The organism is Algoriella sp. (assembly GCF_036647415.1).
Taxonomy (GTDB): domain Bacteria; phylum Bacteroidota; class Bacteroidia; order Flavobacteriales; family Weeksellaceae; genus Empedobacter.
Genome location: NZ_JAVXKG010000005.1, coordinates 1 through 57671, shown reverse-complemented (window position 1 = coordinate 57671; position 57671 = coordinate 1). Strand labels below are relative to the sequence as shown.

49 protein-coding genes (1 of these 49 running past the window's edge) are annotated in these 57671 nt (G+C 29.9%); 24 read left to right on the top strand and 25 right to left on the bottom strand.

Annotated features, from left to right (window positions below):
• The 7 genes from RSC72_RS03435 to RSC72_RS03405 form a co-directional block, all read right to left on the bottom strand.
• A protein-coding gene (locus RSC72_RS03435; protein ID WP_332566093.1) for a glycoside hydrolase family 3 N-terminal domain-containing protein crosses the window boundary here: on the bottom strand, positions 1-822 show its 5' end (the start). It extends 1425 nt beyond the left edge of the window; the window shows 822 of its 2247 coding nt (coding positions 1-822); the start codon lies at positions 820-822; its stop codon lies beyond the left edge, outside the window.
• Positions 823-834: 12 nt separating this feature from the next.
• Complete coding sequence (locus RSC72_RS03430; RefSeq protein WP_332546349.1) at positions 835-2178, bottom strand: glucoamylase family protein; 1344 nt, start codon at positions 2176-2178, stop codon at positions 835-837.
• Between the two features lies 1 nt (position 2179).
• On the bottom strand, positions 2180-3613 hold the full coding sequence (locus tag RSC72_RS03425) for a RagB/SusD family nutrient uptake outer membrane protein (protein ID WP_332546350.1): 1434 nt from the start codon (positions 3611-3613) through the stop codon (positions 2180-2182).
• Between the two features lie 19 nt (positions 3614-3632).
• On the bottom strand, positions 3633-6566 hold the full coding sequence (locus tag RSC72_RS03420) for a SusC/RagA family TonB-linked outer membrane protein (RefSeq protein WP_332578412.1): 2934 nt from the start codon (positions 6564-6566) through the stop codon (positions 3633-3635).
• Between the two features lie 175 nt (positions 6567-6741).
• A complete protein-coding gene (locus tag RSC72_RS03415) occupies positions 6742-9456 on the bottom strand; it encodes a helix-turn-helix and ligand-binding sensor domain-containing protein (RefSeq protein WP_332546354.1) in 2715 nt (904 codons plus the stop codon).
• Between the two features lie 70 nt (positions 9457-9526).
• Positions 9527-10240, bottom strand: a complete 714-nt coding sequence (gene lipB / locus RSC72_RS03410) for a lipoyl(octanoyl) transferase LipB (RefSeq protein WP_332546356.1) — start codon at positions 10238-10240, stop codon at positions 9527-9529.
• A gap of 67 nt (positions 10241-10307) precedes the next feature.
• Positions 10308-11162, bottom strand: a complete 855-nt coding sequence (locus RSC72_RS03405) for a hypothetical protein (protein WP_332566095.1) — start codon at positions 11160-11162, stop codon at positions 10308-10310.
• 147 nt (positions 11163-11309) lie between these two features.
• Here RSC72_RS03405 and RSC72_RS03400 point away from each other — a divergent pair, with 147 nt between their 5' ends.
• The gene (locus tag RSC72_RS03400) at positions 11310-13463 is read left to right on the top strand and encodes a S46 family peptidase (protein WP_332566096.1); all 2154 of its coding nucleotides are present in this window, start codon (positions 11310-11312) and stop codon (positions 13461-13463) included.
• A 142-nt stretch (positions 13464-13605) separates the two neighbouring features.
• Positions 13606-14754, top strand: coding sequence for an AI-2E family transporter (locus RSC72_RS03395; protein WP_332546159.1), 1149 nt, complete (start codon positions 13606-13608; stop codon positions 14752-14754).
• A gap of 99 nt (positions 14755-14853) precedes the next feature.
• Here the strand turns inward: RSC72_RS03395 and RSC72_RS03390 are convergent, their stop codons facing one another.
• The 4 genes from RSC72_RS03390 to RSC72_RS03375 all read right to left on the bottom strand — a co-directional run bounded on the left by RSC72_RS03390 (position 14854) and on the right by RSC72_RS03375 (position 19966).
• Positions 14854-15423, bottom strand: coding sequence for a phosphatase PAP2 family protein (locus tag RSC72_RS03390; protein WP_332546161.1), 570 nt, complete (start codon positions 15421-15423; stop codon positions 14854-14856).
• Positions 15423-15944: a Sec-independent protein translocase subunit TatA/TatB gene (locus RSC72_RS03385; RefSeq protein WP_332546163.1), complete on the bottom strand. Its 522-nt coding sequence runs from the start codon at positions 15942-15944 to the stop codon at positions 15423-15425. The genes RSC72_RS03390 and RSC72_RS03385 overlap by 1 nt, the downstream gene beginning before the upstream one ends.
• A 92-nt stretch (positions 15945-16036) precedes the next feature.
• On the bottom strand, positions 16037-19009 hold the full coding sequence (gene secD, locus RSC72_RS03380; RefSeq protein ID WP_332546165.1) for a protein translocase subunit SecD: 2973 nt from the start codon (positions 19007-19009) through the stop codon (positions 16037-16039).
• A gap of 108 nt (positions 19010-19117) precedes the next feature.
• Positions 19118-19966, bottom strand: coding sequence for a DUF6929 family protein (locus RSC72_RS03375; RefSeq protein ID WP_332546166.1), 849 nt, complete (start codon positions 19964-19966; stop codon positions 19118-19120).
• Positions 19967-20099: 133 nt separating this feature from the next.
• Here RSC72_RS03375 and RSC72_RS03370 point away from each other — a divergent pair, with 133 nt between their 5' ends.
• From RSC72_RS03370 to RSC72_RS03355, 4 genes are all read left to right on the top strand, one after another.
• Positions 20100-21323 carry an MFS transporter gene (locus tag RSC72_RS03370; RefSeq protein ID WP_332566213.1) on the top strand — a complete coding sequence of 408 codons (1224 nt, stop codon included), beginning with the start codon at positions 20100-20102 and terminating at the stop codon, positions 21321-21323.
• A 39-nt stretch (positions 21324-21362) separates the two neighbouring features.
• Positions 21363-21929 (top strand): cob(I)yrinic acid a,c-diamide adenosyltransferase, encoded by a 567-nt coding sequence (locus tag RSC72_RS03365; RefSeq protein WP_332546171.1) that lies wholly within the window; start codon positions 21363-21365, stop codon positions 21927-21929.
• Positions 21922-22551 (top strand): thiamine diphosphokinase, encoded by a 630-nt coding sequence (locus RSC72_RS03360; protein WP_332566212.1) that lies wholly within the window; start codon positions 21922-21924, stop codon positions 22549-22551. The genes RSC72_RS03365 and RSC72_RS03360 overlap by 8 nt, the downstream gene beginning before the upstream one ends.
• Before the next feature lie 65 nt (positions 22552-22616).
• The gene (locus RSC72_RS03355) at positions 22617-23351 is read left to right on the top strand and encodes an SIMPL domain-containing protein (RefSeq protein WP_332546174.1); all 735 of its coding nucleotides are present in this window, start codon (positions 22617-22619) and stop codon (positions 23349-23351) included.
• Between the two features lie 126 nt (positions 23352-23477).
• On the opposite strand, the gene RSC72_RS03350 is transcribed toward RSC72_RS03355, so the two are convergent.
• From RSC72_RS03350 to RSC72_RS03330, 5 genes are all read right to left on the bottom strand, one after another.
• Positions 23478-23603 (bottom strand): hypothetical protein, encoded by a 126-nt coding sequence (locus tag RSC72_RS03350; RefSeq protein ID WP_332566211.1) that lies wholly within the window; start codon positions 23601-23603, stop codon positions 23478-23480.
• Positions 23604-23683: 80 nt separating this feature from the next.
• On the bottom strand, positions 23684-24532 hold the full coding sequence (locus RSC72_RS03345; RefSeq protein ID WP_332545982.1) for an alpha/beta hydrolase family protein: 849 nt from the start codon (positions 24530-24532) through the stop codon (positions 23684-23686).
• 62 nt (positions 24533-24594) lie between these two features.
• Positions 24595-25308, bottom strand: a complete 714-nt coding sequence (locus tag RSC72_RS03340; protein ID WP_332545984.1) for a hypothetical protein — start codon at positions 25306-25308, stop codon at positions 24595-24597.
• A gap of 1 nt (position 25309) precedes the next feature.
• Complete coding sequence (locus tag RSC72_RS03335; protein ID WP_332545986.1) at positions 25310-25975, bottom strand: hypothetical protein; 666 nt, start codon at positions 25973-25975, stop codon at positions 25310-25312.
• Between the two features lie 5 nt (positions 25976-25980).
• The gene (locus tag RSC72_RS03330; RefSeq protein ID WP_332545987.1) at positions 25981-26550 is read right to left on the bottom strand and encodes a hypothetical protein; all 570 of its coding nucleotides are present in this window, start codon (positions 26548-26550) and stop codon (positions 25981-25983) included.
• Between the two features lie 301 nt (positions 26551-26851).
• On the opposite strand from RSC72_RS03330, the gene mnmE reads away from it, so the two are divergent.
• The 4 genes from mnmE to RSC72_RS03310 all read left to right on the top strand — a co-directional run bounded on the left by mnmE (position 26852) and on the right by RSC72_RS03310 (position 30193).
• The gene (gene mnmE, locus RSC72_RS03325; RefSeq protein ID WP_332545988.1) at positions 26852-28249 is read left to right on the top strand and encodes a tRNA uridine-5-carboxymethylaminomethyl(34) synthesis GTPase MnmE; all 1398 of its coding nucleotides are present in this window, start codon (positions 26852-26854) and stop codon (positions 28247-28249) included.
• Between the two features lie 181 nt (positions 28250-28430).
• Positions 28431-28688, top strand: a complete 258-nt coding sequence (locus RSC72_RS03320) for a hypothetical protein (protein ID WP_332545990.1) — start codon at positions 28431-28433, stop codon at positions 28686-28688.
• An 83-nt stretch (positions 28689-28771) separates the two neighbouring features.
• Positions 28772-29632 carry a hypothetical protein gene (locus RSC72_RS03315; protein ID WP_332545991.1) on the top strand — a complete coding sequence of 287 codons (861 nt, stop codon included), beginning with the start codon at positions 28772-28774 and terminating at the stop codon, positions 29630-29632.
• 12 nt (positions 29633-29644) lie between these two features.
• Positions 29645-30193 carry a hypothetical protein gene (locus RSC72_RS03310; RefSeq protein ID WP_332545992.1) on the top strand — a complete coding sequence of 183 codons (549 nt, stop codon included), beginning with the start codon at positions 29645-29647 and terminating at the stop codon, positions 30191-30193.
• On the opposite strand, the gene RSC72_RS03305 is transcribed toward RSC72_RS03310, so the two are convergent.
• Entirely contained in the window at positions 30182-30976 is a 795-nt protein-coding gene (locus RSC72_RS03305) for a hypothetical protein (protein ID WP_332545994.1), read from the bottom strand. The genes RSC72_RS03310 and RSC72_RS03305 overlap by 12 nt on opposite strands.
• Before the next feature lie 8 nt (positions 30977-30984).
• Positions 30985-31383, bottom strand: a complete 399-nt coding sequence (locus RSC72_RS03300) for a hypothetical protein (RefSeq protein WP_332545996.1) — start codon at positions 31381-31383, stop codon at positions 30985-30987.
• A gap of 223 nt (positions 31384-31606) precedes the next feature.
• Here RSC72_RS03300 and RSC72_RS03295 point away from each other — a divergent pair, with 223 nt between their 5' ends.
• The 6 genes from RSC72_RS03295 to RSC72_RS03270 are packed head-to-tail and all read left to right on the top strand — an operon-like array spanning position 31607 to position 42909.
• Positions 31607-33166, top strand: coding sequence for a type I restriction-modification system subunit M (locus tag RSC72_RS03295; RefSeq protein WP_332545998.1), 1560 nt, complete (start codon positions 31607-31609; stop codon positions 33164-33166).
• Positions 33156-34349: a restriction endonuclease subunit S gene (locus RSC72_RS03290; RefSeq protein WP_332546000.1), complete on the top strand. Its 1194-nt coding sequence runs from the start codon at positions 33156-33158 to the stop codon at positions 34347-34349. Before RSC72_RS03295 ends, RSC72_RS03290 begins: the two co-directional genes overlap by 11 nt.
• A 48-nt stretch (positions 34350-34397) precedes the next feature.
• The gene (locus RSC72_RS03285) at positions 34398-36452 is read left to right on the top strand and encodes a hypothetical protein (protein ID WP_332546002.1); all 2055 of its coding nucleotides are present in this window, start codon (positions 34398-34400) and stop codon (positions 36450-36452) included.
• Between the two features lie 10 nt (positions 36453-36462).
• The gene (locus RSC72_RS03280) at positions 36463-39603 is read left to right on the top strand and encodes a type I restriction endonuclease subunit R (protein ID WP_332578411.1); all 3141 of its coding nucleotides are present in this window, start codon (positions 36463-36465) and stop codon (positions 39601-39603) included.
• A gap of 5 nt (positions 39604-39608) precedes the next feature.
• Positions 39609-41669, top strand: a complete 2061-nt coding sequence (locus RSC72_RS03275) for an McrB family protein (RefSeq protein ID WP_332544423.1) — start codon at positions 39609-39611, stop codon at positions 41667-41669.
• A 4-nt stretch (positions 41670-41673) separates the two neighbouring features.
• The gene (locus RSC72_RS03270) at positions 41674-42909 is read left to right on the top strand and encodes an McrC family protein (RefSeq protein ID WP_332544425.1); all 1236 of its coding nucleotides are present in this window, start codon (positions 41674-41676) and stop codon (positions 42907-42909) included.
• A 68-nt stretch (positions 42910-42977) separates the two neighbouring features.
• Here the strand turns inward: RSC72_RS03270 and RSC72_RS03265 are convergent, their stop codons facing one another.
• From RSC72_RS03265 to ytxJ, 4 genes are all read right to left on the bottom strand, one after another.
• Positions 42978-43967: a type II toxin-antitoxin system HipA family toxin gene (locus RSC72_RS03265; protein ID WP_332544427.1), complete on the bottom strand. Its 990-nt coding sequence runs from the start codon at positions 43965-43967 to the stop codon at positions 42978-42980.
• A 1-nt stretch (position 43968) separates the two neighbouring features.
• Positions 43969-44289, bottom strand: coding sequence for a HipA N-terminal domain-containing protein (locus RSC72_RS03260; protein ID WP_332544429.1), 321 nt, complete (start codon positions 44287-44289; stop codon positions 43969-43971).
• Entirely contained in the window at positions 44289-44495 is a 207-nt protein-coding gene (locus RSC72_RS03255) for a helix-turn-helix transcriptional regulator (RefSeq protein ID WP_332544430.1), read from the bottom strand. Before RSC72_RS03255 ends, RSC72_RS03260 begins: the two co-directional genes overlap by 1 nt.
• Before the next feature lie 158 nt (positions 44496-44653).
• Complete coding sequence (gene ytxJ, locus RSC72_RS03250) at positions 44654-44986, bottom strand: bacillithiol system redox-active protein YtxJ (protein ID WP_332544432.1); 333 nt, start codon at positions 44984-44986, stop codon at positions 44654-44656.
• Between the two features lie 581 nt (positions 44987-45567).
• Between ytxJ and RSC72_RS03245 the strand changes: the two genes are divergently transcribed.
• From RSC72_RS03245 to RSC72_RS03220, 6 genes are all read left to right on the top strand, one after another.
• Complete coding sequence (locus RSC72_RS03245; protein WP_332544434.1) at positions 45568-46650, top strand: PCMD domain-containing protein; 1083 nt, start codon at positions 45568-45570, stop codon at positions 46648-46650.
• Positions 46651-46655: 5 nt separating this feature from the next.
• A complete protein-coding gene (locus RSC72_RS03240; RefSeq protein WP_332544436.1) occupies positions 46656-47450 on the top strand; it encodes a porin family protein in 795 nt (264 codons plus the stop codon).
• Positions 47451-47695: 245 nt separating this feature from the next.
• Entirely contained in the window at positions 47696-49201 is a 1506-nt protein-coding gene (locus RSC72_RS03235; protein ID WP_332544438.1) for an FAD-dependent oxidoreductase, read from the top strand.
• Positions 49202-49421: 220 nt separating this feature from the next.
• Positions 49422-50228, top strand: a complete 807-nt coding sequence (locus RSC72_RS03230) for a TerC family protein (RefSeq protein ID WP_332578410.1) — start codon at positions 49422-49424, stop codon at positions 50226-50228.
• A gap of 48 nt (positions 50229-50276) precedes the next feature.
• A complete protein-coding gene (locus tag RSC72_RS03225; RefSeq protein WP_332544440.1) occupies positions 50277-51092 on the top strand; it encodes an HAD family hydrolase in 816 nt (271 codons plus the stop codon).
• A 78-nt stretch (positions 51093-51170) separates the two neighbouring features.
• On the top strand, positions 51171-52058 hold the full coding sequence (locus RSC72_RS03220) for a polysaccharide deacetylase family protein (RefSeq protein WP_332544442.1): 888 nt from the start codon (positions 51171-51173) through the stop codon (positions 52056-52058).
• 56 nt (positions 52059-52114) lie between these two features.
• Here the strand turns inward: RSC72_RS03220 and RSC72_RS03215 are convergent, their stop codons facing one another.
• A complete protein-coding gene (locus RSC72_RS03215; protein WP_332544444.1) occupies positions 52115-53605 on the bottom strand; it encodes a helix-turn-helix domain-containing protein in 1491 nt (496 codons plus the stop codon).
• Positions 53606-53720: 115 nt separating this feature from the next.
• Here RSC72_RS03215 and aceB point away from each other — a divergent pair, with 115 nt between their 5' ends.
• Positions 53721-55304 (top strand): malate synthase A, encoded by a 1584-nt coding sequence (aceB, locus tag RSC72_RS03210; RefSeq protein WP_332544445.1) that lies wholly within the window; start codon positions 53721-53723, stop codon positions 55302-55304.
• A 64-nt stretch (positions 55305-55368) separates the two neighbouring features.
• Positions 55369-56646, top strand: coding sequence for an isocitrate lyase (aceA, locus tag RSC72_RS03205; RefSeq protein ID WP_442878307.1), 1278 nt, complete (start codon positions 55369-55371; stop codon positions 56644-56646).
• A gap of 330 nt (positions 56647-56976) precedes the next feature.
• Here the strand turns inward: aceA and RSC72_RS03200 are convergent, their stop codons facing one another.
• Both RSC72_RS03200 and RSC72_RS03195 read right to left on the bottom strand, forming a co-directional pair.
• A complete protein-coding gene (locus RSC72_RS03200; protein ID WP_442878308.1) occupies positions 56977-57501 on the bottom strand; it encodes a class I SAM-dependent methyltransferase in 525 nt (174 codons plus the stop codon).
• Between the two features lie 18 nt (positions 57502-57519).
• Positions 57520-57671, bottom strand: a 152-nt coding sequence (locus tag RSC72_RS03195; RefSeq protein ID WP_332578420.1) for a DUF6428 family protein, incomplete at its 5' end; no start/stop codon positions are given.

Sequence of the window (57671 nt, the reverse complement as noted above, 5' to 3'; positions counted from 1 at the left end):
AATTTGATCGTACAAATATTTACTTGCCGTTGCAGGAACACCTCCAATTTCATTGAAAGATGTCATAAAAGATCCAGCTCCCGCATCTACAGTTGCTTTGAAAGGAGGTAAAATATAATCTCTCAAATAACGATCAGAAATTTCTACAGAGCCATAATCACGTCCAGCCTGCGCCAATGCGTAACCTGCAAAGTGTTTTGTACAAGCCAAAACGGTATTCAAGTCATATAAACTTTTCCCTTGAAATCCATTTACACGCGCTACAGCAATTTTACTTCCCAAAAAAGTATCCTCACCTGCACCTTCCGAAACGCGTCCCCAACGTGGATCATAACCGATATCAACCATCGGAGCAAACGTCCAATGAACTCCACCAGCAGCCGTTTCTGTAGCAGCAACACGAGCAGATTTTTCGATTGCTTTAAGATCCCAAGAAGCCGCTTCACCTAATGGAATTGGAAAAATAGTTTCGTAACCATGAACCACATCGTATCCAAAAATTAATGGAATTCCTAAGCGAGTTTCTTCTACAGCAATTTTTTGCAGTTTACGTGTAATATCCGTTGTCGTAGCGTTAAACACCGACCCCATCATACCTTGTTTTGTGTATTTGATATAATTTTTATCAATTGCAGAACCTGTTACATCTCCTCCGTCATAGGTGTATTGTACCATCTGTCCTACTTTGTCATCAAGCGTCATTTGGCTCATTACATAATCGATAAATTCTGTTTTAGATTTTGTTTTATCGAACTTTATCTTTTGCGCATACGCATTGAATGCTAATCCTAAGAAAGCAATTGAATAAATTAGTTTTTTCATTTTTGTTTGATTTTAATTCGAGCTTGTAGACTTGAATTTTAGTTTTTTCAATCCTCGTTGTACATCTTCATTTTGCATAAACAATTTCCACAATAATCCTGAGCGATAATTCTCTATCATTGGTGTAATTGTTCCTTGATCGATTGCTAAATACTTTGTAATTACTTTATCATTTTTGACATCAACTGCATCGTATGGACCAGCAATACCAATCAATTTTTTGTTTTGTTTTTGGTAAATGAATTCTAAAAAATCCATTGACTCTTTTGGTGTATATGGAAATGATGAAAGTGCCGCTGTTGGCGTTATAACTTCACGATCATTTATAGGTGCGTGCGCTGTATAACCTTCTGTTCCATCTGGATTGAAAGAATAACTTGCTGTTAATCCCCACATTTTATTTCCGTAATTATGATATGTTTCTGTTTTAGCTTGATTATATAAATAATGAATCTTTGCTTGATTTTTCACCACTTTACCATAATCAACACCAATATTATCAACCAAATTATTCGGATTAAGTCCTATAAAAGAATATTGGGCCCAAAATAATGGTCCAACATTATTTTCTACACCGTTATGTTTTACTATTATTGGAAGATTATATACTTTATCGTTCGATTTTATTGCGCCATTTCTCGTCCAACCTTTGTAATACGTATCTGCACTGATTGAATGATTTGGCGAAGCTGCTCCGATAACATACGTAATCATTGTTTCGTCAAAACCTTTCAGCGGAAAATTAATCTTCCATTCATAATTTGGCGACCAATGCCAATACAAAACATCTTCTCCACGTGTATAGAAATTGAAATCGATTCCTTTCCAAAGGCGATCAGCTAATTGTGAAATCTCAATTTCTTTCTCATTTTTAGAATCTTTGAAATACTCTTTCAAACAAATTAAACCTTGAGCAAGAAATGCAGTTTCTACCAAATCTCCTCCGTTATCGTATGTACTAAATGCTTTTACTTTTCCCGTTTCACCGTCTAACCAATGCGGCCAAGCGCCATGAAAACGATCTGCTTTTTCTAAGAATTGAAGGCCAATCAAAATTCGATTTACAGCTTCTTTTCTTGGAATAAATTTGCGATCAATCCCAACGATTAAACTCATTAATCCAAAACCTGTTCCTCCAGTTGTAATGATATTTGAATCATTTTCTTGATAAAAACCATCTGGATGAAAGCGTTCGCGAGCTAATTTAGAATGTGGTTCTGCATAATCCCAAAAATATTGTATGGATTGTTTCTGAACTTTATCTAAAAGCTTATTTTCTTGTTTTGTTTGTGCAAAAGCACTTGCACTACATAAAATAGTGCAAGCGACAACTGCTTTTTTATAATTTTTCAACATTTTACCAACCTGGGTTTTGTGTCATTGTCGGAGTTTGAATAATTTGTCCATTTGGAATTGGAAATAACTCGTGTTTACCAGTAACGAAAGTTTTACCATTTTTCGCCATCAGTTCTTTCGCTTGACCTGTACGAACTAAATCAAACCAACGATCATGCTCAAAAGCTAACTCTAAGCGTCTTTCATTCCAAATTTTTAATCGTAATTGATCTTTAATCATACTCGCTACTGGAGCTAACTTAACACGTGTTCTAACGCGATTAAGAGGTGTTAAAGCGTCCTGTCCAATTTCATTTGCTGCTTCTGCTTGAATTAATAAAACTTCTGAGAAACGAATGACACGAATATTTTTATCACCATCAGCTGCGTTTAAATTTGCACTTGAGTATGCTTTTTCATTGTACATCGGATTTTCTACAGAAGTTGGAACTAAACGACCATCATATAAAGTTTCTCCTCTAAAAATGATTGTTGCATCACGACGAATTACATCTCCTTCTGTATTAAAAGCATCTAACAAGTTTTGAGAAGGAACATTGAATCCCCATCCCCAACCTCCAGTACCACGGGCACCTTGAGTTTCTGAATATTGTTGAACACCATGCGCAACAACATCTCCACGAGCTTGGATTTCAAATAAAGACTCTTTACCGTTCTCAGTTTCTTTTCTCCAAGTTGTTGCGTAATCACTTTCTAAATCATAAATACCAGAATTAACAACAGCTGTAGCCATATCATACGCTTGTTGATTTTTTCCTTGGTATAAATATACTTTTGCTAATAAAGCTTGAGCCGCTCCTTTTGTTGCACGTCCTAAATCTTTTGCAGCATACTCATTTTTAGTTGGTAATTTTTGAATTGCATCTAATAAATCTGTTTCAATGTATGCATAAACTTCTGCTTTTGGTTTACGTAAAGAGTAACTTGCTGGAACATCTAGCTCCTGTATCACAGTATCTCCAAACATACGAACTAAATAGAAATAAGAAACAGCTCTTAAAAATTTTGCTTCTCCAATTAATCTATTTTTTTCTACATCTGTGATTGATGATTCTGTCGTATATTTTATAGAATATGACGCTCTACCAATTGTTTTGTAAAAACGTTTCCACATTGCTTCAATAGAACCTGTTGTAGAACTATGTAATAATTCATCCAAATCACGTTTATCTCCACCATTATCTGTAGAAGAACTTCCTTTATCTGCATTATCAGAAATCATTTCAGTAACTCCTAACCAAGAGAATGCATAATCCCAATCTGTAAACATACCATAGATACCATTCACATATTTTTCTGGAGATTGAGATGCTTGATCATCAATCGCTATATTTTCTTGAGAATCAACATTCAAAAAATCACTTGTACATGAACTTAAAGTTCCGATTGAAATAATAGAAGCTAATGTTACTATTTTAAATATATTTTTTTTCATTTTTTTAAAATTTTCTAGATTAGAATTCTACGTTTAATCCAACTAAAAATGTTCTAACATTTGGATATGCAGAGAAATCCATACCTGTTGTTCCATAAGGACTTCCATCATAACGTTTTCCTTTAACATTATCTAAAGTTAATTCCGGTGTAAATCCTGAATATTTCGTAATCATAAATACATTTTGTGCACTAACATATAATCTTAAGTTTCTGATAAAATCAATTTTATCTCTAAAATTATATCCGATTGTCATGTTACTTAATTTGAAGTAATTACCTTTTTCCAAATAGTAAGAAGAAGCAACTTGATCGCGCTCCGCTCCTGGATGAGAATTTGTACTACCAGCACCTGTCCAACGATCATTGAACATATCAACTGATATATTTTCTCCTCCTAAACGTGTGTTTTTTATACCATTGTAAATTTTATTACCTCCAGCTCCGTAACCGCTAATCGTTAAATCAATATTTTTGTATTCTAAACTAACATTAATTCCATAATTATATTTTGGAATATATGATCCCATGAATTTTTTATCACGATCATCAATCACACCATCTCCATTTTGGTCTTTGTAACGTAAATGTCCAGGACGCGCGCTTGATAAATGAGCACCGTTGTTAATCTCATCTTGCGTTTGCCATACCCCATCCGCTTCATATAACCAAAAAGAACCAAGAGGTTGGCCAGCTTCTAAACGTTTTGCAATTTGTCCATTTCCTAAAGAACCTCCAGTCATTCCAGAATATCCTTCTTTTACAGATTTCACTTCATTCTCATTGTAGTTGAAATTACCACCAATCGAATATCTAAAACCTCCTGCTGTTTCGTTTCGGTAATTCAAAGCAATTTCGAAACCTTGATTTACTACTTTTGCGGCATGATCATAAAAATCTTTTTCATAAGGAGAAGATCCTATTTGTTTGATATTTAAAATGGTATTTTTTGTTGTTTTGTTGTAGTAATCTAAACTTCCTGATAATTTTCCTTTCAACAACTCAAAATCTAAACCTGCACTCCATTCATCTACTATTTCCCATGAAATATCATAAGCAGGAGAACCGATGTAAGCTCCATAAATTAAATCCTGACCAGGTCCAAAAACGTAATTCGCATTATCACTAACTGTTGAAGTAGAAATTGTTGTATAATTATACGGAACATCTGCATTTCCTAAACGTCCCCAACCTCCACGAAGTTTTAAGAAAGAAATTACATTACTATCTTTTAAGAATTCTTCGTTAGAAATATTCCAAGCTGCGGAAACTGACGGGAAAGTTCCCCAATATTTTTCATTTTGCTTAAACTGACTTGAACCATCTCTACGAATAATTCCAGAAACATAGTATTTATTTGCGTAATTATATTGTAAACGTGCAAAATAAGAAGCATAAGCAATTGGAGTGTAATTATTTTGATCCATTGCAGCTTTGTATTGCCCAGAAGCATGATGAGCTGACCAATATTGTTCTTTATCAGGAACATCATATACTGTGATATCCGAATATTGACCAATACCCATTTTTTCAGCAGAAACTCCTGCTACAACATTGAATGAATGATCTCCAAATTTGCGATCAAATGTCACGAAATTTTCCCATGACCATCTAAACGTTTCTACATTATTTAGATTTAGAGAGTTGTTCATATAAGTAGAACTCGCTGGATTTTTCGCTTTTAAACCTTCAAACTCTGCAGCAGTTCTAATTGGATTACCTGCAATCCATCTTTCTTTAATAGGATTGAATTCTCTGTATTTATACCAATATTTTGTTCCTCCAGCGCGAGAAGTTACTGTTAACCCTTTTGTAAGTTTCAACTCTGCTTCTATATTTCCTTGAAGCGTAGTAGAATTAGCTTTTTGGTTGTCATAGAATAAAGTAGACATAGGGTTACCATGAGAGTTCAAATTACTTGTCACCTCTCCTGATTTTGCAACGTATGTTACTTCTCCTGTCGTTGTATTAAAAATAGGTAAACCCCATCTTCCATTATCATATTTGACAGGAACTAATGGCGACTGACGATAAGCTACATCAAATGCTCCATATGGTTTAGGAACTTCTCTAGAAAAAGTAGCACTAACATTTTGTTTAATCTTTAAAACTCCATCAAATAATTTGTAATCGTTATTACTACGAACAGTTGTTCTTTTGAAGTTATTTCCTTCTAAAATTCCTTTCTCTTCGAAATTATTAATACTAAACATGTAATTAATATTCTCACCAGCACCAGCTAATGAGACGTTATTACTAATTAGCTGTCCTGTTGTTAACATTTCATCAAACCAATCCGTATTATAACGTTGAGTAGTAGAAATTAAAGAACCTCCTGTAGCTTTTCTTTGTTCATTAAAGTAAGTTATGTATTGATTAGCATCAGCCATTTCAACCATATTCATGGTATTTCTTACTCCAATATACGAGTCATAATTAACTCTAATTTTTCCTGTTTTACCACGTTTTGTTGTTACAACAACAACACCGTTAGCACCACGAACTCCATAAATAGCTGAAGATGCAGCATCTTTTAAAACATCAATTTTTTCAATATCATTTGGGTTAATGTTATTGATATTTGGAACAATTAATCCATCCACAACATACAAAGGAGCTTTACCTCCCAAAGCTGTACCCATTCCACGAACCAAAACAGTTGGCGTACCTCCTGGAGTATCCGTGTTAATAATATTAACACCCGCTAATTTACCTTGCAAAGATTGCATGGCAGTTGTACTTGCTATTTGTGTAATATCTTTTGCATTTGCAGATGATACTGCAGATGTAAGATCTGATTTCTTTACAGATCCGTATCCTATTACAACAGCTTGATTTAATATAATCGAATCACTTGCAAAAGGATCTTCTTCTATCTGAATAGAATCGTTAGTAACTTGGGCATTCACACAGAAAGACCCAAGAATAAATAATGGAAAAAAATATTTTTTCATTTTATGTTAATAATGGTTATTTCAAAAATAGCATCATTTAACACTTGATTAACAAGTTAAAAATCTCTGAAAATACAGTTCCGAAATATTAAAACATAAAACACTGATATTAAAATAATTAAATTAAGTAATTAAATAACTTGATGTAGTTATGATGTAATTAATTTTCTGAATTTTAAAAATTAATCATATACTTATTTAAGTTAATTTCTGATGAAATTTGCATTTTTTTTCTTAATCTATATCGTTGTAGTTCGACGGAGCGATAATTAAGATGCATTAAAGGAGCAATTTCTTTAGTTGATAAATTCATGCGTAAGAAAACACAAAGTTTCAAATCTTTAGCTGATAGTTGCGAATATTTATCTGATAATCTTTTGATAAAGTCTTGGTGAATTTCCTGAATATTAAGCTCAAAACTCTCCCATTCGTTTCTATTATAGCTATATTCCGAAAACGTTTTCTCAAACTTTTTCTTTAATCTTTTATTTTCCTCATTCACATCAAGCTGTGAAAATAATTCGTTAACGTCTGTAATCATAGAGCGCTGGTTAGCCAAAATTAAAGCCTGAGCAGCCAATTCTGTCGATTTAGATTGTAACGAATTTTCTAATAAGCCTTTCTCTTGTCTATGTGTAAATTCTTTTAACTCCTGTTTATGCTTTAATTCTAAAAGATTCAATTCGTATTCAAATGCTTTTTGTTTTATCTTAAATCGTTGTTTTATTTTAAATCTATTGTATTGATAGAAAGAAAAAATTGAACCTAACACAAGTAAAGCATAAATAATAATCATCACGGTAGATAGATACCATATTTTCTTGATACGAAAATGAAAATGATTTAATTTTTTAAAATCGCCATCTTTTAATGTATAAATTTTTAAATCATATATTCCACTTTCTAATTGCTTATAATTGATTATAGGAGAATTAAGCGGTAAAATTTTAGAATCATTTAATTGATAAAATAATTGATAATTAGAAAAATCATCATTCAAAATTGAGACATAAAAGTCAATATAATTATTAGAATATTCTATTTTTGGGTTATTCTCGAGTATACTTTGGTTAATTTTTGCACTAATTTTAACCTGTGGTAAATCTTTTTTGATTGAATTTAAATCATATTTTAAAATACCATTTTCAAGATTTATATACAAAAACTGATTATTCACTTTTCCTGTCAAATTATCATCAACCAATTTTCCATCATACAATTTTTTTGGAATCAAATAATGAATTAAACTATTATTTTCCACCTTAGAATAATATAAAATATGATCAGCCTCTACCAAAAAATTATCTGCATTTAACTCTCTAATACGGTTTATATTTTTTAGTTTAGAGTTTAATTTCAAAGTAGTAAACTTTTTAGAAAAAAGATCAAAGTTTTCAAAATTCTGATTATCAATTAAAATATAAATTCTATTATTTTCTTTTATGATCTGTGGATTTACTAGTTGTTTTCCTTTATACAATATTTCTTTACCAGAATTTTTTACAACATCAAAAAGATACAATCCTCCATTTTTTCCTATTCCTAAAATTTTATTCTGAACGACAACAAAATCTAAAATTGGAATTGATAAATTAGAGATTTTATGAGGAGATTTTAATGTCTTTAAATCAAACTTGTAAACACCTGTAAAAGAAGATTGATAAAATGTAGAACCTATTTTTATCAATTTGTATCCTCCATTATTTATGGATAATTTTTCTAACTTTCCGTTATACAAATGTGTTCCCCAACTGTCAGAAACAAATAAAGTTTGATCAAGATTTGTAACATTCCAAATTAAACCTTTTTCTATCAAAGGTTTTGTTGTATTTTCTGTAAATGAATAATTGTAAAATCCATGATTTGTACCAATCAATAAACTATTTTTGAAAAAATCAAACGTAAATACATTTCCTAAATGCCCATTGTAATCATACAACAACTGCGTTTTATTTTTTAGCTCAATCTTAGAAATTCCTTTATCTGTTCCCAGCCACGCATTTCCTTTAGAATCTATTTTTATATTTTGAATTGTATTACTTATTAAACCTAAGTTTTGGTTATAATTAATGTACGTTTTGTTTTTCAAGTCATAAACATAAACTCCATTGTTAGATGTTCCGATAATTAAATGATTATCGAAGCATAACATTTTCAGAATCAAATGATTTTTTAGTAATTGATTCAATTTTAAATCAAATGGAATTACTCCTTTATTGTTATAAATAAAAATCCCTTCTGTTAAAGTACCAATCAAAAAATCATTTCCATATTTCTCAATACCATGAACAACAATGGGTTTATCTTGAATAACATCAAATTTTTTAATAAATTTTCCATCTAAAAATTCGAAAATTCCTTTCGAAATAGTTGCGACAAACAGATGATTATCAACTTCAAAAATATAAGACGAAAGTGCAGGTAATTTAAATCGTTTAACTTCCTTACCATCAAATTGAAACAAGTAATTAAATGATTGAAAATAAATATTTTTTTGATGATAAAAAATCTTCCAAATTTCTTCTTGTTCTAATCCTTTGAAACTATTGAATTGATCTGAAATTGACACATATTTTCGAGTTCCCTTCTCAAGTTTCCAATATCCAAAATTATTTAACGAACCCGAATAAATAACTTGATTAATAATAGCCACAGAACGCGTAATTGCTAAATTATTTGTAGAAATTTTTTCCCAAAAATTTCCATCATAAGCCAAAATATTTCTATTATTTGCAAAAAAAATTGTCCCGTTTTTCTTATTTTCTGCAATATCCCAAATTGGTGATTCACCAAGATATTCACTTTTGGGATAATTTGTAATAATTGGCGCAAATGATTGCGAAAAAAGTTGGTTGGAAATTAGTATAAAAAATAATAAATAAAACTTCATATTATATAGATACAAAAAAAGACTGCTAAAAAAACAGTCTTTAAAATTAATTTATATTTTTGAGATAACATCATTTTATTTCAACATCAAAAACATCCATAAAATGTTTCTTTGCATATTCTTTTATTTCGTTCATATCAACCTGAAAACCAAGCTCTCTATCAATGGATGTTACTGCTTTATCTTGAATTCCACATGGAACTATGTATTCAAAATAACGTAAATCTGTGTTTACATTTAGCGCAAAACCATGCATTGTAACCCAACGTGAAGCCTTAACACCCATTGCACAAATTTTACGTGCAAACGGTTTTCCTGGATCTAACCAAACTCCTGTTTCTCCATTAGAACGTTCGCCTTTTAGACCATATTCTGCTATTGTTTTTATTATTACTTCTTCCAAATTACGCATATAAAGATGAATATCTGGTTTGAAAGTATCTAAATCAATAATAGGATAGCCAACCAATTGTTGTGGCCCGTGATAGGTAATATCTCCTCCTCTATTTGTTTTTACAAATGTTGCGTTTATCTCGTTTAATTTATCGCTCGAAGCCAACATATTTTCTAAATGTCCACTTTTACCAAGTGTATAAACGTGTGGATGTTCTACAAATAAAAGATGATTAGTTGTTGTTTTAAAATCAGATTTCCCTTCCTTTTCTTGTGCGCGATTATATTGTTTGATGGCGATATTATCGGCTAAAAGAGATTCTTGATAATCCCAAATTTCTTGGTAATCTCTGTCAATTCCTAAATCCTGAAATTTTACAACTTGTTTCATTTTACATTGTGTTTCGAATGTCAAATTTACGAATCATTTGAGGATTAATTATTATAAACAGCTCCTATTAATCTTCTAATTCTACAGTGAAATTATTAAGTTCAGGATTATTTAATAATTCTATTAATGAATATTCTTTTGAAAAAGTTTTTCTATATAACGAAAATAAAGCATCAGCTATTGATATATTTTTAATAGGTGAAGCAAAAGTATATTTAAAATTAACTTTGTATTGACTAAACATTGTCTTCATTAATTCTCTATTTTCATCACTTAAACTACTTGGTAAATAACTCTCTACAAATGCTTTTGTATCAATTGTTCTTTTAAAAAAATTACCTTCAGAAAAATATTTACTGTTTCCGAAACTAAGAATAGTAGAATTATTCTGAGATCTCATTAAATTAATTAATTGACTATCTCTTTCTTTTTTCTTTAATTTCTTTAATTCAGCCTCAAACTTTAGTTGCTTTTTATGATTAATAATTTTATAAACCTCTTGTAATTTATTGAAATTTTCATTCAGATTAGAAATTGAATTAGCTTTATTAATGATTAAAAATTTAAAATCCTTTTCATTATAATCAATTCTATAAAACATAAAATCTAAAGAACTCAAATCTTCTTGAATGACATATAAATCTTCAAATTTATCATTTTGCTTAGTTTGATTTAAATCCAAAGTTTTCAGAAATGAAATAAATTCATTGATACTTAAATCTTTATTCGAATTTTTCTTTAAAATTTCTAAATTATTTTTAGAAGTATTATCTGTTTGTTTTTCAAGAAGTCGTTTTATTCCAATTAAATCTGTTTCATTAGAATATCTTATTTCATTCGGATTAGATAAATCTACAACTTCATTTATGGCACAAGAAGTAAATGCAAAAGACATTAGAATTAAAACTAAAAAATTTCTCATAATTATATTTTCATCAAAAATAATCAAAATTACTTTAATCAATCTCTATAAGAAATAATGGTTTTGAGCAATTCTTTAACGATTGAATAAAAATCTTTATCTTTGGAATTATAATGAAATCGATAAAATTTTAAGAAAATACAAAGAATGAAAAAACTGATCGTTAAAGGTTCAATTTTAATGGCTTTGTTTGCAAATTTCAATGTATTTGCACAACAAGGTGGTGGAATGTGGATTCCTACAGAATTGAATGAGAAGGAAATGAAGGAAATGGGATTAAAAATATCAGCAAATGATATTTTTAGTACAGGAGATAAAAGTATTAACAATGCAGTTGCTCATTTTGGTGGTGGTTGTACATCCGAAGTTATTTCTCCTAATGGTTTATTATTAACAAATCATCACTGTGGTTATGGTGAAATCCAAGCGCATTCTTCTTTAGAAAATGATTATTTAACAGATGGTTTTTGGGCAAAAGAATTAAAAGACGAATTACCAAATGATGGTCTTACAGCTACATTTATTGTTGATATAAAAGATGTTACATCTGCCATTTTAAAAGGTATAAAAGACAATATGTCTGAAGAAGACCGTAATAAAATTATCAAAAAAAATATTGAAGATTTAAATGGTAAAACAAAAACCGAATCTTATCAAGCTGCATTTATAAAACCTTTTTACAAAGGAAATAAATATTACCAGTTTACAACAGAAACGTATAAAGATGTGCGTTTAGTTGGTGCGCCACCATCGGCAATTGGTAAATATGGTAACGATACGGATAACTGGGTTTGGCCTCGTCATACTGGAGATTTTTCTATGTTCCGTATTTATGCAGATAAAAACAATAAACCTGCTGATTATTCTGTAGACAATGTTCCATTTAAACCAAAACATTTTTTACCGATTAATATTTCTGGTATTCAGCAAGATGACTTTACATTTGTTTACGGATTTCCTGGAAGTACTGATGAATATTTAACAGCTTCATCATTAGAGCAAATAAAAGATGTTATAGATCCTGCGCGTATTAATGTAAGAACAATTGCTTTATCTCATATTGATAAAAAAATGAGAGAAGACAATGCAACTCGTATCGCATATGCGTCTAAACAAGCACGTATTTCTAATGCTCACAAAAAATGGATTGGCGAAGTTTTAGGTCTTAATCGTTCTAAAGCTGTAGAAAAACGTCAAGCATACGAGCAAGAATTTATGAATCGTATTGAAAAAGATTCAAAATTAAAGAAACAATATGCTACTGTTATTTCTGATTTGAATGAATTAAACAAAGTAAATAAAGATTATAATTTGGCATACACAATGTATTCTGAAACGTTTTTCTCTAATTCTGAAACGTTTAGAATGGCATTAACGTTAAATAATATTTTGAATTCTGTTGGTCAAAAAAATTATGCTGAAGTAAAAGCAAAATCATTGAACACGGTTTCTTCTATGCACAAAGATTATAATGCAGATTTAGATCAAACAATTTCTTCGGATTTAGCAGATAATTACTTTAAAGTTCTTCCTCAAAATTTATTACCAAATACAACTGCTGCAACTATCAAAACTGCATTAGGAAATACAGTTGTTAATGGAACTAAAAAAATAAACGGACAATCTGTATTAGGAAACATAAAAGCGTTAGCAGAAAATGATGCAGAGTTTATCAAAGCATTAAAAGATGATGCTTTAATTGGTCAAATTCATCTAATTTTAGATGCGAATCAAACAAAAGTTACGCCTACTTATTTAGCTAATCAAGATAAAATGAATAAGTTAATGCGTACTTATATGAAAGGACAAATGGACGTTTTTTCTGATCGTAAGATTTTTCCAGATGCCAATTCAACTTTACGTGTAACATACGGAAAAGTAGATGGTTACCAACCTCGTGATGCTGTTTATTATGAGCCAATTACACACATGGAAGGAATTGTAGAAAAATACATACCAGGTGATTACGAGTTTGATTTACCAAAACACATGTTGCATTTATATGAAACAAAAGATTATGGCAAATATTCTGATAAATCTGGAAAATTACCTGTTAACTTTATTGCAACAAACCATACAACTGGAGGAAATTCTGGTTCACCAGCTCTTAATGCAAAAGGAGAATTAATCGGATTAAATTTTGATCGTGTTTGGGAAGGTACAATGTCTGACTTGAATTATGATCCTGAGATTTGCCGTAACATTATGGTAGATTCTCGTTACATTTTGTGGGTTGTAGACAAATATGCAAATGCACAACGTTTGATTGACGAAATGACAATTATTGACGAAAGTAAATAATATCAGATAAATTACTGAAAACCACGTTTTAATAACGTGGTTTTTTTATGCGAATTTCTTAAAAAAATCAAAAGAGTTTCAAATTTTATCAAGTATATTTACGATAATCAACTTACAATTTCATCTAAAAATAAAATAAACTATGGATACTATTCAAAAATGGCCATTTTATTTAAAATTAACCTGTACATTATTATCAATTATTTGTTTAACATTTATAGCAATAATAGGTAAACAAATAATCGTTCCATTGATTTTGGGATTTTTAATCTCGATATTATTAGTACCAGTCTGCAATTTTTTTGAACGTTACCTTAAACTTCCTCGTGCAATTGCAAGCATTATTACTACTCTATTATTTGCTTCTTTTATATTAGGAATTTTCTATTTGATTGCGATACAAATGTCAGAAATCGCAAATGAATGGCCTACTTTTCAGAAACAAATTATGGATGCTTTTAGTGAAATACAAAAATGGATTCACCATACATTCGGAGTTAATTCTCATGCACAAATAGAATATTTAAGCAAAAATGTAAAGACAACAATAGAAACAAGTACAATTGTTATAGAAAAAGTAATCTCTATTTTAAGCGCTGTAGGTGTGTTAACATTATTTACTTTTTTGTATGTTATATTCCTCTTAATTTATAGAGGTCAATTAGTAAAATTCCTTTATTATGTTTTTAATAGCAATACGCATAATCAGGTTTACAATGTCATTTCATCTATTCAGAAAATGGTAAAACAATATCTAATTGGTTTATTTTTACAAATGTTAGTTGTATCAACTTTAGCATTTGTCGCATTTTCTATTTTAGATCTCAAATACAAATTTGTATTAGCAATACTTACAGGAGTATTAAATGTTGTTCCTTATGTAGGTATTATTATTTCTTTGATCGTTACATCTATCATAACTTTTGCAACAATGTCAGCATCAAAATTAGTATTTGTTCTGGTTGCATTTGTTGCAATACATGCAATAGATGGTAATATTGTAATGCCAAAAATTGTAGGATCTAAAGTAAAAATTAATTCATTGATTGTTGTGATAGGTCTAGTTATTGGGGAAATGACTTGGGGAGTAATTGGTATGTTTTTATCTATACCTATTTTAGCTTTAATGAAAATTATTTTTGATAATGTGACAGAACTTAAACCTTGGGGATATTTGTTAGGCGATGATGATTCGACCGAAATTGATGATGATTTAGATACTTTTTTAACTAAAAAATTACAAGCAAAAAAGAAGAATAAAATGAAACCTATAGATGAAGAAACAGTTTAAACAAAAAATCTATTTTACATAATTAGAAGTTCATTTACTAAAAAAGTCTATAACATTTTGTTATAGACTTTTTTAGTATGATGTAATTTGAAGTTAATTCTACTTCAAATATTTCTTCTCTACGTAGTAATATAATTTAAGGAAAACGATTGAGAAAAATATTCCAATCAATGTTCCGAAAAATATATCACCTGTAAAATGTACGCCAACATATACTCTACTATATGCAATCATCAATGCCCAAATAATTAGGACATAAATTAACCATTTGTATTGTCGTCTAAGTAAAACGCCCATAAAAATTGCAATCGCAATATGATTTGATGCGTGCGCAGATGTAAATCCGTATTTTCCTCTACCCTCGCAGTCTATCGGACGAAATAATCCTTGAATTGACTCTGTGTAACACGGACGAAAGCGTTGAAACGAATTTTTCAGAATATTTGTAAATTGATCAGCGCAAGTTATCATCAGCGCAATACAAATTCCTGCTAATAATGTTTTTTTCCAACCTAATTTTGTATAAAGTAGAATTAAAAAAATAACATATAATGGTATCCATGTTTTTTTATCTGTTATAAGCAACCAAAACCAATCCCATTTTTCTGTTCCCAAATTATTGAAGTACAAAAATATCTGTACGTCCCAATCAAAAAAATCTTGTATCATTATCTACTTACCGATCCGCCTAAAGCATTGTTAACTTTTGGATCTTTAATTTCTTTTACTTCTTCTATTGGAGATTCTATTTCAGTTGATTCTTCAGTCTGTATAGATTCTTCTAGATTTGATGTTTCGGTTTTAACTGGTTCTGTTCTTAATGCATCATCTACCAAATTATCTTGATGAACTGTTTTGTGTATTTCATCTATTGGATTTTTTATTTCATCAAAAGATTTCTGAAAATCGTCCATTGGATTAATTTTCTGAAAAGAATCTTTAATTTCATCTATTGGATTTAATTCATTGATTGTTTTCTGAAGATCTTTTGTTACATCAGATTCCTGTATAGGATTCATAATTTCTTGCTTTATATCTTCTGATGCTTCTTTCAGTTTACGTACAGCAGTTCCTAATCCACGAGCAATTTCTGGAATTTTATCTGGTCCAAAAATTACAACGGCAACCACCATAATAATCACGACTTCTTGGAAGTCTAAAAACGCTGGGTATATTACTAAACTATTCACGAAACAAATGTATAAAATCTAATCTGAGTAAAATAAAAAAAGCCATCAAATTTACTTGATGGCTTCTTAAAATTTATTTAAAATTTTGAATCTTATTTATTCATTTGTCCTTTTTTTGTAAAATCATACAATAATGGTGATGCTACAAAAATAGATGAGAATGTACCAATTACGATACCAATCAATTTTGCAAACATAAATCCTTTAATCGATTCTCCACCAAAAGAGAAGATAATTAAAACGATTAAGAATGTAGACAATGATGTATTGATTGTACGTGATAACGTTTCTGATGTCGAGATATTAATAATATCATATAAATTATGTTTTTTCTCTACAGTTAAGTTTTCACGAATACGGTCTAAGATAATAATCGAGTCATTCATCGAATAACCAATTACCGTTAAAATTGCAGCAATAAATGCTTGATCAATTTCCATATTAAAAGGTAACATTCCTTTGAAGAAAGAGAAAACTCCTAATACGATAATAACGTCATGCGCTAATGCAATAATTGTTGATAATGAGAATTGCCAACGTTTGAACATGATAATTAAGTAGAAGAAAATTGCTACTAACGCTAAAGAAACCGCTATATAAGAAGCTCTTGTTGTATCATCGGCAATTGTAGGTCCTACTTTTGCAGAAGACATTAAACCTATTTGTGCATTATCTTCTGAGAAATCTTTTTCAGATAATTTTGCTGGTAAATATGGTTTTAAACCTGTGTATAATTTGTCTTTTATTTCGTCATCAACGTTAGTTCCATCTTCATCAGCTTTATATGCTGTTGTAATTTTTACTTGGTTCTCACCTCCGTATGTTTTTACTTGAGGAACAATTTTTTCTCCTTCTAAAACAAATACATCTCCTAAACTTTCGGCAATCTGTTGTGGATCTACATTTTTATCAAAACGAACTGTATATGTACGTCCTCCTTGAAATTCGATACCCATATCAAAACCTTTCGTAAAGATAGAAGCTAATGCAGCAATTGTTAAAACGATTGAAATTATATAAGAAACTTTTCTCGTTTTTAATAAATCAACTTTGATATTTTGTAACCAATGTGCTGTAAAACTTGTATAGAATGGTACCGATTTTCCTTTAGCTAAACGACCTTCTACGAAATAACGTGTAATAAAAATCGCTGTAAATGTAGAAGTAAAAATACCAATCATAAACGTTGTTGCGAAACCAACAACTGGACCTTTACCAAATATGAAAAGGATAAGAGCTGTAATAAATGATGTTGAATTGGCATCAATAATAGCTGAAAAAGCTCCTTTCCAAGAATATGCAAAATCTACTGCTTGACGCAATGATTTTCCTTTTCTTAATTCTTCTTTTACACGTTCGTAAATTAAGATATTGGCATCCATACCTGTAACTAATGTTAAGATAATTCCGGCAATACCAGGTAAAGATAATGTTGCTTTTAACGAAACTAAAAATCCTAATAAGAATAATAAGTTAATGATTAATGCAACGTTAGCATAAAGACCTGCACGGCTATAGTAGAATATCATCCATACTAATACCAATGCAAATGCACAACCAAATGCAATCAATGAACTATTAATAGCTTCTTGTCCTAATGATGGACCTACGATTTCTGCAGAAACAATTTTAGATGATGCTGGTAAAGAACCTGCTTGTAAAATATTTGCTAAATCTTTTGCTTCTTCAAGTGTAAAGTTTCCAGAAATTTGAGAATTACCTCCCGTAATCTGATTTTTGATGTTTGGTGCAGAATAAACCATGTTATCTAACACAATTGCAACACCTTGACCATTTCTATCTGTACCTGAAGGCTTTAATTCATCTGTAATACGAGCCCATTCTTGTGCTCCTACTTGATTCATTTGCATCGATACAACAGGCTCATTAGTTAAAGATCCTGCATTTCTTTCTGCAGAAGCAGAAATAACTTTATCTCCAGTAATTAATGGTTCTTGAGCACCATTTTTACCTTTTAATGCATAAAATTCTAATAATTTAGGAGAACCTTTTACTTCAGCTTTTCCTAAATCCATAGGCTTATTTGCCCAAGAATATTTATATCCTCTGATGTTTGATGGTAAAGCTGCTACAAAACCTTTGTCTTGTAATACGCGGTTTACAACAGCAGTATCTTTTATGTCAACTACAAAACTAGCGTTAGAACCTACTGGTTGCATAACTTCTGCTAAAGATTTGATTACTTCTCCTTTTGCATTTGTTACTTTATATTTTTCTGTATTAATACCAGAAAAATAAGACATAACTGTAGGATCTTGTCTTACAACTTGCCAAAACTCTAATTTAGCTGTTGACTGTAATAATTTTTTTACACGATCAGTATCCGAAACTCCTGGTAATTCTACCAAGATACGTCCGTCTCCTTTATCTCCTAAACGTTGAATTACTGGCTCAACTACACCAAATTGATTAATACGAGAGCTAATTACATCATAAGCTGTTGCAACTTTTGCTTCGATATCTTTACGAATAACCTCTTTTACTTGGTCATCTGATGCATTATAAGGAATCTTATCTGCATTGTTTTTATTTCCAAATAAATCTGCTGCAGCATATTTAGTTCCTCCTTTGATTTTATCAAATTCCTGAAAAAATAATTCTACATAAGGTATATTACCATTTGTTTTTTGAGCTATATCTGTTGCATCTAAAGCAGTACCCAACATTGGGTTTTGACTTTTAGCAGATAAATTTTCGATTAAGTCTCTTTCAGATACTTGTAAAACTACGTTGATTCCACCTTTTAGGTCTAACCCTAAATTGATTTCGTTATTTTTTGCATGATTGTAATCATACTTTATAATACCTAAATCTAGCGGATGTTGAGCTAAACTGTCTAAAACTCTTGGTTCGTCTTCAGGCGTAGTCGCTAATCGCGCCGCCTCATGCTCTACCTTTGTTGCGTACCAAGTATAGCTTAGCTGTCTGATACACAAAAGACTTAAAATAATTGCAAATGTTGCAATGAGCCATCTTCCTCGCATAATTGTGTTTAATAAATAAATTTTAACGGCCAAATATAATAATCTTGAAAATGTTTTCACAATTTTTTAACAATATTATATTCGAAAAAATCCGTCGTACTAGTTAATATGTTGATTTAATTTTATTTGAATCCTTATTTTATATTCATTTTTTTGAAAACTATGTTTTTAATCTTCTAATTCATATTTATAGACAAAGATGTTGGCTTTCTTAGAATCGTCATCATTATCTTCGCACAAATACAAGGTATATTTTCGTCGAGATTGTTTATATAAAGCTAAACCTTCTACTTTTCTATCAGCAGAAATTTGTTTCCAACGTGTTACTTTCATCGTTTTCAAATTCATTTCTCCAATTATAGAACCCTTTATTTCACCATTATATTGTGTTGTACTCTTAAATTCTACGGTTGCTATAAACAAAACTTTACCATCAACTAAAATTGCATCCGAAAAAGTTGTCATTTCATTATTCAACTGAGGTAATTCTATCGGAAAAAAATCGATTTTTTTTCCTTTCAAATCATTTAATTTCCCTGCAACTTTATAAACACCGTTTACACCAGCAGGTCCATTTCCTCGGTTAAAAAAATAAGTAGAATGCCCGTCTGTCAAAAGTCCTTCGATATTAAAATCTTTTTTTGAAAGTTTAGAAACCGCTAAAAATTCATCAAACAAGTAGTTATAATTACTATTTTCTACTTGCTTATTTTTAATATTATACGAAATCAAATCAAAACGATTTTCTTTAGAACCAGAACCCAGAATATATAAATGATCATCGTATTTGGTAATCGCTTCAAAATCTGGTTTATCTTTTTTATTAATATCTTTCGACTTTACTTCTGGATTTAAATCAACCTTCTCTACTCGTTCTTTTTTCTTGTCATAAATATACAAATGCGCATCGTCATCTGCTATTGCATAAACATGATTTTTATCTACAACCAAACCTGATGCAGCGCCAAGTCCATTGATTATAATTAAAACCTTTAAAATGAAGTTATAAAACAGCATAGTTTTCAGTTTATTTTTTAACGATTCCAAAAGTAATCAAAGATTATCAGAAACCTTGATAAATAACGGTTTTTTTGTAAAAAAACACCTTAACTTTGCAAAGTTTGGTAAATTTTGATAAATACAAGGAACAATGAAGAAAATTCTTAAAATTTATATTGAAGCATATAGCGGTCTTTCCAAAGAATCATGGATGTTGGCTATTGTAATGTTATTGAACCGTATGGGTTCTATGGTTTTACCTTTTTTAGGAATTTATTTAATCTCCGAATTAAACTTTACTTTACAACAATCTGGTATTGTTTTAAGTTTTTATGGAATAGGAGCTGTAATTGGTTCGTGGCTTGGCGGATGGATTACAGACAAAATTGGTAATTTTAAAGTACAAGCTTTAAGCTTATTTTTGAGTGCGCCATTATTTTTGTTATTACCATATTTCAAATCTGTTGAATCGTTTGCAGCAATTATGCTTGTTCTAAGTACAATTAGTGAAATGTTTCGTCCAGCAAATTCAGTTGCAATTACACGTTATGCTAAAAAACAAAATATTACACGTGCATTTTCTTTAAACAGAATGGCGGTAAATTTAGGTTTTTCGATTGGACCATCTATGGGTGGATTTTTATCTAATTATTCATACGATTTATTGTTTTATTGCAATGCAGCAGCAGCGCTAATCGCTGGAATTGTATTTTTTACATTTTTTAAAGGGCGAAAAGAACGAAACGCTGCGCCTATAGAAGAAAATCTACCAAAAGAAGAAGTTGTAAAAGAGCGAAATGCATATACCGATGTCAAATTTTTATTATTCAATCTGGTGTGTGTCTTTTTTTCGATGGCATTTTTCCAAATTCTAAATACAGTTCCATTATTTTACAAAGATGTTATTCATCTTTCACAAACAGAAATTGGACTTTTAATGGGATTTAGTGGAATTTTGATTGTTGTTTTCGAAATGTTACTTATTCATACAACCGAAAAAAGATTTACAGTTACGCAATTATTAGTTTTCGGATCATTTATCACTTCTATCAGTTTTGTTTTATTTACGGTAAATCATACATTAGGAATGTTATATTTCGCAATTGGATTAATGTCTATCGGCGAAATGTTAGTGCTCCCACTTATGTCAACAGTAACCGCATTTCGTGCACAAAAAAATAACCGCGGTGCTTATATGGGACTTAACGGAATATCAACCGCTATCGCCTTTATTGTTTCTCCATTTCTAGGAACACATATTGCTACAACCTACGGTTTTGATACATTATGGTTAATAACAGCCGTATTACTTGTGGCAGTTGCAATTGGTTATTACTTTTTCACAAAACCACTTTTACCAAAAAATATGCAATAATTTGCCTACCTTCGGTAATCTAAAATAGAACAAGAAAACATGAAAGTATATACTAAAACTGGAGATAAAGGTACAACTGGACTTTATGGCGGAACCAGAGTTTCTAAACATAGCTTAAAAATAGAATCTTACGGAACTGTTGACGAATTAAATTCATATTTAGGATTAATTCGTTCTTATGAAATAGATCCAATCTTTGAAGAAGAAATTATCATCATTCAAAAAGATTTATTTAACCTTGGAGCAGAATTAGCGACACCAGTAGATAAACTATATTTAGCAAATGGTAAACCTCGCATTCCGAGAACCATAACAGAAGAAGATATTGTACAATTAGAAACTTGGATTGATGATATAGAAAGTCAATTAGAGCAATTAACACATTTTATTTTACCTGGAGGAAATCAAGCGGCATCACATGCACATGTGGCGCGTTGTATATGTCGTCGTGCAGAACGCTTAACAGTTGGTTTAGCAGAAGTCGAAGAAATTCGTCCTGAATTACAAAAATACTTAAACCGTCTTTCTGATTATTTATTTGTTTTAGGACGCAAAATTGCCACAGATAATAATCACGAAGAAGTAAAATGGATTCCTGGTGAATAAAGTACTCTTATTTTTGAATGGCGAAGTGCCAAATATTCTACCTGATACGTCAAATTATGAAATGATTTTTTGTACAGATGGAGCATTTCGCTATTTAAAAAATTTAAATATAAAACCCGATGTTATATCAGGTGATTTTGATTCGTTCGAACTAAAACATTTTCCTACAGACATCGAAATTATTACAACTCCAGATCAAAATGATACTGATTTTGTAAAAGCATTAACTATAATACTAGAAAAAGGTTTTACAAGTGTTGATGTTTTTGGTGCAAGTGGTCGTCAACAAGATCATTTTTTAGGAAATCTGAATGCTGCTTTTCGTTTTAAGAATGAACTGAATATCGTTTTTTATGATAATTATGGTTCTTATTTTTTCGCTGAAAAACACACCGAATTAGAAGGTTATTTTGGACGAACTATTTCTTTAATTCCTTTTCCTGAATGTAAAAATATAACAACAAAAGGACTAGAATTTCCACTGAATAAAGAAAATTTAAACCTACTTTCTCGTATTGGAACTCGAAATAAATCAATTGATGATAAAGTTACAATTGAATTTGAAAGTGGTGATTTAGTTATTTTTATTATCGACCAAGAATTTCCCATTTTATTAGCTTAATTTAACTATAAATAGTGATTTAACTTATTCATATTTTTTGTAATTTTATTTAAAATCAAACCATTATGAATAAATTTTCAGTCATTGTAGCCTCTATTTTAGCAATAGGTCTTGTTGTTGGAGCTTTTATATTAGGAAATGCCTACAAATATAAATTCAAATCAACAGAATCAATAAATGTTACGGGAAATGCCTTAAAAGATTTTAATGCAGATCTTGTAAAATGGCGCGCGACATTTAGTCGAAAAGATTTTGATTTGAGAGTGGCTTCAGATCAATTAAAAGCAGATCAAATCGTAGTCAAAAACTTCTTAATATCGCAAGGAATTAAACCGAATGAAATTGTTTTTGAAGCTGTAAATATTTCTAAAGATTTTCAGTACGGAACAGATAGTAATGGAGCTTCAATTAGTCAATTTACGGGTTATAATTTGTCACAAGATGCAACAATTGAATCAAAAGAATTGGATAAAATTGAGAAAGCTTCTCGTGAAATTTCAAATTTAATTAGTCAAGGAATTGAGTTAAGTTCATCAAATCCAAATTATTATTATTCAAAATTAGAAGATTTAAAATTAGAATTAATTGCTCAAGCTTCTGAAAATGCAAAACAACGTGCAGAAAATATTGCAACAAAATCTGGAGGAAATCTAGGAAAACTACAAAAAGCAGATTTAGGAATTTTTCAAATTACGGGTAAAAATGATAATGAGGAATATTCTTCTGGAGGAGCTTTAAATACTACATCTCGTCAAAAAACAGCTAATATTACAGTAAAAGCAAGTTATAATTCAAATTAAATAAATTCATTTATCTAAAATTATTTGATTATCTTTAAAAAAGCTTAATTTTTAGCATGAGGATATAAAAAGAGAAAGCACTTTTCAAATTAATGAGAAGTGCTTTCTTTTATTTTTTTGCAACTATTACATTGCAACTACTACAAGCAATACAAGTATAGAAGTGGCGATTAGAACATCAACTAATTTTATTCTTAATCCTCCAAGACTTATTCCGCTCTTAGAAACATGATTTTTTCTAGATGTAGACATATTATTTATTTCCTATTTAGTTAGATATTTCTGTCTAATCTAATTCTGTGCCACAATTTCTTTAAGACATGCTAAATAGTCTATTTTAGTCTATATTTTTCAAAAAAATCAGAACAATTTTCTATTACTTTATTCAAATCTATTGGTAAAACTATCTCATTCCAAGGCTCTTTACCTCCAAAAGTATGATTAACATCTTCAACTATTAATAATTCAGAATTTTTTGCCCAATTATGTAATAAATTTGCAGTTTTAAGTTTTACGGCTTCATCAGCTGTTCCATGTACAATCAAATATGGTTTTTTAAGGTGTTGTGCAGCAAATTGTATATTCAAAGCTTGTTCGTTCTTCTTAAAATCCTCATAAAATGAATAATAATGCGGCATTTGCTGTTTTGTACGTCCATTTTCTACATAAAAAACACCTTTTGCTTTGTAATCTTCCAAACGTTCATTTTTAGGAAAACGAGCAGCAAAACTATCAATTCCCGCAAGTGTCACAAGTGCCTTTACCCGATCATCTTTGTACGCCTGTAAAACTGTATTTCCTCCTCCTCTACTATGTCCAATTAAAATTATTTTTGAAGTATCAACTTTTGGGTGTAATTCAAAATGATCAATTACTTTTTGATAATCGGACATTTCTTTAGTATATGTATTATTTCCGAAAGCTTCTAAATCATCAAAATTCTTGGGGTTTTCGATAGTAGTTCCGTTATGAGAAAAATTAAATTTAACAAACACAAAACCGTTTTCAGCAAATTTATCTGCCATCAAATCAAAAGTTCCCCAATCTTTATAGCCTTTGTAACCATGCGCAAAAATTATTAAAGGAAATTTCCTTTCAATTTCTGGATAAAAGCAATCTGCTAAAAATGGTTTTGTTTCTGGATTCTGAACAATTATATTTCGTTCTTTTATTATTTGCATTCTTTTTCATTAAAAATACAAATTAAAAAAGCCACTTTCTTGGAAGTGGCTAGAAATTATTATTAAATTTTATCGGGAGCTGGAAGATTTGCCGTTTTAGTATTTTTCATATCATGACTTATGACGGCATTTGTATCAGATAACAAAAGATTTTTTCTGTAAATAGCAACATTAAGAATTAAATCTATTCTAGCTTGATCAAAAACAACTCCGTTATTTGATTGAAATTTTAATATCCATGTATTATTAGCTCCTACATAAGCTCTTGATGTATATAAAACATTACCATTAATTTTGGTAGATGTTCCTGTAACTTCTGAAATTCCTAAAGGATCTAATTCTTCTGGAGTTTTCGGACTACCATTAGGGGCTTTTTTTATACCATAAATAATAAATCCACCAATCATAACATGATATTTAGAAGCATCTATTTTTGTGTCATAGGATGCTAAACCTGTATTTGGTAATTTATTAAATCTAAATGTTGCATAATTAATTGAAGCATAACTCATTGTAGATGGATTAAAAACCTTCATTTGGTTATCATCCTTATCTATTACGGTTAAATAACTATCATTTGATTTTCCTGTATAAATTCCAGGGTTTTCAAAAAACCATTTGTCATTAACACCTTTAGATATTGTCGTTCCATTTACATCTAATGTTCTCTTAGGATTATCTGTATTTATACCAACGCCTGGTGTATATGTTTGTCCAAATACTATAGTTGAACAAATCATAATTAGTAAACTATATACTTTTATTCTATTTTTCATTTTAATCTATTATTGGAGTTCCTGCATTTCCTGTTTGTTTCCCTCCTAAATCATAGGATTTTGTATTCAAGTTTTTGAAAAATCTATTCGGATAAATTAGTACATCAAAATAATAATTAAATGCTCTAACTAAATTTGATGGACTAGCATTAGGGTTTCCAATCTTTACATGCCACATATTATCTGACCCTACAAATGCATAATACTCAAACCTTCCTTTATTTGCTGTAGCAGGAAACCCTTGCTTCAATTTATCATCAGCTTCAAAGTTTGTGATAGCTACAAAATAATCACTAAAAGGTATATTAAGATTTAAATCTTCTAAATCATCCCCATTTATATTCAATATTTCATATGGCTGAATAATAATAGGTAAAACGTTTTGTTGTCCATACATTTCTTTTATTTGTCCCTTAACATCTCCTATTTGATTTGGGTCATGCGCCAAAACACGATAATCTGTATTCTGAGACACTCCATTGACTATTTTTTTCTCAACTAATTCTTCAAGTTTATTTACTTGACCAACTTTATTAGAAATAATTAAATTTCCTTTCATTTGCAACTCTTCTGTTGTCATCTCATTACTTGGAATACCTATTCCTACTTGACCATACGCCATAGTTACTACAAATGAGAATATATTCGCAATTAATTTTTTTTTCATTTCTATTAATTTAATATTGGAGTTCCACCTGAATTTAAATTAGTCTCTAAATTTTTCATATCTACTGTTTGTTCTGGTAAAATCTTAACATAAGATTTAGGAAAAATAGAACAAGTAATTGTCCATTTTTTAGTTTCTGTGGTTACTATATTAGCAAATGAAGGGTAGTCGGCATTTAACACCCATTTATTATTCACCACCTTTGCTCCTACACCAGGTAGTGCACTAGTATTAGCATCTCCCGTAACATCAACAGAAAAGTAACCACTCAATACTACTAATGCATATTTTGTTGCATCAATCATTGTATTAAACTCTTCTACCCAATCTCCATTCGGAGAAACAAGCTCAAAAGTCACCAACGCAGCAATACCTGTATTATCTGTAGTTCTTACATCTAAAATTTCAATATTATTGGTTACAGTATTCTGTACTAATAAATTATAAGACTTTTTTATATCTACCTCAACTGGGGCTAAGTTTTTTGGAAAAATCAATTGATTAGAAACCATATCTCCATTTACTTCTAAAGCTCCTCTTGGTATATCAGTATTAATTCCAACTTGGGCAAACATTGTGGTAGTAGAGAGTAATGTTGCGAGTGAAACTAAAATTGTTTTCATTATAAAATTTAAAAATTCAATTATCGCTAATTGACTATCATAAGGCTAGGATTCTCAAATTTAGGCTTTATCATTATTTTAAAACAATGTTAAAACAGCCTAAGATTACAACAATACAATATAAAAATACTCAAATAATTAAAATACAACTAATCATAAGAGTTATTTATAATGAATAAAAAATATACTTTAACTTTTTTTAACAATTAAAATAATAATTTCTACACTTCTAATAAAGTTGTAAATTTGCATTATGCTAAACAACGATACAATTTGTGCATTGGCAACAGCCAATGGAATGGGCGCTATTGCGGTTATTCGTATTTCTGGACCAGAAGCAATTTCTAAAGTTTCTCAGATTTATCAATCAAAATTTAATACAACTAAATCTTTGAATGATGCAGATTCGCACACTATACATTTAGGTTATGTGATGGATGGAGATACCATTGTTGATGAAGCATTATTTTCAATTTTCAAAAACCCGCATTCTTACACGGGCGAAGATGTTGTGGAAATTTCAACACACGGTTCTATTTATATTCAACAAAAAGTTTTAGAATTATTGAATAAAATTGGAATCAGAAACGCAAATCCAGGCGAATATACTTTTCGTGCTTTCTGGAATGGAAAAATGGATTTAACTCAAGCCGAAGCTGTTGCAGATTTGATTGCTTCAGACTCTAAAGCATCACATGAAATTGCAATAAAACAAATGCGTGGTGGTTTTTCTAATCAAATCAAAGATTTACGCGAGCAAATGATCAATTTTTCAGCTTTGATGGAGTTAGAATTAGACTTCCCTGAAGAAGATGTAGAATTTGCTGATCGCACACAATTTTATGCATTATTGAATGAATTACAATCTATTTTAAAACGTTTAGCCGATTCTTTTGCTTTTGGAAATGTAATAAAAAACGGTGTTCCCGTAGCCATTGTAGGCGCTCCAAATGCAGGAAAATCAACTTTATTGAATGCTTTATTGAATGAAGAGAGAGCAATTGTATCTGAAATTGAAGGAACTACACGCGACACAATAGAAGAAACAATTTATATTGATGGGATTGGTTTCCGTTTTATAGATACAGCGGGAATTAGAGTAGCAAACGATACAATAGAGCGTATTGGTATAGAAAAAACGTTTGAAAAAATAGACAATGCAACTATAATTATTTATTTATACGATGCAAATATCACATCTGATAATCAGATTTCTAATCAATTAGATGAATTACAAGGAAAAGGAAAAATCATTTTTAATATTGCAAATAAAATTGATGTAACAAATAATGAATCTGCAATTTCAGATGCTATAAAACAAGAATTTAAAGATATTGTTCACATCGAAATATCAGCAAAAGATCATTTTAATATTGAAGCCTTAAAAGAAAATTTAATTCATCAAATTAAATTAAAAGGTACATCTCAAGATGATACTATCGTAACAAATTCGCGTCATTTGGAAGCTCTTCAAAATACACTTTCTCAAATCGGAAAAATAAAACAAGGTATGGATATTGGACTTCCGGGAGATTTATTAGCAATGGATATTCGCGAAGCGTTGACATATTTAGGTCATATTACAGGTGAAATCGATGTAGATCAAGATATACTCGGAACAATTTTCGGAAAGTTTTGTATCGGGAAATAAAAGTGTTAATATCAGACAAACAACACCTTTCAACTGCCTAACATTTAAAATGTTAGGCTTTTTGTTTTATATTTGAAAATACATAAATAGATGTTGTTTTGACATATTTCACACCAAAACTACACCTCTATTTTTTTATACTAATAAAAGGTGTAGTCACTACACCTCGAATTATTCAAATATGAAAATAAGTTTAAAACAGAAGAAATTAAAATCCGGTAGAATCAGTCTTTATCTTGAATTTTATAAAGGTTCAAAATTTGATAATTTTGGTAAAGAAATTCATTTACGTGAGTTTGAGTATTTAAAACTCTATTTAACTCCAAATCCCAAAACTTATGAAGAAAAAAGAATTAACAAAGAAAACTTTGAGTTGGCTGAAAATATATTTGCAATTCGAAAATCTGAAATACAAAAATTGTATTCAATTACAAGATGAAAATGTCGTTATTGTTTTAGGTGTAGTAACAAGTTTGGTTAGACAGAAAAGGAAATGATTATCTTTAATAAAACAAATTTACAATGGGACATAGAGCAAATTTAATCATTATAGAGAATGAAAAAAACAAAATTTATTATTCTCATTGGAGTGGTAATTCAATACCAAATATAATATCTCAAGGGCTTGAGTATTGTGAAAAATATTTTAAAAACTTTAATGAAGATGGTTACATCATGGATAACGCTTGGGCTGAAGGTGGTATATTAATCGACAAGGACAATAAATATATCTTATTTTTTGGTGGTGAATTTTTAGAAACAAATGCGTTACGGAAAGCTTTTATTAAATACCTAAATCAATATATTTGGATAGATTGGAAAATTGATTGGGCTTATAAAGGTATTGTTGATCTTGCTGAATATTTAAATATGATGAGTGATACTATTTTGGCTGATGGATGCAAACCAAATTATAATAAAATTGATGATTGGAAATCTCTCATCAAAGAGATAGAGTGTGAATGGAGTCACAAAACATTAGTTACAATCATTCGTAATCAAAAAATTAACGATTATATTTTGGCTGGGCATTGGGAGGAAATAAATTTTTGTATCGCTGAAGGTGAAGATATTATTAATAAAATTCCGTCATCTTTTTTAGTTTCAACCCCAAAACAAATAAAAGAAGTTGAAATTGAAGATATTCTTTTAATCGATTATGATACGAAACAATTATTTGCTAATTGGACTGATTGTAATGATGATAGACATATAGATGAGATAACCGATATTTGGATTGATTGGACAGCTACCAGACAAACAGAAGGCGTGTCATTTAATTTCAACTATACAAATCGAAAACATTCATACATTAAAATGACCGAACAAGAATTCTTAAACTATATTAACAAATGGGGATTAATATCTAATAAACAAATCTAAATTAACACCAATATGTCCACTGAATTATTTGCAATTACGAATACTTCATTAAATGGAAAAGATTCGTTTAATGAATGGGAGAAAATTATTGAAAATTTAAATGAACTAAAAAATGATAATTCAAAAATAAATAAATGGAATTTTGAAATTGAACCAGAACTTGACATTTACCCTTTTAATGTAAGCTTTTATTCATCAAATAACTCTCAACCTACATTATACGAGAATATATGTGTAATCAAAACAATTTACAAATACAACCTAATCTATCAAAATTATACTTTAGATTGGTTTGTGAATTTTAGAAATGAACTCCATCAAATTATAAAAATTTTAGGAGGAACAGAAGTCATTTTTCTTGCATATGGGGCTCCAAATAGATTATCTCATTATTTAGAAAATATGGCATGGGAAAATGTTTCATATGAAGAAATTAAAACATTACTAATTCAAGAATTCGGTCAACAAATTACAAATTACGCAGACTTAAATCTTTCTAAATTAGATTACAAAAACATCAAAGAGTTTTTCCTAGATGATTTTTCTGACTTAAATTTTTAAATCAGAAAAATCATCTATCATACAATCGATTTTCTTTTTAGAGTTCAAATACAGATTTTGATATTCTATATCATTCAACATTAGCGGAATATTTAAAATATTATCTTGGCATTTATCTTTCAATATTTCATCAATTTCTTCCCATGTAAATAAAAACTCATCTCCATTTCCTATACCTTGGTAAATATCACTTTGATTATTCAAATAATACATCTTATCTCCTCCAAAAAGTTTATTGTATTCCATTAAAACAGTACGAAATTTATTTAACTGATTTAGTGTTGATTTAAAATAGAAATCTTTCTTTAAAAATAGCTCCATAAATGGATTCCATTTTGAAAAGTAAGACATATAATTCATATAAATATCTTGATGAATATCTATCCAGTCAAAACTATTTTCATCTTTTGATTTTAACTCAAAAGTTGGTTTTAAAATCTCATTCATTGTTATATCAATCAAATGAATTGGAATATCTTGAAAATTATATTTCCACCAGAATTTCTTATCAGCAAAGATTTCTTCCCCAAATTTGTGATAAAGTTGCTTTTCTTGATAATTTTCTTCCTCTAAATAATACGTTTTAACATTTGGATCAATTAGAATCTTTCCTAGTATTATATAATTATCTGGTTGAGGATCTTCCAACATTTCAAAATATTCACTATATCCAATATAACCATATTCGATATTAACACACAAACGAGTAGATAAATCAATCGCTAATTTTTTAATAGATGACGTATCCAAATTATGTTTACCAAGAGGTGATATTCCAGCCATATTTTTAATTATTTTAACCTCTCCTCTCCTCCATTAACCACTTCATATTTATTTGCCCAACTAAAATAATCATACTCAATTTCCTGCCAAGTATTATGATTAATCTCAAAACCATAGTTTAAGCCAAAATCATATAAACTAATACAGACATGTAAACGATCCTTATCTTCAAAAGATAATGATTTATCAAACAATGTGTTTGAATTTAATTTTTGTAAAACTATTTCTACTAAATTGTTTGGATTAGCTTGTTTTAAAAGTGGATCAAAAATAACTTCTCCAACAATAACAATATCTAAATTTTCATTGTAACGATATAAAAACCAATAGTCGTTCAAATCGTTTAAAGCATCTAAATCTGATGAATCACAAGTACAAAAAGTGATGTCTTTACTAATTTTACACATAATTATTCTTTGTATAAAAATATTGTTTTTCTTTCAAAAGCAAATTATCCGTTTGTATAATTTTACTAACTCTTACTAATATAACGTCTTATTTTGACGCTATAATCTATTATCTTTGAAATAATGATACAAATACGGTTTACCGTAAATAATTATCCGATAATATTACTTTATTCGCAGTTATTGTATTTGTATATTTACAACAAAGAATTGATAAGCAAATATGGCTAAAAAAGTCCAAACAAAAAGTACTGAAGAAATCCTTTGGGATTCAGCAAATAAATTACGTGGTTCGGTAGAACCTTCCGAATATAAACACATAGTATTAAGTTTAATCTTCTTAAAATTTGCAAGTGATAAATTCATCAAGCGTAGAGAAGAATTGATTACTGAAGGAAAAGAAGCATTCTTAGAAATTCCTGAATTTTACCAAGCAGATAACATTTTCTATTTACCAGAAGAATCGCGTTGGACATACATTATTGAAAACGCGAAACAAGAAGACATTACCCTAAAAGTAGATACGGCTTTAAAAACCATCGAACAAAAAAATAAATCGTTAGAAGGTGCATTGCCTGATAATTATTTTTCACGTTTGGGATTAGATCAATCCAAGTTTTCGGCTTTATTGGATACTATCAACAACATTGATACGCTGAAAGACGAAGCCCAAGATATTGTAGGTCGTGTGTACGAATACTTTTTGAGCAAGTTTGCGATTGCTGAGGGAAAAGGAAAAGGAGAATTCTATACACCAAAGTCGATTGTAAACTTAATTGCCGAAATGATTGAACCCTACAAAGGGAAAATCTATGACCCGTCTTGTGGTTCGGGTGGTATGTTTGTGCAATCGTTGAAGTTTATTGAAAAACACCAAGGAAACAAAAAAGACATTTCGATTTACGGACAAGAGTTAACGAATACCACATTTAAACTAGCGAAAATGAACTTGGCGATTCGTGGAATTTCTGCCAATTTAGGAAATAAAGCAGCGGATACCTTTGCCGACGATCAGCACAAGGAATTGAAAGCCGATTACATCATGGCAAATCCACCCTTTAACTTAAAAGATTGGCGTGCCGAAAACGAATTAACCGATGATACACGTTGGGCAGGATATGAAGTGCCTCCAAAATCCAATGCCAACTATGCGTGGATTTTGAATATGATTTCCAAGTTGTCTCAAAACGGAGTAGCTGGTTTTATCTTGGCAAATGGTGCACTTTCGGGTGGTGGCGAAGAATACAAAATCCGTAAACAAATCATTGAAAACGACTTGGTAGAAGCCATTGTGATTTTACCACGTGCGATGTTTTATTCTACAGATATATCAGTAACGCTTTGGATATTGAATCGCAATAAAAACGAACACACAGTTGAAGTAAATGATGGAGTTAAAAACTATCGCAAGCGCGAAGGTGAAGTATTGTTTATGGATTTACGCCAAAAAGGAGAACCGTTCGAAAAGAAATTTACTCAGTTTTCGGAACAAGATATTGAAGACATCACGGCTACATATCACAATTGGCAACAAAAAGATTGGGAAACAACTTATGCCAACGAAGCAGAATATTGCTTTTCAGCAAGTATAGAAGATATTCGTAAAAAAGATTATTCTTTGGTGCCGAGTAAGTATATCGAATTTGTAAACCGTGATGAATCGTTGGATTACAATACGCAAATGCAAACCTTACAAACTGATTTAAAAGAGTTGTTTACGCAAGAAGCTAAGTTGAAACAACAAGTAGCGAACGTATTTAAATCGTTGGGTTATGAGTTATAATATTTTAGGGGATTATATTAGAAAAGTCGATAATAAAAATAAAGATTTAAAAGTACTTAATCTTCAAGGATTGAGTATGACAAAAGAATTTAGAAAATCGACGTCTAATATTGTTGGAACGGATCTTTCAAAATATAAAATCGTAAAGCAAGGGCAGTTTTGTTGTGATTTTATGTCAGTAATTCGAGTGCACAAACTTCCTGTAGTATTAAATAATTTAGGAGAAGACGCAATTATTTCCCCTGCTTATGTAGTGTTCGAAATTATTGATAAAGAAATTCTATTACCAGAATATTTAATGATGTGGTTTAGAAGATCTGAATTTGATCGTTATGCAGATTTTAGATGTGACAGTTCTATTCGTGGTGGTTTTCAATGGGAAGAATTATGCGAAGTAGAATTACCTATTCCATCTACCGAAAAGCAACGCGAAATTGTAGCCCAATATGAAGCCGTAGCCAACAAAATAAAAGTCAACGAGCAAATTTGCGAAAAGTTAGAAGCCACAGCACAAGCCTTGTACAAACAATGGTTTATAGATTTTGAATTCCCAATCTCAAAAGATAGTCATCCAGAACTTTTCTGTCATTCAGAGCTTGTCGAAGAATCTACAACCAAATCGTATAAATCTTCTGGTGGAAAAATGGTTTTTAACGAAGAACTCGAAAAAGAAATCCCTGAGGGTTGGGAAATTGGATTATTATCAGATTTAATAACTGTAAAGTATGGTAAAGATTACAAGCATTTAAATACTGGAAAAATACCACTTTATGGTTCTGGAGGTATAATGAGTTATGTTGACAGTATTTTATACGATAAACCTTCAGTTTTAATTCCAAGGAAAGGTTCTTTAAACAATATCTTGTATATTAAAACTCCATTTTGGTCAGTTGACACCATGTTCTATTCAATACCAAAAATTGAAAACGTTTTGATTTATGTTTTCAACGTACTTTCTAGAATGGATTTTAATTCTTTGAATGTTGGATCTGCGGTGCCTAGTATGACTACTGAATACTTAAATAGTATGCAAATTTTAATTCCAAATGAAAAAACACTAAAATCATTTGAAAGCGAATTATATAAAATTGAAGAATATAAAATATCAATTAATAAGCAAAACCAAAAACTCACCCAACTCCAAAGTTTATTGTTAAGCCGTTTGGCGAGATTGGAGGGGTGAATAAAAACTAAACTACTAATAACTTAAGGAAACAATATTAATTAAATTATGCAAAACTCAAAATTACTATCTTCTGTTGCTCTTTTTAGTGAGCTTTACAATAATTCTAAAGAGGATATTTTTGAAATAATCGGGGAGTTTATTGTGGGAGTTTGTATTCACAATTCTAAATTTACTTTTACAGTAACAGAATTAAAATTATTAATGGAAACCAATTATGGTTTTGATCTACCAGAAGCTGTTCTAAAAACAGTTTTAAATAATAGACTTTCAAAAAGACTTACTAGACAAGGGATAAATTATTTTTTTGATTCAACGAATATTAGTCAAGAGGAAAGATTAAAATACAATTTTGATAATATTACTAGTGAGCAAGATGAACTATTTAATAATTTAATTCGATTCATTGAAGATAAAAAACAAAGTAAATTAAATGGTGTAGAAGCTCAGAAAGTTGAATCTAATTTTTATGAATTTTTATTAGACAATGGATTTTCTGAAACTTATTCTAATTATATAAGTGCATTTGTAATATCAAATGAAGGAAATACTAAATTTCAAAATATTTTAGCAAATATTAAAGAAGGTTTAATTCTTTATGAAGGAATAAAATATTCACCTGACTTAAATGAATTAGGTGTATGGAAAAATAAATTAACAGTCTATTTAGGTACAGAATATTTGTTTAATTCTCAAGGATTGAATGGTGAGTTATTTAATCAAATTTTTAATGACTTTTTTAATTTAGTTAGAGAGATTAATTTAAAAAACAGTAGTTCTGGAAAAACTATTGAATTAAAATACTTTTCAGAAACTAAAGAAGAAATTAATAGATTTTTCTCTACTGCGGAGCATATTAAATCGGGTAAAATAAGCTTAAGAATTAGTAAACCAGCAATGGTAAATATTGTTTCTAATGCTAAAGATGTTTCTGATATTGCTCTAAGAAAAGCTTTGTTTTTTCAAAATTTAAATAACTTAGGAATTCATGAGGATTTATATGAATGTGGTATTGACGATCTAAAATTATATAATTTAGAAGATCAACAAATTCTACAAGAATTAGAAAAATTAAGTGTTGAAAAAAATAGAAATTTTAAAGAAGAAGATACACTTTTATTAATTAGTATTTTCACTAAGATAAATTGTCTACGTAAAGGTAATTCAAATAATAGCTTTGAAAAATCTAGATATTTATATCTATCTGAAAATTCATTAGCAAGATTTTTAGGACATAATGAATTATTAAAAGTTAAAGAAGGTGATTTTACTTATTGTAAGGAAATGGACTTTTTAACTACTAAGTTTTGGTTTTATTTGAATAAAGGTTTTGGAGGAAAAAGTATTGAAATACCTAAATCATTAGCATTAATCAATAAAGCTAAAATCATTATATCATCTCATTTACAAAATTCAGTTTCTGAAAAATATGACGACTTCACACGAAAAGTTAAGAATAAGGAATTATCCGAAGAAGAAATTAAGCTAATAAGTCTTGAATTAAAATCTAAAATTGCTAATCCTGAGAAAATTGCAATTGATATAATTGATAATTCATTAGAATTTTTGGAAAATGAAAATTACTTAGAAAAAGCGTATGATGAAATGGTCTTTAAAGATCTAAAATTAAAAGAACAAGAAGCGAAAATTTTAGCATTTGAAGAGAAAGAACGTAAAGAGTTAGAAGAAAAGACACGTAAAGAACAAGAAGAACAAGAGCGTAAAGAAAAATTAGCTTTAGATAAAAGAAAACAAGATTGGGTTATTCAAGAATTTGCAAAAGAGAATAAGGAAAATATTAATAGTTTAATATATTTCTTTAAGTCACTAGTTCCAGAATTGATAATCGTACTAATAACTGTCGTGATATTTAGAATTGATTATACAATAAACCTGCTTAAAGGTCTTTCTATTAATTCAATTGCGGTTTTTTGGATTTGTATAGTATGTTTAATACTAATTGCTCAATTTATTAAAAGTAACTTTATTGATAAAGATAAAGTGAAAAAAGGATGGGGAATATTGAAAAAAGTTAGATACTTTTTCTCCGATAAATATGAAAATATTAGAAAAAAGGAATTGGAATCTAACTATTTAGACTAATCAGTTAATAATGAAATACACCGAATCACAATTAGAACAGGCTTTTATCAGCCTTTTGGAAACAGAAGGCTATCACTATATCAACGGAAAAGAATTGATAAGAACTTCTAATCAAGAAGTGTTGTTGAAAGAAGATTTACGTGTTTTTTTGTTAGTTCGATATCCCGATTTAGAAGAAATAGAATTAGAAAGCATTATCAATGAAATCGCTTTTCAATCGACTTCTAATTTGTATGAATCCAACAAATACATCTGTAAATTATTGGCAGATGGCTTGATTTTTAAACGCAATAATCCGACTAAAAAGGATTTACATATTCGATACATTGATATTGATGAAGTAAAAGCGAATGATTTCAAAATTGTGAATCAATTAGAAATTCAAGGTTCGGAACTTCGCATCCCTGATTTGATTTTGTACATCAACGGAATTCCTGTTGTAGTTTTTGAGTTTAAAACAGCTATTGAAGAAGATATTACAATACATGATGCGTTTAAACAATTAACGGTTCGTTACCGTCGTGATATACCTGAATTGATAAAACACAATGCGTTTTGTGTGATTTCGGATGGCGTAAATAACAAGGCTGGAACATTATTTTCTCCTTATGAATTCTATTACGGATGGAACAAAATTACAGGAGATGAGAAAAAAGCGTTGACAGGAATTGAAACCACAACCTCTATTGTACACGGGATGTTGAATCAAAATCGCTTGATTGATATTCTGCATCATTTTATTTTGTTTCCTGATAACTCAAAACACGAGCTAAAAATCTTAACGCGTTACCCACAATATTATGCAGCGAATAAATTGTATCAAAATATTTTAGCGCACCGCAAACCAGAAGGTGATGGTAAAGGCGGAACGTATTTTGGTGCAACAGGCTGTGGTAAAAGTTATACGATGTTGTACTTATCGCGTTTATTGATGCGTTCGACTGATTTTGCAAGTCCAACAATTATCATTATTTCCGACCGTACCGATTTAGATAATCAATTATCTACAGATTTTACGAATGCAAAGAAGTTTATTGGCGATGAAAATATTATTAATATTGAATCAAGAGCTGATTTAAGAAATCGATTACGAGGTATTGAAAGCGGTGGTGTTTATTTAACAACGGTTCAAAAATTTGCAGAAGATGACGAGATTTTATCCGATCGTACCAATATCATTTGTATTTCGGATGAAGCCCATCGTTCACAAGTCAATTTAGATTTAAAAGTTAAAATTGACGAAGAAAAAGGCGTAACAAAATCGTATGGATTTGCCAAATATTTGCATGATTCTTTACCGAATGCGACTTATGTTGGTTTTACAGGAACACCGATTGACCAGACTTTAGAGGTTTTTGGAGATGTGGTCGATCAATACACTATGTTCGAATCGGTTAATGATGAAATCACGGTTCGTTTAGTCTATGAAGGTCGAGCAGCAAAAGTAAATTTAGATTACAATAAAGTTCAAGAAATTGAATCTTATTATGAAAATGCAGTAGCTGAAGGCGCATCGGAATATCACGTAGAAGCTAGTCAAAAAGCCATTGCAAATATGGAAGTGGTTTTAGGCGATACGGATCGTATAAAAGCCATTGCAAAGGATTTTATCGAACATTATAAAAATCGTTTAGAAGAAAATTCAACCGTTGCAGGAAAAGTGATGTTTGTTTGTGCATCTCGTGGAATTGCTTATAAATTGTATCAAGCAATTTTAGCTCTAAGACCAGAATGGGGTGAAATAATGTTGCTTGAAAATTTATCCGAAAAAGAACAAAAAGATATCAAACCCATAGCGCGTGTAAAAATGATAATGACACGTAATAAGGATGATGAAAATGAATTGTGGGATTTATTGGGTAATAAAGACAACCGCAAAGAATTAGACCGTCAGTTCAAACAAATCAAATCCAATTTCAAAATTGCTATTGTAGTTGATATGTGGCTAACAGGTTTTGATGTGCCGTTTTTAGACACCATCTACATTGACAAACCTTTGCAAACTCATAATTTAATTCAAACAATTTCTCGAGTTAATAGGAAATATCAAGGAAAAGATAGAGGATTAGTTGTTGATTATATCGGTATAAAAAAGAACTTGAACAAAGCGTTAGGAATGTTCAATAATCAAACCGCAGATGATGATTTTGAAGATTTGGATCAAGCAGAAATTATTGTTCGTGATCAAGTCGATTTGTTGAGACAATTTTTTCATCAATTTGATACGACCTTATATTATCAGGGTAATCCTGTAGAGAAACTTCAATGTTTGAATAAAGCATCTGAATTGGTTTTACAAACAGAAGATTCCGAAAAATTCTTTGTAAATATCACGAAAAAACTAAAATCAGCTTACAATTTGGTAAGTGGTTCCGAATTATTTACATCAAAAGAAGTTGATGAGATTCATTTCTATTTTGCCGTAAAATCAATTGTGGTAAAATTAACCAAAGGTGAAGCTCCTGATACTGCTCAAATGAATGCTAAAGTGGCAAAATTAGTCGAAGAAGCCATTATTTCAGAAGGCGTTGAAGAAATCTTTAAACTAGACGATAATAAGGCAAATGCAATTGATTTATTCAACGATAAATTCATTGAGAAAATCTCGAATTTGGAACTTCCGAACACCAAAATTAAAATTTTAGAACGTTTGCTAAAGCAAACAATTACAGATTTTAAAAAGGTAAATAAAGTCAAAGGTCAAGATTTTTCGGAGCGCTTACAATCCATCATCAACCGTTATAACGAACGTAGCGAAGGCGATATTTTGGATTATGAAGGCATTCAGTTTGATACTGCCGAACAAATGTTGGATCTCATCATTAAACTTCGTGTTGAAATGGATTCGTTCCAAGATTTAGGTATTGATTATGAAGAAAAAGCTTTTTACGACATTTTGGATATGATCTGTAAACAATACGGTTTTGAATTCGACAATGACAAAATGCTGGAATTAGCTCGTGAAATAAAAATAATTGTTAAAAATACGGCTAGATATCCTGATTGGAGTGATAGAGATGATATCAAAGCACAATTAAAAATGGATATTATTATCAAATTACATGAATACGGCTACCCTCCTATTACACAGGAAGATGTTTACAAAAATGTATTAGAACAAGCAGAGAATTTTAAGAAGAATAGAAATTAGACGAAATGTATAAAGAACTACAAGAAGAAGTTTATAATTGGTTAATAGAAAAAAATAGAAAGGATAAAAACTTCACGTTTTCTGTTAGACAAAAAGCAAATAAAGGAGCTGAATTAAACTATTTTATTGGTACTGAAAAATCAAATTATTTTTCCACTACATTTTGGTTTATTCCTGTATCATATCCAGGCTCTTCAAGTGACTTGATTAATCTAGTTTTTTATTTAAAAAAAGGAAAAATAGAATTTTATATACAGTTTAACCAAACTAAAAATCCTAGCGATAATCAAAATAAATGTGATTTAATTCTAGTTCAAAAAGTTAAAGAAAGGCTTAAAGACCAGTTTGAACGCGTGTATTATCCAGATGAAAAAGCTAAAATGGAGTTTTTTGGAATTTACTCCACTACTGATTATGATTCATTTGATGAATTAGAAAATGATCTTGAAAATTTATTAAATCGAGTAATTCCTATAGTTGAGGAAGAAATTACAAAAATAAAAAGTGAGAATCCAGATTTTATTGCTCATCGATTTACTCCAGAAGAACAGTTAAAAATGCTGAATAAAATGGATGAACGATTTGAAAAATATAAAATTATCAAAGATTTAACTAATGATCTAGTTGAAGAAGAAAATCAATTAATATATATGGATAATAACAGAAATTCTATTCCCTTTAACCAAATCTTATACGGACCTCCTGGTACAGGAAAAACATATAACACAATCAATAAAGCTTTAGAGATAATAAATGACGACGAAGTGAAAACTTTGGACTGGAATAATCGTACTTCTGTAAAAGCACTTTACGACAAAAAGGTTGATGAAGGTCAAATAGTTTTTACGACTTTTCATCAAAGTATGACATATGAAGATTTTATTGAGGGTATAAAGCCTGTTATAGAAGAAAATGAAGACGGAATTAAAAATGTTATTTATGAAGTTAAAAATGGAATTTTCAAAGAAATATGTAAAAATGCTGATAAGCCACAATTTGAAAAGCTAGAAGTTGTAAATGAATATTCTTTTGATGATGCTTTTAATGATCTTGTTTTAGAAGCTAATCAAAAACTTGAAAATAATGAACAATTATTTCTTCCAATTTTAACTGAAAACTTAGGCTTAAAAATAGTTGGTATTTCTGATAGAGGGAACTTGATTTTAAAACCTATTTACTCTGATGATGCAAAAGATTATACTGTTTCTTATTCTCGTGCTGAAAAATTACAACAAGTTTATCCTAATCTATCTGTTATAAAAAACATTGATAAAGAATTTAGATCTGTAATTGGTGGATCCAATTCAACAGCATATTGGGCAGTTCTGAATTACATCAATAATAAAATAAATTCAAAAAAATCCTCAAATTCTCAAAGTATCATTTTACCTCCAAAACCATTCGTTCTGATTATAGACGAAATCAACCGAGGAAATGTCTCCCAAATTTTTGGTGAATTAATTACGTTAATCGAAGAAGACAAACGATTAGGAAATGACGAAGCAATTGAAGTCACTTTACCTTATTCGAAAGAGAAATTTGGAGTTCCGTCTAACCTTTACATCATTGGAACGATGAACACAGCAGATCGTAGTGTTGAAGCTCTAGATACTGCGCTTAGACGCCGTTTTGTTTTTGAAGAAATGCCGCCAAAATACGATTTAGATGAACTTCAAGAAAATTTATTTGGATTTACAGCTTCTCACCTATTAGTAACAATTAACAAACGAATTGAAAAATTATTAGACAGCGATCATCAAATTGGACACGCCTATTTTCTAAATAAAGATGAAAACACGATTATTACTTCTTTCTATAAAAATATAATTCCATTGCTTCAAGAATATTTCTTTGGTGATTATGGGAAAATTGGATTGGTTTTAGGTTCTGGATTTGTTGATCTTAATAAACAAGATCATGAAAATCAAAGTAAATCAATTTTTGCAAGTTTTGGATATGAGAACGATATTTCAGCTTATGAAGAAAGAAAATCTTATAAAATCTTAGGTTTAAATGATAAAGACTTTGATTTTGGAAATGCAATCAAATTATTAATGAATAAATAATATTTTGAATAAACAAAATCTCATCACTGTATTTGAACATGAAAAACTTTTCTTTAATCTAAATAATGAACAAGAAAAGCAACTTCATGATGCTTTAGAAATTTACCATGGTAATCAAACTCCTTTCTTTAAACTAATTAGAAATGGTGTTCAATTCAATGAACATGTAGGTATTATTCAAATCGGTAAAATAACTATTGAGGTTTTACCAAAAGCAGATAGAGCTGGAGAAAAAATATGGCGTGATTTATTGATTGGTATGATCAAAACCGTTTGGGGATTTGATGTTAAATCAACTGGTTCGAGTTCATTGAAATTAAAATCAAATTCAATCTTAGAGCTGTACTTTGAGCTATTTATTTCAGAAGTAGAATATTTACTTCATAGAGGTTTGATTAAAAGATACCGTAAAGATGAAGGAAATCAGACTTCACTAAAAGGTGCTTTACAGTTCTCAAAACATATTTCTCAGAATTTGGTTCATAAAGAACGATTTTATGTAAAATATACGCAGTATTCTAATGAACATACTATTCATGAAATCTTATTCAAAACGATAAAACTTTTAGCTCATATAAATTCAAACTCTCTTTTAAAAGGAAGAATTAGTGCATTGACTTTAGACTTTCCTGAAATGAAAGAGATTAAAGTAAATGAATCTACATTCAAAAAAATAGTTTTTGATCGAAAAAATCAGCATTATAAAACTGCTTTAGAAATTTCTAAATTATTATTGTTGAATTATCATCCTGATATTTCCAAAGGTCGAAATGATGTATTGGCTTTAATGTTTGATATGAATAGTTTATGGGAACAGTTTATTTTAGTGACTTTGAAAAGAAAATTAAAAACACATCTAGTTTCCTCACAAATAACAAAAAGTTTCTGGAAACCTACTTCAGGGTATTCGTCAAAAATGCGACCTGACATTATTTTAAAATGTAAAGAATCTCAAGAAAATTATGTCTTAGATACAAAATGGAAAAACCTAAATGGTTATAATCCATCACCTGAAGATTTGCGTCAAATGTATGTTTATCACCGATTTTATCAAGCTAAAAAAGTTGCATTGATTTATCCTTCTGATCAACATTTCATTCAGAAAGGAAATTACTTTAATTCAAAAAATCATTTAGAAATGTCGGATAAAGAATGTAGTGTTATGCAAATTGCTACATCAACGGATATTAAAAATTGGCAAGAAGAGATTACAAATCAAATTAAAAAATTATTATATTGATAATATTGTCCGTTATTCTACAAAAATTATAAGTTTTTGAATGGAATAACGGACGATTTATTTCTCCTTTACTTTCTTAACTCTAAATTTAATCGTTTTAACCTTCGCTGATAATTTTGTAAATAATTACGTTTCAACTTTTCAGATAAATAAGATTTTGAAATTAAATCTTTTACTTCTTCTTCTTTAGAAGTTAGATTTTGAATGACTTTTACTATCGATTTCTCTGTCATCCCTGCTTTCTCGCCCAATACAAATAACTGATCAATGACTTTTCCTTTTGAAATAGATTTTGGCAATAATCCATCTTTTAAAGCAAAATCTGAATCATCAATATGAATTTTCGTATTTAATAAATCATAAGCTGGGCTTAATTTAAAATCACCTTGTTGAGTTTCTATCAAGGAAAAATTCTTTAATTGAGCATCGCCATTTGAAAATAAATAATTGAAAACGATTAATGTAAACAATTTAGGCGTTTCTACTTTCCAAGCAGGAACATATTTTTTCAAAGCATCAAATAATTCCAAATAACTACCTTCGTACTTATATTGTTCACCATCTGTTGCTGGTGATTTACCTAATAAGGAAGCGAAATCTTCTACAGCTAATTTTTCTCTATTTACATCATAATCAAAACGTTTTGTTATATATGCATGACTTCCATCTTTAAAGAAAATTAAGGCGTTTTCTGCTGTTTCAATTTTAAAAATTTGTTTCGCTATTTGCATCGTTAAATGCTCGTTTGCTGGTGCAAATTCGCTGTTTTTAGGTAGATCAGAAATTGGCTTAAGAATATATTGTCCACTTTCGTTTTCATTGGTCAATCTTAATACATTTCCATCAAGAATTAGCGAATATTTTTCCTGAAATCCTGAAATTGAAATATGCGTTTGATTTTGATTAAAGCTGCTTTTATCTTTTCGATCAGCTGGTGAAGTATAGCTTAAAATTGGATTTACTTTTCTGCCATCAAACATCTTTTTCAATACATTTGGACTATACGTACTAAAATTTTCTTTTAAAGAACCCGGGCAATTTTTTAATTCTAAATTCATTCTACACTCTTTCTATTGTTACTGCACCTACTGTATCTACTTTTGACGCTTGTAATAATATTCCAAAAGCATCATTTTCATCAATTTTAAACATTTTACAAATCATTCGTTTATTTACACCTTCGGGTAATAAATGATAAAAAAACGGGAACAATGTATTAGATTCAAACTCTTTTTGATTTTTAGGTAATGTTAAACTTATTGAAGGTTTAGATTTATCAGATAACCAGTTTTCATTGTATTTAAAATGAAAACTACCATTGTCTAACTGTGTCAAAATCCCTGCCTTTTCACCTTTATATAAAATATGAGCAATTCTCATTATTCAATTATTTTTATATCTAATCTAATTTCTAATCCTAATGCATCACATAGTTTTTGTAATGTTTCTAACGTTGGATTACCTTTACCGCTTTCAAATTGTTTTAGTGTACGTAAACCAACACCCGAAATTTCAGCCAATGTTTCTTGTGTAATATCTAAAACTTTACGACGTTCTTTTATCTGTTCAATTAATAGTAGTGTCATATATTGCACTTTTATAGTAAATTTAAGAATAAATCTAATATAAAACAAGAAAAGTGCAATTAGTTGCACTTTTTAAAATTTAATATAAGTTTTGAATAAAATTGGCGTCAATTAGTGCCATATATCGCACTATTTAAATAATTCTAAATATTAATACACTACAAATCAACCAGTTGAACTAGTTGTTTTTGAATTTCTTCATTTTTTATTTTACGATGTGATGCGCTGTACACACACTTTCCATCTTTTATTATTAAGATTTGTGGTGATTCGTGCTGAACATTGTAACGACGTTCAATCTCATTAGAGATTGGTCTATACGTTAATAAATCTAAATAATTCAGTTCAAAATCACTTTCTTTTACAATATCCCAAATAATATCACATAACCCACAAGTTGTACTATGTTTATAAATAATTTTTGGTTGATTAAAAGATACTTGATCAATTTGGTCTAAGTGATCTAAAGTTGTAATATCTATTTTTTTCATTTTTGTTTCAATTATTTCATCTATAAAATTACATTGAAAAGAAGAAATAACCTATTCTATTTAATTATTGTATTTTCTTTGTATCTCAAAATATAGTTAATAGTAGATTTTTAAAAATACTATATAAGATGTTAAACTTATTATAAAATTAGCTACACCAAAACTACATCTCACTCCCCTACACTATTGATGATTATAGAGCTTGTTACTTTCTGTATCGGGGGAAATAATAGTGTTAATACCAGACAAATAACACCATTCAACTACCTAACATTTAAAACGTTAGTCTTTTTGTTTTATATTTGAAAATAGTTAAAAGGATAATAATTATCCTATTTGTACATCAATTGTACACCAATATTATTTAGTTACTAAAAATGGTGTATAAATGTACACCATCAAATATAATCGTTATGAAAAATCACTCTCAAACAAAGAAAAATTTCAGAAAATAAAATTACTCTTTTTCTTGAATTTTATAAAGGGACTACCACAACAAATCTATATTAGAGTATCTTTAATATTGGAATACAGAAATAATGAATTTCTTTTCATTAAATTTAATGTTTCAATTGCACCTAATGATAAAAAAAACTACGATTCTGACTTTTTTTCTTCTACCTATTTTTTTTAATTCTTGTATACAAGAAGAAGAATTGGATACAAATGCGGATATTTTAGAAGCTTATATTCCACCTCAGTATCTCAAAACAGATCCAATTATTACCAATAATTCGATTGAATTTAGAGTAAAATCTAATATTGATTTGAAAAATCAAGCTCCAGTTTTTATTCTATCACCCAATGCAACCATTGATCCTGTTAATGGAACTCTTCGCGATTATTCAACAACACAAACTGCCGTAGTAACTGCTCAAGATAAACGTTGGAAAAAAGTATATACAATCAGTTTTAACATTGATGAATTAAGTACTTCATATTTATTTAATCAAGCCGAATTAACGGATAAAGATCGGTATTATCGCTTTTATTCAATAGGTTCTAATGGTGATAAAATTTATGATTGGGCCACTGGAAATTCAGGCTATGTAACTGTCGCTGGAAATAAAACACCCGATGAATATCCTACAACAGTAGAAAAAGGTAGAAATGGAGGTTATGCAGCCAAAATGCAAACTCTTTATACAAGTAGTTTTGCTGCTGCAACTGGAAATCCTATTGCGGCAGGAAATTTATTTCTTGGGAGCTTCAAAACAAATATTTTCAATACGCTAAAATCGACCAAATTCGGATTGCCCTATTCAGGTGAATTACCAAAATCTGTTCGCACCTATTATAAATATAAAGCTGGAAAAGAAGTGAGAGATCAAGATTTTAAAGTAATTTCAGGAGCAGTTGACTCGTTTGATATTTATGCTATTATTTTTGAGTCACAAGCAAAAGATAATTATTTATACGGAGATCATGATTTTAAAGATCCTCGAAATGTTGCTATTGCAAGAGTATCGAAAGCAGATCGTTTGGAAACTTCAAATTGGAGAGAAATTAATTTTCCGTTCAAATTAGTCGAAGGAAAAAAATATGATCCTACGAAAGAATATGTTTTAGCCATCGTGATGTCATCGAGTATTGATGGAGCCTATTTTACAGGTGCTATCGGAAGTACATTAATTGTTAATGAAGTTGAATTAATTTATAATTAGAAAAAATGGAAAACTGTATTAAAAAAATTTTCACATTTATCATCCTATCCAATTCATTTCTTATAATAAATGCCCAAGAAATTGAAAATGGAGAACAAAATGAAGTTTCATTTTTTAAGAAAAATATAGATTATCAAGTCAAAGCTCAATTTAGTATTGGTGGAGCTTCTCCAATTGGAATGCCTTCAGAAATTCGAAAAATTGAAAGTTATAATCCTACTTTACAATTGGGATTAGGTGCAAATGCTACAAAATGGTTTAATGATAAACATAAATTTGGAATTCGAGTCGGATTACATGTAGAAGGTCGCGGAATGAAAACCCAAGCAAAAGTAAAAAACTATTATACGCAAATAGAAGATGATACTAGTGCCCAAACGAAAGGTTTTTTTACTGGACATGTGATTACTGAAATGGACAATGCGTATGTTTCTATGCCTGTTTTATTAGTGTGGAATACTTCTACAAAATGGAATTTGTATGGTGGATTTTACTTTTCTGCATTGATTGATAAATCCTTTTCAGGATATATTTATGACGGTGTTTTTAGAGAAGGAAGTCCTATTGGAGAGCCTACAACTTTCGAGAATACAGCCAAAGGTTTGTATGATTTTTCAGATTATTTAAGCACATTTCAATTTGGAAGTCAGCTCGGGGTTGAATATAAATTAAAGAATCATTTTAGCTTATTTTTTGATGTTACAATGGCACATAAACAAGTTTTCAAAAAAGATTTCGAAGCAATTTCATTCAAAATGTATAACATTTATGGAAATACTGGATTTGCTTATAATTTCTAGCTTTTCAATCAACATTAAAAAAGTAAACATAAATATTACTAAAATAAAACAGAAACCCGTTGTGCATTTTGCTAATTTCAGCAATTAAACCGTCAATTAGAGTGGAATTTTATAAGAATTTTGTATCGAGATAAGGTTTTAGAAGATAAAATTCTATTCTCGATACAATTTTTATTCATTCTTGTACTGAGTTTATCGAAGTGTCATTTCTAAAAATCATTAGAACTGACGAATTTTAATTCAAAATGAACAACGAGTTAAAATATTTCTCAAATATTCATATAAATCATATTTTTGCAAAAAATAGTTTAGAATTGAGTAAAATAGTAAATTATATCAGCTGTAAAACCTGTAATGGGAATGGACAAAAGAGCCAAGGAATTTCGAAAAAGAAACTCTTACGTTATGAATTTGCACTTGCTCAATATAAAAAAGATGAAAATGTAATCGTTCCTCCTATCAAACCAAAAAAATCCATGCAAATTTGTACTTCTTGCTCAGGTACTGGTTTGATGATTTCTGATGAACGTCCTTTGGCAGATGACAAAAAACCTCATATCGCTATTGTAGGTGCCGGAATTGGTGGTGTTGCATTGGCATTAGCTTGTTTGCATCGACAAATTCCTTTTACACTTTTCGAAAGAGATTCTTCTTTTAATGATCGTTCTCAAGGTTACGGATTAACTTTACAACAAGCAAGTAAAGAAATAAAAAAATTCGGAATTCCGACTTTAGACGAAGGCATCGTTTCTACACTACATTTTGCGCATAATGTAGATGGAAATGTTATTGGAAAGTGGGGATTAAGAAATTTACTTGATAAAGACGCTATTCAGGATAAAAATAAAGATAAACATACCAATATTCATATTGCTCGGCAATCTTTGAGATTGGCTTTTTTAGACCAATTGGGAGGCGATAATCAAGTTTTATGGAATCATCAATTAATTGATTATAAAATTAATGAAGATATAGAATTAACTTTTGATGTTGATGGAGTTCAAAAACAATTCAAAGCAGATTTACTTGTTGGTGCAGATGGTATACGCAGTTCTGTTCGCCGATTATTGATTGATGAAAAAATAAGTCCTTTACGCTATTTAGGTTGTATCGTTATTTTAGGAATTTGTAAATTAAATGATTTAGAAAATTCTGATAATCCTTTGTTAGACGGAGCTACTGTGTTTCAGACAGCAAATGGAACAGAACGAATGTATATGATGCCTTACGACAAAGATGCTATTATGTGGCAATTTAGTTTTCCAATTTCAGAAGATGATGCGAAGACTTTGAGTAAAAAAGGAGCTGAAGAATTAAAAAACGAAGTTTCTAAAAGAACGCAATGGCACTCTCCTATTCCACAAATTATAGCTGCTACCGAAACGAAAGAAATTACAGGATATCCTGTTTATGATAGAGATTTATTAAGTCAAGATTTGTTAAAAAATGCAGGACCAGTTACATTAATTGGTGATGCAGCGCATCCGATGAGTCCTTTCAAAGGTCAGGGTGCAAATCAGGCATTGTTAGACGCTTTATTATTAGCACAGAAAATAACATCTGCTTATAATCATTCAAATACTAAAATTAATTTACGTAATGAAGTTTTAGAATCTTATGAAAAAGAAATGATAGACCGTAGTAGTGTCAAAGTGAAAAAATCTGCCGACGCAGCAAAATTTCTTCATTCTGAAATTGTTTTACAAGAAGGAAATGTAACTTTTGGTTCTAAATGGTCGTCTAATATGTAAATTTATCATTTTTCGAAGCTAAAAACACAAGAAAACTTTATTTATCACATAATTAGAACCATTAACATTTCTATCCTAACCTCAACTCACTGTTTTATTTACATACCTAATCAATTAAATTTCAGTAGAATTATCTCGCAATATTAAATTAACATTAAATAATTATTTACACAATATTAAAATTTGAATTCATTGTATTTTCGGGCTTCAAAATTTATGTATGGACTTTAGTATTTTTTTACAGCCCGATGCGTTAATCGCATTATTTACATTAACCATGTTAGAAATTGTTTTAGGAATTGACAACATCGTTTTTATCTCTATTTTATCAGGTAAATTACCTGCTCATCAACAAAAGAAAGCTCAACAACTTGGTTTATTTTTAGCCATGTTTACCCGCGTACTTTTATTATTCTCACTAAGCTGGGTTATGAGTTTAACAAATCCGATGTTCAATATTGGTGATTGGATTGGTATAACTTCTGGCGATTGGCACGATAAATTAGCCATTTCTGGTCGAGATTTAATCTTATTAGTTGGTGGTTTATTCTTAATTTATAAATCTACAGTAGAAATTCACCACAAAATAGAAGGTGTTGTAGAAGAAGGCGGAAAAGTGAAAATACATTCTTTTGCAGGAACAATTGTACAAATCTTAATTTTAGATATTGTTTTTTCTTTAGACTCTGTAATTACAGCAGTTGGTATGGCAGAACATATAGAAGTAATGATAGTTGCTGTTATTATCGCAGTTGTTGTAATGATGCTTTCTGCAAGTGCAGTTTCTAAATTTGTAAACGATCATCCTACTGTAAAAATGTTAGCTTTATCATTCTTACTATTAATTGGAGTTTCATTATTAGCTGAAGGATTTGATCAACATATCTCAAAAGGATACATTTATTTTGCGATGGGATTCTCTGTTTTAGTAGAATTCTTGAACTTAAAAATGAAGAAGAAAAATGCAAATCCTGGAATTGTCCGAAATATTGTCGGAAACGAGGAAGAACAAAACAAAAATTTATAAGTAACTTTAAGGCCTCAAATTGAGGCCTTTTTTATTAGAATAAATTCCATGCAAAATATAAAATTAATCGTGACAGATATGGACGGAACCTTATTGCGTTCAGACCATACTTTAAATCCAGAATTTCATAAAATCTATCAACAATTAAAAGAAAATAACATCATTTTTGTTCCCGCAAGTGGTCGTCAGTTTTACAGTATTGTAAATTATTTTGAAGATATAAAAGACGAATTAGCCATTATTGCAGAAAACGGAACGTTTGTTACCTACAAAGGAAATGAGGTTTTTGTAGATGAATTAGATTTTTCTGTAGTAAAAGAAATCATCGAAGAAGTTCGCAAAATAGACGGTGCAAATATTGTTTTGGCTGGTAAAAATGCAGCTTATGTAGAATCTAAAGACAATACTTTTATCGAGTATTATAAAAACTATTACGCCAAAAATGAATGGGTTGATGATTTAACAAAAATCGAAAATGAACAATTTATTAAAATTGCTATAAATCATCCAAAAGGAACAGAAGAACATGTCTACAAAAATGTATTAGCGTTCGAAAAATATGGGTTGAAAGTAGTTGTTTCTGGCGAAGTTTGGTTGGATATTATGAACAAAAAGTCGAACAAAGGTGTTGCATTAGAAACTTTAATGAAAAAATTAAATATTTCTTCCGAAGAAATCATGGTTTTTGGGGATTTTATGAATGATTTGGAAATGTTAAATTTGGCTAAATATAGTTTCGCCATGCAAAATGCACATCCAATTGTTAAAAATGCAGCTAATTTTTTAGCTCCTTCTAATGATGATGATGGTGTTTTACAAACTATTAAAAATTATTTACAACAATTAGAAACCGTAAACACTTAATTAACTGACAAATAACATTATTATTTAACACAGAGATAATTTAATATTTACTAATTTCGCTCAAAACCTAAATCAATCATGTTTATCCTGAACAAGCATTTAAAAAATGCTTTATTACTAAGTTCGCTATTGATTACTTTTTCATGTAAAAATGATCAAATTTCAACAAATTCTTCTATCGAAATTTCTAAGCCAAAAGAAATTTTGCAACAAGATTCTGACAGTTTATATACGATAAAAACAGACTCTTTAAAGCATTTATCAGATACAATAGCAAAAGATGATCATAAAAATCCTATTGATTCTACAAAGCAATATGTGTATTTAACTTTTGATGATGGACCATATAAAGGAAGTAAAAACATCAATAAAATATTGACGGAAGAAAATGTAAAAGGAACAGTTTTCTTGGTTGGTTTTAATGCTTTTACAAAAGAATTAAAGCAAAATGTAGAAGATTATAAGCAAAATCCTAATGTAGAAATTGCAAATCATACCTATTCGCATGCACGCAATAAATACAAACATTTTTACGGTATGCCAGAAGGTGTTTTGGAAGATATTAAGAAAAATGAAGTTGTACTAGATATACATTCGCGTTGGGTACGTTTGCCTGCTCGTAACACATGGAGATTAGGAAATAGAAAGAAAAATGATCCTGTAAAAAATGCGATTCCAGCAGCAGATTTACTTGCTAAAAACCAATATTATATTTATGGTTGGGATTTTGAATGGGATAGAAATGCACAAAGTTTAACAGCTCCTGAAAAAATATATGATGGAATTGTACATCGATTGGATCAAAATAAAACATTTGAGAAAAATCATTTGGTTATCTTGATGCACGACGATATGTTTAACAGCGATTTGAATACAGAAAAACTAAGACAATTGATTGTTTTACTTAAAAATAATCCAAAAATTGTGATTGAAGGTATTTCGAATTATCCCACCACTGTAAGTTAATTGATTATAAAATATTCAATAAAAAAGCCTCTAAATATTTAGAGGCTTTTTTACGTTTAAACTTTATTTTCTTCTTTTATAAAATCATTAATAATTACATTTATACGTTTAGAACGTATATTTTTTTCGAAACGAGTTGGTTCTGCTGCACGATCTGTACAATTTTCCATTCCACAATTTTCGCATGTAACAGCTACCTCACGAATAGGAATTTGAGGATCATTCATAAATTTTATTTTTCGCTGTGCCGATTTATATAAAACACCAATCGTTACACTTCGTAAATAATTAGGATTAAATGGATCTTTTGTCGCCGAAGAAATCACATAATATTTTTGATTGTTATTGAATGGATAAATAGAAATCTGAGCCGAAATTTCATGATGATCATCTTTCTGATTTTCTAATTCTTTCAAAACATTTAATGAAACCCAACGACGACAATAATGCTCCTCCGTTTCGTTTGCTTGCGGCGATTGTTGTTGATTAAGATGTAACTCTTTTGTTAATTTAAATGAATTTGAACCAACTTTTGTAGACAAACGCAGAAAAAATAAATCGCGAATATTAAAATGTTTTGGCAACAAATTCGTCATTCGTTGATAAACTGTTTCTGGAGATTCGGTATATTTTCCTAATATTTCCTGAAATTTTGATAAATCATGCGATTCAAGTGCAAATAAATTCTGCATATCTTTCAGTAATTTATCTTCTGGTAAAAGCAATGCACCCGCAAAATACGAAGCATAAAAATTATTTAACAATTGATCAAAAGTCTCAAAACTTGCCCAAGAAAATGTATAAAGTCTTTCGGTTAAATTCAAATAATTATAACCTAATTCTTTTGCTAAAATAAATCGTTTTTGATCATTATCTGTTGTCGAATTAATGTACAACAAATGTTTCTCCTTGATATATATCGAACGTAATTTAGCTAATTCTGGCGCTCCTAAATCTTTAAAATCCTTGTAAATAATCGTATAATCATATTCCTCCTTCAATAATTCTTCCAGCGCTTCATTCGTCACATAATCATCCGAATTAACTAAATATTCCTTTAGAAAAACCTTTGCAGATTGTTCTATCTCTGGAAAATAATTATCATTTGCTTCTTGAAAAGAGCGTAACGAAGCCAAATAAAAACTTTCTTTTGTTAAGTTATAATTATTACCGATTTCTATTAATGTCGAAATAAAAGCATTTACCTTCATTGGAGCATTAGAAATAATCTCAATCAAATCTCTTTCTTCTATTCCAAAAAGCTCCAAAGGAATTTCTTGTAATAAGTTAGATTGTAAAATTTCTGCAATTGGCGCCAAATTTTTATCCAATTTTAGTGAAACTATTTCGTCATAAGGTATCTCTAACGCTTCTGCAAGCAAAATAATCTTATCAGTTTTTGGATATTTTTTACCTTTTTCTATCTCATTTAAATAAGATTTCGAAAGCCCTGTTAACTTAGATAACTTAAACAATGACAATTCTTTATAGGCTCTCACTTGTTTTAGTTTTAATCCAAAAATTAATTTAATATATTCTTCTTGCATAATTTTTTTAAAAATATTTGGTAAATGTAAACGAATTTTTATAATTTAGCGAACGTTCGCTGAAAGTTAATTTCCGCTGATAACCAAAACCAAAATTACAACAAAAACACAAAAAATGGATACTATTACAAGTGAATTAAAATTATCACATCATGTACTGGATAGTTATCCGGACATTTTGACAAAAGAAGCAATTGAATTTTTGACTGCTTTGCACAAAAAATTCAATAACAAACGTCTTGAATTGTTAGCTGAAAGAAATGAAAGACAAATCTTTTTTGATTTAGGAAATTGTCCTACTTTTTTATCAGAAACAAAAGATATTAGAAATAGTGATTGGGTAGCCGCTCCTATTCCTACTGACTTACAAGATAGACGTGTAGAAATAACTGGTCCTGTTGACCGTAAAATGGTGATAAATGCTCTTAATTCTAGAGCAAAAACATTTATGGCTGACTTTGAAGATAGTAATTCTCCTACATGGGATAACAATCTACAAGGTCAACAAAATTTAAAAGACGCAGTAAATGGTACAATTTCTTTAGAATCTAAAGGAAAAACGTATCAATTAAATAATAATACTGCAGTTTTATTGGTAAGGCCAAGAGGACTGCATCTGAATGAAAAACATGTTGTAATCAACAAGCAAGAAATATCAGGCTCACTATTTGACTTTGGTTTATATTTTTTCCATAATGCACACACGTTACTTTCCAAGCAAAGTGGGCCTTATTTCTATCTTCCTAAATTAGAACATCATGCAGAAGCCCGTTGGTGGAATGATGTTTTCGTGTTTGCACAAGACTATTTAGGAATACAACAAGGGACAATTAAAGCAACAGTTTTGATTGAAACAATTACAGCATCATTTCAATTAGACGAAATTATTTATGCATTAAAAGAACATATCGCAGGACTAAATTGTGGTCGTTGGGATTATATCTTTTCTTACATCAAAAAATTAAAAAAACACCCAAATTTTATTGTTCCAGATCGTTCTCAAGTAACGATGACTTCACCATTTATGTCTGCGTATTCGCAAGCTGTAATTCAGCGTTGTCATAAACGTAATATTCATGCGATTGGCGGAATGGCAGCTCAAATTCCTATCAAAAATGATGAGGAAGCAAATAAAGCTGCATTTGATAAAGTGAAAAATGATAAACTTCGCGAAGTAAAAAATGGACATGACGGAACTTGGGTTGCACACCCAGCATTGGTTTCTGTTGCAATGGATATTTTTGATGAATACATGCCTCAATCTAATCAAATTGATAATAAGCGTGAAGATGTTGTAACAACTGCAGAAGCCTTATTAGAATTACCGAAAGGAACAGTGACTGAAAAAGGAATTCGTGATAATATAAATGTGGGAATTCTATACATAGAAAGTTGGTTATCTGGAAAAGGTGCAGCTGCTTTGTATAATTTGATGGAAGATGCAGCAACAGCGGAAATTTCTCGTACACAAGTCTGGCAATGGCTACATCAAAACATTACACTAGAAAATGGGCGTGAATTTAATGCCGAAACATATAAAAAATTAAGAGCCGAAGAGGTTCAGAAAATAAAAGAATTAGTTGGAGAAGAAAGCTACAAATCAGGAAAATTTGATCGAGCAATCACAATTTTTGATGAATTAGTTTTATCTCACAAGTTTACAGAATTTTTAACATTAGAAGCCTATAAATATATTTAAAAAGCCCATATCCCAAAGTAATACACAGTCAACCATACTTAAACAAAACATAAAAATTACAATTATGAGCAATCAAGAAAGAATTCAGAAAGTTCAGCAAGATTGGGAAACTAATCCACGCTGGAAAGAAGTTACTCGTCCTTACACGGCAGAAGATGTCATCAAACTAAGAGGATCTTTAGATATTGATTATACTTTAGCGACTTTAGGAGCTAAAAAACTTTGGGAAGGATTAAATACAAAACCTTTTATGGCAGGACTTGGTGCTTTGAATGGAAATCAAGCTATACAAGAAGTGCAAGCAGGTCTTAATGCAATTTATCTTTCGGGTTGGCAAGTAGCTGCGGATGCAAATCTTTCAGCAGAAATGTACCCAGATCAATCACTTTATCCAGCAAATTCTGTTCCGATGGTTGTAAAACGTATTAATAATTCGTTGCGTCGTCGTGATGAAATACAATCTGTTACAGGTCAAGGAGAAATTGATTATATGGTTCCGATTGTTGCTGATGCAGAAGCTGGTTTCGGAGGAAACTTAAATGCTTATGAATTGATGAAACAAATGATAGAAGCTGGTGCTGCTGGTGTTCATTTTGAAGATCAATTATCATCTGCAAAGAAATGTGGACATTTAGGTGGAAAAGTTTTAGTTCCGACACAAGAAGCTATTAACAAATTAGTTGCTGCGCGTTTAGCTGCGGATGTTTGTGGAACGCCAACTCTTTTGGTTGCAAGAACTGATGCTGAAGCTGCAAATTTAATTACTTCTGATATTGACGAAAGAGATCAACGTTTTATTATTCCAGGAAGTAGAACTTCTGAAGGATTTTATAATGTAAAAAATGGTTTGGAACAAGGAATTGATCGCGCTTTGAGCTATTCTCCTTATGCAGATTTAGTTTGGATGGAAACTTCTAATCCAGATTTGGGTATGGCAAGAGAATTTGCACAAGCTATTCGCGAAAAATTTCCAAATCAAATGTTAGCTTATAACTGTTCGCCGTCTTTCAATTGGGCAAAACATTTGACTGTAGCACAAATGGAAACATACCGTGAAGATTTAGCAGAAATGGGTTACAAATTCCAATTTATCACATTAGCAGGTTTCCATGCAATGAATACTTCTATGTTCGAGTTGTCTCGCGCTTATAAAGCAAAAGGAATGGCTGGATATTCTGAATTACAAGAAAGAGAATTTGCTTTGCAAGATGAAGGTTTTGCAGCAGTAAAACATCAATCTTTTGTAGGAACACAATATTTTGATTACGTACAAAACACAGTGCAACAAGGTGTTTCGTCTACTACAGCAATGGCTGAAAGTACGGAAACCGCACAATTCTAATACTTACATACTTTTCAATTTAAAAGGACATCCCGCAACGATGTCCTTTTTTTGTGGTAAACATTAAAATAAAAAATATTCACAACCAAATTTTATATTTAAAAGTTTAAAACAGAAGCTTTAACTAAAAGTTCTCATACAATGATTATAAGATTGAATTAACGTTCTTCTGAAGTATTTAGAACATCAGGACTTTTAATCGTTTATTGCAACTTAAAATACATTGTTTTTTAATCTATTTTTTTCTAAAACTGCAAAATACAAAATTCTGAATAGTATCAAAAGGCGTTGAATGATCAACTTTAAAACATTCAATTTTATCAAAATCATTCAAGAAAAGATTTGATAATGAACTTTCTGAATACTGTTTATTTCAATTCCACTACATTTTGTAGGACCTTGCTCAGAGAATGTTCCAATTGCTAAAATTCCGTTTGATGAAATAGATTTAGCTGCAGTTTCTATATAATTTTTGACTTCATTTTCTGAAGTCAAAAAATGAAAAGCTGCTCTATCATGCCAAAAATCGTATTGCTCTAAAGGTTGAAAATTTACAATATCGACCACTAACCAATTAACTTTTTCTGCTTTTATACCAAGTCGTTCTTTTGCCCTATCTATCGCAGATTGAGAAATATCGAGAACGCTAATATTTTCAAAGCCTAAATCTAACAAATGATCTACAAAGAAGCTATCTCCACCACCAATATCAATGATTTTAGCAGTTTTAGAAAGGTTAAATTGTTGAATAAAATCTATTGATATTTCGGGATTGGGTTGATACCAGCTAACAGTTTCTAAAGGTTTAGTATCGTAAATATTTTCCCAATGATTTTTTCTATTAAAATTTTCCATATTTGAATCAAATTTTAATTAACAACATCCAGAGTTTGGTGTACAACAAGCAGATTGAGATTCACCTAAATTTACTTTTTGTTTTTCTATAGGAATTCCACAAGCATCTAAAGCCAAGCAAGCAGTTTGTTTATTTTTTAGTATAAAATTTCTACCATTAAAATCCAAAT

Excerpts from the sequence above, each read along its gene's own strand:
- RSC72_RS03425 (WP_332546350.1), bottom strand. The coding sequence starts at position 3,613 with ATGAAAAAAAATATATTTAAAATAGTAACATTAGCTTCTATTATTTCA.
- RSC72_RS03345 (WP_332545982.1), bottom strand. The coding sequence starts at position 24,532 with ATGCAAATAATAAAAGAACGAAATATAATTGTTCAGAATCCAGAAACA.
- RSC72_RS03295 (WP_332545998.1), top strand. The coding sequence starts at position 31,607 with ATGGCTAAAAAAGTCCAAACAAAAAGTACTGAAGAAATCCTTTGGGAT.
- RSC72_RS03315 (WP_332545991.1), top strand. The coding sequence starts at position 28,772 with ATGGGACATAGAGCAAATTTAATCATTATAGAGAATGAAAAAAACAAA.
- mnmE (WP_332545988.1), top strand. The coding sequence starts at position 26,852 with ATGCTAAACAACGATACAATTTGTGCATTGGCAACAGCCAATGGAATG.
- RSC72_RS03365 (WP_332546171.1), top strand. The coding sequence starts at position 21,363 with ATGAAAGTATATACTAAAACTGGAGATAAAGGTACAACTGGACTTTAT.
- RSC72_RS03260 (WP_332544429.1), bottom strand. The coding sequence starts at position 44,289 with ATGAGAATTGCTCATATTTTATATAAAGGTGAAAAGGCAGGGATTTTG.
- RSC72_RS03240 (WP_332544436.1), top strand. The coding sequence starts at position 46,656 with ATGGAAAACTGTATTAAAAAAATTTTCACATTTATCATCCTATCCAAT.
- RSC72_RS03310 (WP_332545992.1), top strand. The coding sequence starts at position 29,645 with ATGTCCACTGAATTATTTGCAATTACGAATACTTCATTAAATGGAAAA.
- RSC72_RS03200 (WP_442878308.1), bottom strand. The coding sequence starts at position 57,501 with ATGGAAAATTTTAATAGAAAAAATCATTGGGAAAATATTTACGATACT.
- aceB (WP_332544445.1), top strand. The coding sequence starts at position 53,721 with ATGGATACTATTACAAGTGAATTAAAATTATCACATCATGTACTGGAT.
- RSC72_RS03300 (WP_332545996.1), bottom strand. The coding sequence starts at position 31,383 with ATGTGTAAAATTAGTAAAGACATCACTTTTTGTACTTGTGATTCATCA.
- RSC72_RS03220 (WP_332544442.1), top strand. The coding sequence starts at position 51,171 with ATGTTTATCCTGAACAAGCATTTAAAAAATGCTTTATTACTAAGTTCG.
- RSC72_RS03415 (WP_332546354.1), bottom strand. The coding sequence starts at position 9,456 with ATGAAGTTTTATTTATTATTTTTTATACTAATTTCCAACCAACTTTTT.
- RSC72_RS03305 (WP_332545994.1), bottom strand. The coding sequence starts at position 30,976 with ATGGCTGGAATATCACCTCTTGGTAAACATAATTTGGATACGTCATCT.
- RSC72_RS03275 (WP_332544423.1), top strand. The coding sequence starts at position 39,609 with ATGTATAAAGAACTACAAGAAGAAGTTTATAATTGGTTAATAGAAAAA.
- RSC72_RS03230 (WP_332578410.1), top strand. The coding sequence starts at position 49,422 with ATGGACTTTAGTATTTTTTTACAGCCCGATGCGTTAATCGCATTATTT.
- RSC72_RS03225 (WP_332544440.1), top strand. The coding sequence starts at position 50,277 with ATGCAAAATATAAAATTAATCGTGACAGATATGGACGGAACCTTATTG.
- RSC72_RS03405 (WP_332566095.1), bottom strand. The coding sequence starts at position 11,162 with ATGAGAAATTTTTTAGTTTTAATTCTAATGTCTTTTGCATTTACTTCT.
- RSC72_RS03335 (WP_332545986.1), bottom strand. The coding sequence starts at position 25,975 with ATGAAAAAAAAATTAATTGCGAATATATTCTCATTTGTAGTAACTATG.
- RSC72_RS03235 (WP_332544438.1), top strand. The coding sequence starts at position 47,696 with ATGAACAACGAGTTAAAATATTTCTCAAATATTCATATAAATCATATT.
- RSC72_RS03285 (WP_332546002.1), top strand. The coding sequence starts at position 34,398 with ATGCAAAACTCAAAATTACTATCTTCTGTTGCTCTTTTTAGTGAGCTT.
- RSC72_RS03245 (WP_332544434.1), top strand. The coding sequence starts at position 45,568 with ATGATAAAAAAAACTACGATTCTGACTTTTTTTCTTCTACCTATTTTT.
- RSC72_RS03215 (WP_332544444.1), bottom strand. The coding sequence starts at position 53,605 with ATGCAAGAAGAATATATTAAATTAATTTTTGGATTAAAACTAAAACAA.
- RSC72_RS03330 (WP_332545987.1), bottom strand. The coding sequence starts at position 26,550 with ATGTTTGCCCAAGTTGGAATTAATACTGATATACCAAGAGGAGCTTTA.
- RSC72_RS03370 (WP_332566213.1), top strand. The coding sequence starts at position 20,100 with ATGAAGAAAATTCTTAAAATTTATATTGAAGCATATAGCGGTCTTTCC.
- RSC72_RS03255 (WP_332544430.1), bottom strand. The coding sequence starts at position 44,495 with ATGACACTACTATTAATTGAACAGATAAAAGAACGTCGTAAAGTTTTA.
- RSC72_RS03430 (WP_332546349.1), bottom strand. The coding sequence starts at position 2,178 with ATGTTGAAAAATTATAAAAAAGCAGTTGTCGCTTGCACTATTTTATGT.
- lipB (WP_332546356.1), bottom strand. The coding sequence starts at position 10,240 with ATGAAACAAGTTGTAAAATTTCAGGATTTAGGAATTGACAGAGATTAC.
- RSC72_RS03395 (WP_332546159.1), top strand. The coding sequence starts at position 13,606 with ATGGATACTATTCAAAAATGGCCATTTTATTTAAAATTAACCTGTACA.
- RSC72_RS03400 (WP_332566096.1), top strand. The coding sequence starts at position 11,310 with ATGAAAAAACTGATCGTTAAAGGTTCAATTTTAATGGCTTTGTTTGCA.
- RSC72_RS03375 (WP_332546166.1), bottom strand. The coding sequence starts at position 19,966 with ATGCTGTTTTATAACTTCATTTTAAAGGTTTTAATTATAATCAATGGA.
- RSC72_RS03290 (WP_332546000.1), top strand. The coding sequence starts at position 33,156 with ATGAGTTATAATATTTTAGGGGATTATATTAGAAAAGTCGATAATAAA.
- RSC72_RS03355 (WP_332546174.1), top strand. The coding sequence starts at position 22,617 with ATGAATAAATTTTCAGTCATTGTAGCCTCTATTTTAGCAATAGGTCTT.
- ytxJ (WP_332544432.1), bottom strand. The coding sequence starts at position 44,986 with ATGAAAAAAATAGATATTACAACTTTAGATCACTTAGACCAAATTGAT.
- RSC72_RS03350 (WP_332566211.1), bottom strand. The coding sequence starts at position 23,603 with ATGTCTACATCTAGAAAAAATCATGTTTCTAAGAGCGGAATAAGTCTT.
- RSC72_RS03280 (WP_332578411.1), top strand. The coding sequence starts at position 36,463 with ATGAAATACACCGAATCACAATTAGAACAGGCTTTTATCAGCCTTTTG.
- aceA (WP_442878307.1), top strand. The coding sequence starts at position 55,369 with ATGAGCAATCAAGAAAGAATTCAGAAAGTTCAGCAAGATTGGGAAACT.
- RSC72_RS03390 (WP_332546161.1), bottom strand. The coding sequence starts at position 15,423 with ATGATACAAGATTTTTTTGATTGGGACGTACAGATATTTTTGTACTTC.
- RSC72_RS03420 (WP_332578412.1), bottom strand. The coding sequence starts at position 6,566 with ATGAAAAAATATTTTTTTCCATTATTTATTCTTGGGTCTTTCTGTGTG.
- RSC72_RS03265 (WP_332544427.1), bottom strand. The coding sequence starts at position 43,967 with ATGAATTTAGAATTAAAAAATTGCCCGGGTTCTTTAAAAGAAAATTTT.
- RSC72_RS03320 (WP_332545990.1), top strand. The coding sequence starts at position 28,431 with ATGAAAATAAGTTTAAAACAGAAGAAATTAAAATCCGGTAGAATCAGT.
- RSC72_RS03340 (WP_332545984.1), bottom strand. The coding sequence starts at position 25,308 with ATGAAAAATAGAATAAAAGTATATAGTTTACTAATTATGATTTGTTCA.